Source organism: Clostridium kluyveri DSM 555, from assembly GCF_000016505.1.
Taxonomy (GTDB): Bacteria; Bacillota; Clostridia; order Clostridiales; family Clostridiaceae; genus Clostridium_B; species Clostridium_B kluyveri.
Map to the genome: position 1 here is coordinate 1,268,579 of NC_009706.1, position 57,671 is coordinate 1,326,249.

At 31.5% G+C, this 57,671-nt stretch carries 58 protein-coding genes, 1 pseudogene and 1 other annotated feature (2 of these 60 running past the window's edge); of the genes and pseudogenes, 48 read left to right on the forward strand and 11 right to left on the reverse strand.

What is annotated here, in order from left to right:
• The 16 genes from CKL_RS06055 to mntA form a co-directional block, all read left to right on the forward strand.
• Positions 1 to 776 carry the 3' portion of a polyprenyl synthetase family protein gene (locus CKL_RS06055; RefSeq protein WP_012101614.1) on the forward strand. It extends 106 nt beyond the left edge of the window, so the window shows 776 of its 882 coding nt (coding positions 107-882); its start codon lies off the left edge, out of view; it ends in the stop codon at positions 774 to 776.
• Between the two features lie 62 nt (positions 777 to 838).
• Positions 839 to 2,713 carry a 1-deoxy-D-xylulose-5-phosphate synthase gene (gene dxs / locus CKL_RS06060; protein ID WP_012101616.1) on the forward strand — a complete coding sequence of 625 codons (1,875 nt, stop codon included), beginning with the start codon at positions 839 to 841 and terminating at the stop codon, positions 2,711 to 2,713.
• Positions 2,714 to 2,733: 20 nt separating this feature from the next.
• Positions 2,734 to 3,558 (forward strand): TlyA family RNA methyltransferase, encoded by an 825-nt coding sequence (locus CKL_RS06065; RefSeq protein ID WP_012101618.1) that lies wholly within the window; start codon positions 2,734 to 2,736, stop codon positions 3,556 to 3,558.
• A complete protein-coding gene (locus CKL_RS06070) occupies positions 3,555 to 4,406 on the forward strand; it encodes an NAD(+)/NADH kinase (protein ID WP_012101619.1) in 852 nt (283 codons plus the stop codon). Before CKL_RS06065 ends, CKL_RS06070 begins: the two co-directional genes overlap by 4 nt.
• Positions 4,403 to 4,855 (forward strand): arginine repressor, encoded by a 453-nt coding sequence (locus tag CKL_RS06075; RefSeq protein ID WP_012101620.1) that lies wholly within the window; start codon positions 4,403 to 4,405, stop codon positions 4,853 to 4,855. Before CKL_RS06070 ends, CKL_RS06075 begins: the two co-directional genes overlap by 4 nt.
• A gap of 11 nt (positions 4,856 to 4,866) precedes the next feature.
• On the forward strand, positions 4,867 to 6,564 hold the full coding sequence (recN, locus tag CKL_RS06080) for a DNA repair protein RecN (RefSeq protein WP_012101621.1): 1,698 nt from the start codon (positions 4,867 to 4,869) through the stop codon (positions 6,562 to 6,564).
• A 205-nt stretch (positions 6,565 to 6,769) separates the two neighbouring features.
• A complete protein-coding gene (gene spoIVB, locus CKL_RS06085; RefSeq protein ID WP_012101622.1) occupies positions 6,770 to 7,870 on the forward strand; it encodes a SpoIVB peptidase in 1,101 nt (366 codons plus the stop codon).
• Between the two features lie 220 nt (positions 7,871 to 8,090).
• The gene (gene spo0A, locus CKL_RS06090) at positions 8,091 to 8,906 is read left to right on the forward strand and encodes a sporulation transcription factor Spo0A (RefSeq protein ID WP_012101623.1); all 816 of its coding nucleotides are present in this window, start codon (positions 8,091 to 8,093) and stop codon (positions 8,904 to 8,906) included.
• A 209-nt stretch (positions 8,907 to 9,115) separates the two neighbouring features.
• A complete protein-coding gene (locus CKL_RS06095) occupies positions 9,116 to 9,637 on the forward strand; it encodes an NUDIX hydrolase (RefSeq protein ID WP_012101624.1) in 522 nt (173 codons plus the stop codon).
• A gap of 120 nt (positions 9,638 to 9,757) precedes the next feature.
• Positions 9,758 to 10,408 (forward strand): stage II sporulation protein M, encoded by a 651-nt coding sequence (gene spoIIM / locus CKL_RS06100; protein ID WP_012101625.1) that lies wholly within the window; start codon positions 9,758 to 9,760, stop codon positions 10,406 to 10,408.
• Positions 10,405 to 10,635: a hypothetical protein gene (locus CKL_RS06105; RefSeq protein ID WP_012101626.1), complete on the forward strand. Its 231-nt coding sequence runs from the start codon at positions 10,405 to 10,407 to the stop codon at positions 10,633 to 10,635. The genes spoIIM and CKL_RS06105 overlap by 4 nt, the downstream gene beginning before the upstream one ends.
• Positions 10,636 to 10,658: 23 nt before the next feature.
• A complete protein-coding gene (gene xerD / locus CKL_RS06110; protein ID WP_012101627.1) occupies positions 10,659 to 11,537 on the forward strand; it encodes a site-specific tyrosine recombinase XerD in 879 nt (292 codons plus the stop codon).
• 50 nt (positions 11,538 to 11,587) lie between these two features.
• Positions 11,588 to 12,757, forward strand: a complete 1,170-nt coding sequence (locus CKL_RS06115) for a phosphopentomutase (protein ID WP_012101628.1) — start codon at positions 11,588 to 11,590, stop codon at positions 12,755 to 12,757.
• Positions 12,758 to 12,889: 132 nt separating this feature from the next.
• Positions 12,890 to 14,191: a pyrimidine-nucleoside phosphorylase gene (locus tag CKL_RS06120; RefSeq protein WP_012101629.1), complete on the forward strand. Its 1,302-nt coding sequence runs from the start codon at positions 12,890 to 12,892 to the stop codon at positions 14,189 to 14,191.
• A 154-nt stretch (positions 14,192 to 14,345) separates the two neighbouring features.
• A complete protein-coding gene (gene hepT, locus CKL_RS06125) occupies positions 14,346 to 14,774 on the forward strand; it encodes a type VII toxin-antitoxin system HepT family RNase toxin (protein WP_012101630.1) in 429 nt (142 codons plus the stop codon).
• Positions 14,775 to 14,835: 61 nt separating this feature from the next.
• A complete protein-coding gene (gene mntA / locus CKL_RS06130; protein WP_012101631.1) occupies positions 14,836 to 15,234 on the forward strand; it encodes a type VII toxin-antitoxin system MntA family adenylyltransferase antitoxin in 399 nt (132 codons plus the stop codon).
• Positions 15,235 to 15,494: 260 nt separating this feature from the next.
• Here the strand turns inward: mntA and CKL_RS06135 are convergent, their stop codons facing one another.
• Positions 15,495 to 16,646, reverse strand: a complete 1,152-nt coding sequence (locus tag CKL_RS06135; protein WP_012101632.1) for a methyl-accepting chemotaxis protein — start codon at positions 16,644 to 16,646, stop codon at positions 15,495 to 15,497.
• 522 nt (positions 16,647 to 17,168) lie between these two features.
• On the opposite strand from CKL_RS06135, the gene CKL_RS06140 reads away from it, so the two are divergent.
• Together CKL_RS06140 and CKL_RS06145 are read left to right on the forward strand one after the other, a co-directional pair.
• Positions 17,169 to 19,448: a PAS domain S-box protein gene (locus tag CKL_RS06140; RefSeq protein WP_012101633.1), complete on the forward strand. Its 2,280-nt coding sequence runs from the start codon at positions 17,169 to 17,171 to the stop codon at positions 19,446 to 19,448.
• Positions 19,449 to 19,516: 68 nt separating this feature from the next.
• Positions 19,517 to 20,122 (forward strand): nitroreductase family protein, encoded by a 606-nt coding sequence (locus CKL_RS06145; protein WP_012101634.1) that lies wholly within the window; start codon positions 19,517 to 19,519, stop codon positions 20,120 to 20,122.
• A gap of 286 nt (positions 20,123 to 20,408) precedes the next feature.
• Here the strand turns inward: CKL_RS06145 and CKL_RS06150 are convergent, their stop codons facing one another.
• Positions 20,409 to 20,768 carry a DUF4153 domain-containing protein gene (locus CKL_RS06150; RefSeq protein WP_012101635.1) on the reverse strand — a complete coding sequence of 120 codons (360 nt, stop codon included), beginning with the start codon at positions 20,766 to 20,768 and terminating at the stop codon, positions 20,409 to 20,411.
• Between the two features lie 318 nt (positions 20,769 to 21,086).
• Between CKL_RS06150 and CKL_RS06155 the strand changes: the two genes are divergently transcribed.
• The 7 genes from CKL_RS06155 (at position 21,087) to scpB (ending at position 27,824) form a co-directional block, all read left to right on the forward strand.
• Entirely contained in the window at positions 21,087 to 22,364 is a 1,278-nt protein-coding gene (locus CKL_RS06155) for an HD-GYP domain-containing protein (protein ID WP_012101636.1), read from the forward strand.
• A 17-nt stretch (positions 22,365 to 22,381) separates the two neighbouring features.
• Positions 22,382 to 23,203 (forward strand): EFR1 family ferrodoxin, encoded by an 822-nt coding sequence (locus CKL_RS06160; RefSeq protein WP_012101637.1) that lies wholly within the window; start codon positions 22,382 to 22,384, stop codon positions 23,201 to 23,203.
• Positions 23,204 to 23,241: 38 nt separating this feature from the next.
• Positions 23,242 to 23,790: a pyruvate kinase alpha/beta domain-containing protein gene (locus CKL_RS06165; RefSeq protein WP_012101638.1), complete on the forward strand. Its 549-nt coding sequence runs from the start codon at positions 23,242 to 23,244 to the stop codon at positions 23,788 to 23,790.
• Positions 23,791 to 23,909: 119 nt separating this feature from the next.
• Positions 23,910 to 25,121 (forward strand): D-alanyl-D-alanine carboxypeptidase family protein, encoded by a 1,212-nt coding sequence (locus CKL_RS06170; protein ID WP_012101639.1) that lies wholly within the window; start codon positions 23,910 to 23,912, stop codon positions 25,119 to 25,121.
• A gap of 165 nt (positions 25,122 to 25,286) precedes the next feature.
• A complete protein-coding gene (locus CKL_RS06175; RefSeq protein WP_012101640.1) occupies positions 25,287 to 26,486 on the forward strand; it encodes a tRNA nucleotidyltransferase/poly(A) polymerase family protein in 1,200 nt (399 codons plus the stop codon).
• Entirely contained in the window at positions 26,477 to 27,241 is a 765-nt protein-coding gene (locus CKL_RS06180; protein WP_012101641.1) for a segregation/condensation protein A, read from the forward strand. Before CKL_RS06175 ends, CKL_RS06180 begins: the two co-directional genes overlap by 10 nt.
• Before the next feature lie 4 nt (positions 27,242 to 27,245).
• Positions 27,246 to 27,824, forward strand: a complete 579-nt coding sequence (gene scpB / locus CKL_RS06185) for an SMC-Scp complex subunit ScpB (protein WP_012101642.1) — start codon at positions 27,246 to 27,248, stop codon at positions 27,822 to 27,824.
• A 98-nt stretch (positions 27,825 to 27,922) separates the two neighbouring features.
• Here the strand turns inward: scpB and ytfJ are convergent, their stop codons facing one another.
• Together ytfJ and CKL_RS06195 are read right to left on the reverse strand one after the other, a co-directional pair.
• A complete protein-coding gene (gene ytfJ / locus CKL_RS06190) occupies positions 27,923 to 28,387 on the reverse strand; it encodes a GerW family sporulation protein (RefSeq protein ID WP_012101643.1) in 465 nt (154 codons plus the stop codon).
• A 241-nt stretch (positions 28,388 to 28,628) separates the two neighbouring features.
• Positions 28,629 to 29,009 carry a DUF2953 domain-containing protein gene (locus tag CKL_RS06195; RefSeq protein WP_172634751.1) on the reverse strand — a complete coding sequence of 127 codons (381 nt, stop codon included), beginning with the start codon at positions 29,007 to 29,009 and terminating at the stop codon, positions 28,629 to 28,631.
• Positions 29,010 to 29,317: 308 nt separating this feature from the next.
• Here CKL_RS06195 and CKL_RS06200 point away from each other — a divergent pair, with 308 nt between their 5' ends.
• On the forward strand, positions 29,318 to 30,514 hold the full coding sequence (locus tag CKL_RS06200; RefSeq protein WP_012101645.1) for a D-alanyl-D-alanine carboxypeptidase family protein: 1,197 nt from the start codon (positions 29,318 to 29,320) through the stop codon (positions 30,512 to 30,514).
• A 12-nt stretch (positions 30,515 to 30,526) separates the two neighbouring features.
• Here CKL_RS06200 and CKL_RS06205 read toward each other — a convergent pair whose 3' ends face one another.
• Together CKL_RS06205 and CKL_RS06210 are read right to left on the reverse strand one after the other, a co-directional pair.
• Positions 30,527 to 31,003: a hypothetical protein gene (locus tag CKL_RS06205; protein WP_012101646.1), complete on the reverse strand. Its 477-nt coding sequence runs from the start codon at positions 31,001 to 31,003 to the stop codon at positions 30,527 to 30,529.
• 107 nt (positions 31,004 to 31,110) lie between these two features.
• Positions 31,111 to 32,210: pseudogene (locus CKL_RS06210) on the reverse strand (PocR ligand-binding domain-containing protein).
• A gap of 504 nt (positions 32,211 to 32,714) precedes the next feature.
• Between CKL_RS06210 and CKL_RS06215 the strand changes: the two are divergent.
• The 7 genes from CKL_RS06215 (at position 32,715) to rnfB (ending at position 38,469) form a co-directional block, all read left to right on the forward strand.
• On the forward strand, positions 32,715 to 33,128 hold the full coding sequence (locus CKL_RS06215) for a SoxR reducing system RseC family protein (protein ID WP_012101649.1): 414 nt from the start codon (positions 32,715 to 32,717) through the stop codon (positions 33,126 to 33,128).
• 235 nt (positions 33,129 to 33,363) lie between these two features.
• Positions 33,364 to 34,722, forward strand: coding sequence for an electron transport complex subunit RsxC (rsxC, locus tag CKL_RS06220; protein WP_012101650.1), 1,359 nt, complete (start codon positions 33,364 to 33,366; stop codon positions 34,720 to 34,722).
• Positions 34,723 to 34,741: 19 nt separating this feature from the next.
• Entirely contained in the window at positions 34,742 to 35,734 is a 993-nt protein-coding gene (locus CKL_RS06225; RefSeq protein WP_012101651.1) for an RnfABCDGE type electron transport complex subunit D, read from the forward strand.
• 88 nt (positions 35,735 to 35,822) lie between these two features.
• Entirely contained in the window at positions 35,823 to 36,371 is a 549-nt protein-coding gene (locus tag CKL_RS06230) for an RnfABCDGE type electron transport complex subunit G (RefSeq protein ID WP_012101652.1), read from the forward strand.
• Positions 36,372 to 36,373: 2 nt separating this feature from the next.
• Positions 36,374 to 37,015, forward strand: coding sequence for an electron transport complex subunit RsxE (rsxE, locus tag CKL_RS06235; RefSeq protein WP_012101653.1), 642 nt, complete (start codon positions 36,374 to 36,376; stop codon positions 37,013 to 37,015).
• A complete protein-coding gene (locus CKL_RS06240; RefSeq protein ID WP_012101654.1) occupies positions 37,015 to 37,596 on the forward strand; it encodes an electron transport complex protein RnfA in 582 nt (193 codons plus the stop codon). The genes rsxE and CKL_RS06240 overlap by 1 nt, the downstream gene beginning before the upstream one ends.
• Positions 37,597 to 37,611: 15 nt before the next feature.
• Positions 37,612 to 38,469: an RnfABCDGE type electron transport complex subunit B gene (gene rnfB / locus CKL_RS06245; RefSeq protein WP_012101655.1), complete on the forward strand. Its 858-nt coding sequence runs from the start codon at positions 37,612 to 37,614 to the stop codon at positions 38,467 to 38,469.
• Positions 38,470 to 38,544: 75 nt separating this feature from the next.
• Here rnfB and CKL_RS06250 read toward each other — a convergent pair whose 3' ends face one another.
• The 3 genes from CKL_RS06250 to CKL_RS06260 form a co-directional block, all read right to left on the reverse strand.
• A complete protein-coding gene (locus tag CKL_RS06250) occupies positions 38,545 to 39,063 on the reverse strand; it encodes a Gx transporter family protein (RefSeq protein WP_012101656.1) in 519 nt (172 codons plus the stop codon).
• A gap of 124 nt (positions 39,064 to 39,187) precedes the next feature.
• A complete protein-coding gene (locus CKL_RS06255) occupies positions 39,188 to 39,862 on the reverse strand; it encodes a DUF4397 domain-containing protein (RefSeq protein ID WP_242652539.1) in 675 nt (224 codons plus the stop codon).
• Positions 39,863 to 39,939: 77 nt separating this feature from the next.
• Complete coding sequence (locus CKL_RS06260; protein ID WP_012101658.1) at positions 39,940 to 40,407, reverse strand: DUF4883 family protein; 468 nt, start codon at positions 40,405 to 40,407, stop codon at positions 39,940 to 39,942.
• 110 nt (positions 40,408 to 40,517) lie between these two features.
• On the opposite strand from CKL_RS06260, the gene CKL_RS06265 reads away from it, so the two are divergent.
• The 9 genes from CKL_RS06265 to CKL_RS06305 all read left to right on the forward strand — a co-directional run bounded on the left by CKL_RS06265 (position 40,518) and on the right by CKL_RS06305 (position 48,567).
• Complete coding sequence (locus CKL_RS06265; protein WP_012101659.1) at positions 40,518 to 41,342, forward strand: Cof-type HAD-IIB family hydrolase; 825 nt, start codon at positions 40,518 to 40,520, stop codon at positions 41,340 to 41,342.
• Positions 41,343 to 41,398: 56 nt separating this feature from the next.
• Positions 41,399 to 41,719 (forward strand) — a binding site (T-box leader).
• 46 nt (positions 41,720 to 41,765) lie between these two features.
• A complete protein-coding gene (gene trpE / locus CKL_RS06270; protein WP_012101661.1) occupies positions 41,766 to 43,196 on the forward strand; it encodes an anthranilate synthase component I in 1,431 nt (476 codons plus the stop codon).
• Positions 43,197 to 43,781, forward strand: a complete 585-nt coding sequence (locus tag CKL_RS06275) for an anthranilate synthase component II (RefSeq protein WP_012101662.1) — start codon at positions 43,197 to 43,199, stop codon at positions 43,779 to 43,781.
• Positions 43,771 to 44,778, forward strand: coding sequence for an anthranilate phosphoribosyltransferase (trpD, locus tag CKL_RS06280; RefSeq protein ID WP_012101663.1), 1,008 nt, complete (start codon positions 43,771 to 43,773; stop codon positions 44,776 to 44,778). The genes CKL_RS06275 and trpD overlap by 11 nt, the downstream gene beginning before the upstream one ends.
• Before the next feature lie 15 nt (positions 44,779 to 44,793).
• Positions 44,794 to 45,582, forward strand: a complete 789-nt coding sequence (gene trpC / locus CKL_RS06285) for an indole-3-glycerol phosphate synthase TrpC (RefSeq protein ID WP_012101664.1) — start codon at positions 44,794 to 44,796, stop codon at positions 45,580 to 45,582.
• Positions 45,583 to 45,613: 31 nt separating this feature from the next.
• Positions 45,614 to 46,213 (forward strand): phosphoribosylanthranilate isomerase, encoded by a 600-nt coding sequence (locus CKL_RS06290; protein ID WP_012101665.1) that lies wholly within the window; start codon positions 45,614 to 45,616, stop codon positions 46,211 to 46,213.
• Positions 46,210 to 47,400: a tryptophan synthase subunit beta gene (gene trpB, locus CKL_RS06295; protein WP_012101666.1), complete on the forward strand. Its 1,191-nt coding sequence runs from the start codon at positions 46,210 to 46,212 to the stop codon at positions 47,398 to 47,400. The genes CKL_RS06290 and trpB overlap by 4 nt, the downstream gene beginning before the upstream one ends.
• A gap of 18 nt (positions 47,401 to 47,418) precedes the next feature.
• Positions 47,419 to 48,210, forward strand: coding sequence for a tryptophan synthase subunit alpha (gene trpA / locus CKL_RS06300; RefSeq protein WP_012101667.1), 792 nt, complete (start codon positions 47,419 to 47,421; stop codon positions 48,208 to 48,210).
• A gap of 96 nt (positions 48,211 to 48,306) precedes the next feature.
• Positions 48,307 to 48,567, forward strand: a complete 261-nt coding sequence (locus tag CKL_RS06305) for a metal-sensitive transcriptional regulator (protein WP_041700782.1) — start codon at positions 48,307 to 48,309, stop codon at positions 48,565 to 48,567.
• 20 nt (positions 48,568 to 48,587) lie between these two features.
• Here the strand turns inward: CKL_RS06305 and CKL_RS06310 are convergent, their stop codons facing one another.
• On the reverse strand, positions 48,588 to 49,040 hold the full coding sequence (locus CKL_RS06310) for a threonine/serine exporter family protein (protein ID WP_012101669.1): 453 nt from the start codon (positions 49,038 to 49,040) through the stop codon (positions 48,588 to 48,590).
• Positions 49,037 to 49,807 carry a threonine/serine exporter family protein gene (locus CKL_RS06315; RefSeq protein ID WP_012101670.1) on the reverse strand — a complete coding sequence of 257 codons (771 nt, stop codon included), beginning with the start codon at positions 49,805 to 49,807 and terminating at the stop codon, positions 49,037 to 49,039. Before CKL_RS06315 ends, CKL_RS06310 begins: the two co-directional genes overlap by 4 nt.
• A gap of 162 nt (positions 49,808 to 49,969) precedes the next feature.
• Here CKL_RS06315 and glyA point away from each other — a divergent pair, with 162 nt between their 5' ends.
• The 6 genes from glyA to CKL_RS06345 all read left to right on the forward strand — a co-directional run.
• Positions 49,970 to 51,205 carry a serine hydroxymethyltransferase gene (gene glyA / locus CKL_RS06320; RefSeq protein WP_012101671.1) on the forward strand — a complete coding sequence of 412 codons (1,236 nt, stop codon included), beginning with the start codon at positions 49,970 to 49,972 and terminating at the stop codon, positions 51,203 to 51,205.
• A gap of 155 nt (positions 51,206 to 51,360) precedes the next feature.
• The gene (locus tag CKL_RS06325) at positions 51,361 to 51,606 is read left to right on the forward strand and encodes a hypothetical protein (protein WP_012101672.1); all 246 of its coding nucleotides are present in this window, start codon (positions 51,361 to 51,363) and stop codon (positions 51,604 to 51,606) included.
• A 114-nt stretch (positions 51,607 to 51,720) separates the two neighbouring features.
• Positions 51,721 to 55,494 (forward strand): phosphoribosylformylglycinamidine synthase, encoded by a 3,774-nt coding sequence (locus tag CKL_RS06330; RefSeq protein ID WP_012101673.1) that lies wholly within the window; start codon positions 51,721 to 51,723, stop codon positions 55,492 to 55,494.
• A 128-nt stretch (positions 55,495 to 55,622) separates the two neighbouring features.
• Positions 55,623 to 56,330: a lantibiotic protection ABC transporter ATP-binding protein gene (locus CKL_RS06335; protein ID WP_012101674.1), complete on the forward strand. Its 708-nt coding sequence runs from the start codon at positions 55,623 to 55,625 to the stop codon at positions 56,328 to 56,330.
• Between the two features lie 78 nt (positions 56,331 to 56,408).
• A complete protein-coding gene (locus CKL_RS06340; RefSeq protein WP_012101675.1) occupies positions 56,409 to 57,080 on the forward strand; it encodes a lantibiotic immunity ABC transporter MutE/EpiE family permease subunit in 672 nt (223 codons plus the stop codon).
• A gap of 1 nt (position 57,081) precedes the next feature.
• Positions 57,082 to 57,671: the 5' portion of a lantibiotic immunity ABC transporter MutG family permease subunit gene (locus CKL_RS06345; RefSeq protein WP_012101676.1), read on the forward strand. The gene runs 151 nt beyond the window's last position; the window shows 590 of its 741 coding nt (coding positions 1-590); it begins with the start codon at positions 57,082 to 57,084; its stop codon lies beyond the right edge, outside the window.

A 57,671-nucleotide genomic window follows, 5' to 3' on the forward strand; every position in this document is an offset into this window, starting at 1 on the left:
TGGAGTATAGTTTAAATGCGGGAGGCAAGAGAATAAGACCTATGTTGTTTCTTCTAACTTATAGAATGTATAATAAAGATTATAGTAAAGTTATGGATATTGCAGCGGCTATAGAAATGATACATACTTATTCTTTGATTCACGATGACCTGCCTGCTATGGATAATGATGATTTAAGAAGGGGAAAACCTACAAATCACAAAATATTTGGAGAAGCTATTGCAATACTTGGGGGAGATGCTCTCTTAAATGAAGCCATGAGCATTATGTTTAGGCACTGCATAGGGAAAGGGGAAAATGCCATAAGGGCGTGTAGCATTATTTCTGAAAGTGCAGGGGCAGAAGGAATGATAGGAGGGCAGACAGTAGATATTTTAAGCGAAAATGTAAAAATATCTGTAGATAAGCTTTATTATATGCATAGTAGAAAAACAGGAGCAATAATAAAAGCTTCAATAGTTTCTGCTGCAGTATATGCATCCACTGGAGAGGAAGAAATAGACAAATTAAAATGTTATGGTGAAAAGTTAGGATTGGCATTTCAAATAAAGGATGATATATTGGACGTATTAGGTGATGATGCTGTTTTGGGAAAAAAGACAAAAAGCGACTTGAATAATGATAAGACTACCTTTGTAACTGTTTATGGATTGGATAGATGTGACAGAATGTGCAGCGAAATTACGAAAGAGTGTATGGAGATTTTAAATGAAATAGAAGGAGATACCTCTTATTTAAAAGAGTTAACCCTGCTTTTATTAAACAGAAAAAAATAAAGTATTATGACACAGTAGAGTATTCAATTTCTATTATTATTGTGTAAAAGAGGATAGGTAAAATGTTTAATTTATTAGATAATTATAAAGATGTAAATGACATAAAAAAGATGTCTTTAGACGAGAAAAAACAGCTGGCTTTAGAAATTAGAGAATTTTTAATTGAAAATGTGTCTAAAACGGGAGGACATTTAGCCTCCAATTTGGGAGTTGTAGAACTTACATTAAGTTTATTTAGTATTTTCGATTTAAATCATGATAAACTTATATGGGATGTAGGACATCAAGCTTATGTGCATAAGCTTCTTACAGGCAGAAAAGATAAATTTCATACCTTAAGACAATTTGGAGGGATAAGCGGTTTCCCTAAAAAATGTGAAAGTGTGTATGATTTCTTTGAAACCGGACACAGCAGTACTTCCATATCTGCAGCACTGGGTATGGCCAGAGCTAGAGATTTAAAGGGAGAAAAACATAATGTGGTGGCAGTTATAGGAGATGGAGCATTAACAGGAGGAATGGCACTGGAGGCATTAAATGACGTAGGCTACAGAAAGACAAAACTTATAATAATACTAAATGACAATCAAATGTCCATAGGGAAAAATGTAGGAGGAGTATCCAGATATTTAAATAAATTAAGAGTAGATCCTAAGTATAATAAATTTAAAGAAGAAGTGGAAAGTACATTAAAAAAAATACCTAATATAGGGAAAGGTATGGCTAAATATCTCGAAAGATTAAAAAATGGAATAAAAAAAATGGTAGTATCGGGAATGTTCTTTGAGGATATAGGAATAAAGTATTTAGGTCCCATAGATGGACATAATATAAAGGACCTTACGGAAGTTATGACTGCTGCAAAAAAAGTAAATAATCCAGTTATTATCCATGTAATAACTAAAAAGGGTAAGGGTTATGAATTCGCAGAGAAAAATCCAGGCAAATTTCATGGAATAGGGCCTTTCAATTGTAATAATGGAGAGATAGCAGCTACCTCCACCAATACATATTCCAAGGTCTTTGGAGATGAAATGGTAAACTTAGCAAGAGAAGATAAAAAAATAGTAGTTATAACTGCTGCCATGAGGGATGGCACTGGACTTCAAAATTTTGCAAAAGAATTTCCAGAAAGATTTTTTGATGTGGGAATTGCAGAACAACATGCTGTGACTTTAGCAGGAGGAATGGCAGTGGAAGGATTAAAACCTGTATTTGCAGTTTATTCTACTTTTCTTCAGAGAAGTTATGATCAGCTTCTTCATGATATATGTATTCAAAAGCTGCCGGTGGTTTTTGCTGTAGACAGGGCAGGAATTGTGGGAGATGATGGAGAAACTCATCAGGGTATATTTGATTTGTCCTATTTAACTGAAATGCCTAATATGACTGTTATGTCACCTAAATGTATGGCTGAACTCACGCATATGCTAAAGTGGGCATTAAATCAAAATTGCCCTATAGCTATAAGGTATCCTCGGGGAGGGGATAATGTATACCTTACGCCTTTAGAAGATTTTGAATTTGGCAGATGGGAATATATTTTAAATAAAGGGAAAATAGCATTAGTAGCCCAGGGAAGAATGGTGGAACATGCAGTTTTGGCAGCAGAAAAACTTGAGCAAATGGGAATTTTAGTAAGAGTTATAAGTGCCTGTTTTATTAAGCCTTTAGATAAGGTAATGCTTAAGAAACTAATAGAAGAAGATGTGACTATTATAACTATTGAAGATAATATAATAAGAGGTGGTCTTGGATCCTATATATTGGAATATGTAAATACATTACATAGAAAAGTAGATGTAATAAATCTAGGATTTAAAGATGAGTTTGTAAGGCATGGGAAACCAAGTATTCTGTACAAATTATATGGACTTGATACAGGAAGTATTGTAGATAAAGTACTCAAAGTAGTGAAATTAAGTGGTATATTTTAGAAGTGACAAAGGAGTTTGTTATGTCAGAGCCAAAGGAAAGAATAGATGTACTTTTAGTAGATAAAGGTATTTTTTCCTCACGAGAGAGGGCAAGAGCCAGTATTATGGCAGGAGAAATATTTGTAGATGGACGGAGAGTAGATAAGTGTGGACAAAATATAAAAAGGAGTTCTAATATAGAATTCAGAGGAGAAAAGCTTCCTTTTGTGAGCCGAGGAGGGTTAAAATTACAAAAGGCCTTAAAAAAATTCAATATAATTTTAAAAAACAAGGTGTGTCTGGATATAGGAGCATCTACTGGAGGATTTACGGACTGCATGCTCCAGAAGGGAGCTAAAAAAGTATTTTCCATAGATGTAGGATATGGTCAGTTTGCGTGGAAGCTTAGAACAGATGAGAGAGTAGTATGTATGGAAAGGACGAATATAAGGTATGTTACTTTTAAAGATATAGGGGAATATTGTGATTTTGCAAGTATAGATGTTTCCTTTATATCGCTTAAAAAAGTTTTACCTGCAGTTATAAACTTATTAAAGGAAAATGGAAGTATAGTAGCTCTTATAAAACCCCAGTTTGAAGCAGGAAGGGAAAAAGTGGGGAAGAAAGGAGTAGTTAGAGAACAATCTACCCATATAGAAGTTATTAAAGCAATTGTAACTTTTTTAAAAGAAAATAATTTAAAAATAATTTCTCTTGATTATTCACCTATAAAGGGACCCGAAGGAAATATAGAATATTTAATATATTTTACCAAGGAAAAAAAAATAAATGAATCGTTTGAAGAAGAGGATATAAATACTATAGTAAGAACATCACATGGGGAACTGAATGGAGAGGAACTATGAAGAATATAGGAATTAACGTTAATACAACAAAAGATCCAAATAAAGAAATGCTCAATTTTATAATAGAAAGTATAAAAAATATAGATAAAAGTGTAAATATAAAGACATATGAAAATTGTATGGGGCTTGATGAAAATGAAAGCAGCAGTCTGGATGTAATTATAGTACTTGGAGGAGATGGAACTATATTAAACACTTCTAGAAATGTACTTAGATCAAAGACTCCTATACTTGGAATTAATATAGGTCACTTAGGTTTTTTGGCACAGGTGGAAATAAACAGTGTGGAAGCTGCATTAGAGAAACTTTTTAGAGGGGAATATACAATTGAAAAGAGGGATATGATTCAGTGCACCTACAATGAAGGTAATAAAATAAAAAGGTACGATGGATTAAATGATGTGGTATTATATAGGGGAATTAAGTCAAGAATACAAAGATATGATGTGTATATAAATGATGCTTTTTATAATAGTTTTAGTGGAGATGGTATTATTATCTGTACTTCTACAGGGTCTACAGCATATAATTTATCGGCAGGGGGTCCTATAATACACCCACTCTTAGATGTATTATGCTTAACACCTATGTATTCCCAATTTTTTGCATCTAGAAGTATCGTATTAGACAGTAGATCTCTTATAAGTATATCGATAGAAAAGAATTATGAAGATTCATTTTTATCTATTGATGGCCAAAAATGGGTAGCGGTGAATGGCTCTCAAACCATAAAAATAAATAAATCCAAAAACAAGAGAAGACTCATCAAGTTTGATGATGCCTATTTTAATACACTTAGAGAAAAAATTATTTTTAATGCAAAAGGATGTGAAGGTGGAATATTATGAAGGTAACTAGACACGCTAAAATACTGGAGATTATTAATTCAAATAATATTGAAACTCAGGAGGAATTAGCAGAAAAACTTAAAAATAGCGGCATGAATGTAACTCAAGCTACTGTTTCTAGAGACATAAAAGAGTTGAAACTTATAAAGGTATTATCAGATAATGGGAGATATAAGTATGCAACTATATCTCGCACGGAAAGTTTTTTATCTAATAAGCTTGTAAATATATTTTCTCAAACTGTAGTAAGCGTTGAAAATATAGATAATTTTGTGGTTATAAAGACTATTTCAGGCTCTGCCTCTGCAGCAGCGGAAGCTATAGATTCTCTAGGTTTTATAGGTATAGCAGGAACTATAGCTGGAGATAATACTATATTTGTAATGGCTAGGGACAGAGAGAAAGCTCACGGTATAACTCAAAAGATGAAAAAAATGATTTCACAATAGGAGGATATACTATGCTGCTTCAATTAAATATAAACAATTTTGCCCTTATAGAAAAATTAATTATATCTTTTGAATCAGGCTTTAATATACTTTCTGGAGAAACTGGAGCAGGCAAATCAATACTTATCGATGCCATAAATTATGTCATGGGGAGTAAATTTAACAAAGATTTAATAAGAACAGGCAAAAATAAAACTTTTGTGGAAGCTGTTTTCACTATAGAAAATCCTAAAACTTTTGAAATATTGAATGAAGAAGATATTTCTGGAGAAGAGAACATGGTTATAATCAGCAGGGAATCATTTCAATCTGGAAGAACTATTGCAAAGGTAAATGGAAAGTCTGTTTTAATATCTAATTTAAGAAAAATAAGCAGTACATTACTGGATATACATGGACAACATGATAGCCAGAATTTGTTGGCAGAAGAAAATCACATAAATTATTTGGACTATTATGGAGAAAGTGTTCTTCATAGCCCATTAAAGGATTATAGAGAAAAATATGAAAGTTTAAATGATGTTAAAAGAAAAATATATGAAATATCGGGAAAAGAGGGGGATAGAGAAAAAATCATAGACTTTCTAAAATATCAGATAGATGAAATAGATTCTGCAAATTTAGTAGAAGGAGAAGAAGAAAAATTAAATGAAAAATTCAAAATTTTCTCAAATCGGGAAAAAATAAATTCTGTTATCAATGACTGTTATATAAAATTATACAGTGGAAAAGAGGGACAAATTTCCGTATATGATAGTTTAGGAGTAATTATAAAACAATTGAATTCCATAAAAAATATTATGCCTGAAATTGACAATATACATAATTCCTTTGAAAGTATATATTATGATGTAGAGGGAAATATAGAGGATTTAAGGAGTATTAAAGATAATTTTCACTATGATGTAAATGAACTGGAGTACATAAATAACAGAATAAATGATATTAATAATTTAAAAAATAAATATGGGAGTAATATAGAGAATATACTACATTACAGAGATAAAATAAAAGTTGAATATGAAGAAATGAAAAATATGTCTCAGGTTATAGAAAAATTAAATTTGGAAAAAATAAAATTAGAAGAGTTACTTAAATTAAAAGCTAAAGAAATCCATGAAATAAGAAGTAAATTAGCAGAGAATTTAGAAAAAAATATTAAAAATGAATTGGATTTTGTAGGACTTGAGAAAAGTAAATTTAAAATACAAGTTAAATTGGAAAATAAATTTACTTCAAAAGGCATGGATGATGTAAAATTTTATATAGCTACAAATCCTGGAGAACCATTAAAGCCCCTGGAAAAAATTGTATCGGGAGGAGAACTCTCTAGAATAATGCTGGCATTAAAAACAGTGTTTATAGATAAGGATTTTATTCCCTCCGTTATATTTGACGAAATAGATACGGGCATAAGTGGGAGAATAGCACAGTGTGTAGCAGAAAAAATGTATGCAATATCTAAAAAGCATCAGGTATTTTGTGTTACTCATCTTCCCCAAATTGCATGTATGTCAGATATTCACTATTGGGTTTCAAAACAGGTAATTGATAATATGACCTACACTAAAGTTAAAAAAATGGATAAAAGGGAAAAGGAATGTGAAATAGCCAGAATGATAGGAGGCAGTGAAGTTACAAAAATTACTTTAGAACATGCAAGAGAACTTATTAATATGGCGGATTTGAAAAAGGATAAAATTAAATAGTATTAATTTTATAAGTTATCTCTAAAGTATATAAAATGATAAATTATTTTTATGAGTACTTCAAGAGGTGACTTTTAACTTTTTGTATAAAATTTATATTCTAAAACAATACATTAACTCTAAATGAAACTATATGATAGCATAATAACATATTTAAAAGGGCAACTTAAAGCTAAAGAAGCAGTATAAGACAGGAGGCAAAACCATGGCAAAAAAATTTAGAAATATTCTGTATTGGATGTTAATTCCTATCCTGTTTGTAATATCAGTTGCCTATTATAAAGAAAATATATATAAAAATATTCATTGGTTTCAAAATAATAAAATGAAATCTACATTTAATACAGTGGCAGCTAGTGATGTTACTGTATATTTAGGTGGTCAGCCTATCGGGGTAAAGTTAAATACTAAAGGAGTCCTGGTAGTGGCTTTTTGTGATGTAGAGACTTCAAAAGGTAAGGTTTCAAGTCCAGCTGCATCAGCTGGAATACAAATAGGAGATAATATAATTAAAATAAATGATACTGTGGTAAAAAATTCTGAACAGACTCAAGCTGAAATAAATAAGACAAAAGGTAAAGATATTAAAATAGTAATAGAAAGAGATGGAAATAATATAGAAAAGGTAGTAAAAGCTGTTAGTGGTATAGATGATAATAATTATAAAATAGGGTTGTGGATAAGAGATTCTACTGCTGGAATAGGAACTCTAACCTTTTATGATGAAAAGAGCGGTATGTTTGCTGCATTAGGCCATCCCATAATAGATATAGATACAGGCACAAGATTGAATATAAATTCAGGAGAAATAGTAGAATCTTCTATTGTATCGGTTAAAAAGGGTGCCAAGGGAAATCCCGGGGAGTTAAAAGGTATATTTGTCAATGAAGAAGCTAAGCTTGGAAATATAGAGAAAAATACGGAATGCGGGGTATTTGGCAGGGGAAACAATAAGCTTAAAAGAGGAACTAATTGTATTAAAATCGGTCTTAGAAATGAAATTAAAGAAGGTCCCGCCAAAATCTTAACTACCGTAGATGGGGATAATCCTGAGTTTTACAATATAGAGATAGAAAAATTGCTGTCACAGGACTTACCAGGACCTAAAAGTATGGTTATAAAAGTCACAGATAATAGATTATTAAATAAAACAGGAGGAATAGTTCAAGGTATGAGTGGAAGTCCCATAATTCAAAATGATAAGTTAGTGGGGGCAGTAACCCATGTGCTTATAAATAAACCTGATGTAGGGTATGGAATTTATATAGACTGGATGCTAAAAGATACAAATATATTGTCAAAATAAAAAAAGTAGATAAAAATTATAAAGGATTTGAGTAAATATAGAAAATATGGTAAAATAATATTGTAAAAGATAGCATTTTAAATGCTATCTTTTACATTTATATCATTAAGATAAATATATAAAAAATTTTTTTATATAAAAAAGAAGGAAATAAAATTCCTGTGTCGAATTTATTAATTTGTTAACATATGGGAATTTATTAAAAAGGGGAGTGGTAAATATGGAAGAATCAAAAATAAGTGTAGTTATTGCAGATGATAACAAAGAATTTTGTAATATTTTAAATGATTATCTTTTAAATCAAAGAGATATAATGGTTACAGGTATTGCAAAAGATGGGGTAGAAGCCCTTAAGCTAATTGAAGAAAAAAGACCGGATTTAGTAGTATTAGATATAATAATGCCTCATCTTGACGGACTTGGAGTATTAGAAGAATTAAATAACATGAATATGGAGCCAATGCCTCGGATAATAGTTCTATCTGCAGTGGGACAGGACAAGATAACCCAAAGGGCTATAACACTCGGTGCAGACTATTATGTAGTAAAGCCTTTTGATATGGATGTATTTACTCAGAGAATTAGACAGATGTTTAATAGCGTTATAAGCAGCGGAGAAGATATAAAGAAAACTGTATCTTTTATAGATGCAGGAGAAGTAAGGTTCCAAAGAGATAATCCTACTGATTTGGAACAGGAAATAACAAATATAATACATGAGATAGGTGTACCTGCACATATAAAAGGATATATGTATTTAAGAGAAGCAATAACCATGGTAGTAAATAATATGGAATTATTATCTGCAGTTACAAAAGAACTATATCCATCCATAGCAAAAAAATATAATACTACTGCCAGCAGAGTTGAAAGGGCAATAAGACATGCAATTGAAGTAGCTTGGTCAAGGGGACAGGTAGAAACTATAAATAAAATATTTGGATATACAATACATAATGATAAAGGCAAGCCAACAAATAGTGAGTTTATAGCTATGGTTGCTGATAAACTAAGATTAAAAAATAGAGTCAGTTAAATCATTTAGGATCTTCCGTTTATTTGCTGGATATGAATGGAAGATTTTTTGAGATATAAAAGTCTAATAAGTATAATAAGCATTTAATTGACAAGAATAATGTTGAAGTATAAAATTGATTACAATGAATAGGTTTAAATAGATAATTTGAGATATAGGTTCTAAAAGAGACTGATTTAACAATCTAATAAAGGTAGAGGTGTTTAACTATGAGTTTTTTTGAGAAGACCATAAGTAAAGAAACAATATTTAATGGAAAGATCATTGATTTAAATGTTCATACAGTTGAATTACCAAACGGAAAAACAAGTAAAAGGGAAATAATAAATCATGCAGGTGGAGTTGCAATAATTGCTTATAAAGACAGTGAAACTTTATTTATGGTGGAACAATTCAGAAAACCTATAGAAGGGGTCTTACTTGAAATACCTGCAGGCAAGATTGAAAAAAATGAAGATGTGCTTGAATGTGCTAAAAGAGAATTGGAAGAGGAGATAGGTTATAGGGCCAAAGAACTTAAATATTTAGGAAGAATAGTTACAAGTCCTGGATTTTGCGATGAATATATATTTATTTATAAGGCAGAAGAATTGTATAAGGGAAGAGACGACTTAGGAGACGAAGATGAATTTATAAATGTTAAAGAGATTAAAATAGATAGAGTCAAGGAAATGATAAAAGAAGGAAAAATAATAGATGCAAAAACTATTTGTGCTCTTATGATGATATAATGTATTTTTAACGGATAATAAGTGTTGTTTATTTTTGTGCAACTAATATAAAGTCATATAACTCTTTTGTAAATCATAAATTAATTAAAAGAAGATGATTAACAAAAGGGGGATGAGATTATGTTAGAAAATAAAGCACTAAATTTAATAAATAGACATATTAAAAATAACTTTTGGCTGTATATTATAAGTTTAGTATGCTTTTTCACCGGAATAGTTATTGGAATATATAGTGTTAGATATATGGGCGGATTTGAAAAAAGTGATCTTTTAAGCTATCTCAAGAATTTCACTAAAGTAGTAGATTCAGGAAGTGTAAATTATAAATCTATATTTTTAGAAACTTTAAAAAATAATATTCCCATAATTTTAATGGTATGGTTTTTGGGACTTACAATGATAGGAATACCTGTAATACTTATAATAGATATAATTAAAGGATTTACCATAGGATTTACTATGAGTTTTGTAATAAGCAGTATGGGGATTAAAGGAATGTGGTTTTCATTTCTTGGAGTGTTACCACAAAATATAATATACATACCATGTATAATATTTTCTTCTGTGCTTGCTATGGAATTTTCACTTATGCTTTTTAAAGATAGAGCAAGAGTTCCATGGAAATCCCACATCCTGGTGAGATTTACATCTTATTCTATGTCTTTTCTGCTTGTGTGTATTATAATGTTTATAGGTTTTTTTATGGAATCTTATCTGACTCCTAATATGATTAAATTTATTGTAGCAAGTTATATGAGGATATTATTATGATTTTAGATGAACAAAAATCAAATTTTATTATAGAAGTATTGAAGTGCTTTTTCATATTAGTATTTTTTGGAATGTTTTTACCTAAATTTATAGACTTAGTAATATATAACCTCGTAGTTAAGTCTCATTCCTATGATAATAGTATATTTGTGTACAATATATTTAGCAAAAATATAGATATAATATACAATTATATTACTGTTTTTAATGAATTTATAAAATTTTAACTCCCGAAGAGTAGGTGATAATTTTGGAAAGCTTTTTACTGGGCTATGCAGAACAACTGGAAAAAAAACACATGAGTAAAAATACATTAGATGCATATATTAGGGATATAAATAGATTCTATAATTTTATAAAGAAGAGAGAAGGAAACTTAAAAGAAGTGGAAGTAGTGTCTATAATGGCATATGTACAGTATCTTCAAAAAGAAGGCAAGGCAATTTCATCCATAGTTAGAAATATAGTTTCTCTTAGAAATTTCTATAAATATCTAATGGTTAAGGGAGTAATAAACGAAAATCCTCTTTTGTACTATGAAATCCCTAAAGTAAAGCATAATATACCCAAAGTTCTAACTGTAGATGAGGTAGACAAGCTTCTTGATTCTCCAGATTCTACTACTTATAAAGGAATAAGGGATAAAGCTATGCTTGAAATAATGTACGCTGCAGGAATGAAAGTGATGGAACTTTTAACTTTAACCATATATGATATAGATTTAAAATTTTCATATATACGGTGTAAAAGTCTTAAGAACAAGGAAAGACTGGTACCTATAGGTTCTGTGGCAGTACAATATTTAAAAAATTATTTAGATATAAGACCTCAATTGAATATATACAATTTGGATACTTTGTTTTTGAATTTAAGAGGTGCAGCCATGAGTCGCCAGGGATTTTGGAAAATTGTAAAATACTATGCAAAGGAATCTAAAATAGACAAGGATATAAATGCCTTTACTTTAAGACATTCTTTTGCAGTACATTTGCTTCAAAATGGTGCAGATATTAAATCTGTACAGGAACTTTTGGGACATAAAGATTTATCCGCTACCCAGATATATTCTGCAGTACTAAAGAAGAATAAAATTGCAGAAGTATATAAAAAATCTCATCCACGGGCATAATTAACATATGTTTTAAATAGTTTTGTATAGTGAAGAGAGGATGAGTTTATATGGAGAGAGTAATTTTAATAGTATTTGACAGTGTAGGTATAGGAGAATTACCAGATGCAAAAGAATATGGAGATGTAGGAAGCAATACTTTGGGAAATATATCAAAAGCTGCAGGAGGACTTGAAATTCCAACTTTATACAAACTAGGGATTGGAAATATACAGGGAGTTGAAAATTTAAGAAGATGTGAAAAACCTATAGGAAGTTTTGGAAAGTGTGCTGAATTATCCAAGGGAAAAGATACTGTAACGGGACACTGGGAAATGGCAGGGATTGTTTTAAAAACTCCTTTAAATACTTATCCCCAGGGATTTCCTGAAGATATAATAGAAGAATTTCAAGTTAAAATCGGTAGAAAAGTCCTTGGGAATAAAGTGGCATCGGGTACGGAAATAATAAATGAGTTGGGAAAAGAACATGTAGATACAGGATACCCTATAGTATATACTTCTGCAGATAGTGTATTTCAAGTGGCTGCCCATGAAAAAATAATTCCAGTGGAGGAATTATATAAAATGTGCAAGATAGCCAGAGAAATGCTTCTAGGAGATAGAACCGTAGGAAGGGTAATTGCAAGACCTTTTATTTATGACAAGGGAAAGTATGTAAGAACCTCAAATAGAAAAGATTTTGCACTTGATCCTCCGGGAAAAACCATGCTGGACTATATAAAAGAAGTTGGATTAGATGTAATGGCAGTAGGCAAAATAGAGGATATATACAATAAAAGAGGAATAACAGAGGCAGTTCATATAAAAAATAATATGGATGGTATAGACAAAACCTTGGGTTATATGAAAAAAAATAAATCGGGACTTATATTTGCAAATTTAGTTGATTTTGATATGCTGTATGGACATAGAAATGATACAGAAGGATATGCTAAAGCTCTTGTAGAGGCAGATAAGAGGATTCCTGAAATAATTTCTAATATGAATGAAGAGGATGTGCTTATAATAACTGCAGATCACGGGTGTGATCCAACTACAAAAAGTACAGACCACTCCAGAGAATATATACCTGTTTTAGTGTACGGAAAAAATTTAAAGGCGGGTGTAGACATAGGTATAAGGAAAAGTTATTCTGATATAGGCAAAACTATATTGGAACTTTTAGATATAAAAAATAATCTTCAGGGAATTGGTTTTAAAGATTTAATAAACAAATAACTAAAAGGACATAAAAATCTTTCAAGTATTTGTTTATTCCAATGTGGTAAGTAGCTAATATTCCTATATTCTTCAAAGAGGGAGATAAACACTTCTATGCGCCTGGATAATATCTTAAGGGAGAAATTTAGTATGGATATGAAATATATAATTCAGAAGAAAAAATCTGGCAGAAGTTTAACGTCAGAAGAAATAGATGAAATGGTGCAGGAATATGTAAAAGGACAAATACCTGATTATCAGATGGCAGCTTTTCTTATGGCAGTTTGTTTTAAGGGAATGACTGAAGAGGAGACTGCAAATTTAACCTTATCTTTTGTTAATTCTGGAGATAAATTAGATTTATCAGATATTAAAGGTATAAAAGTGGATAAACATTCATCCGGAGGTGTAGGGGACAAAATTAGTTTAATTGTTGTGCCTTTAGTAGCTGCATTAGGTGTACCTGTGGCTAAAATGAGTGGCAGAGGATTAGGCCATACAGGGGGCACCATAGATAAGTTGGAAGCCATAGAGGGTTTTAACACCCGGTTGAGTAAAAAAGATTTTATAAGCAATGTAAATACATATAAAATGGCTATTGCAGGTCAGTCGTCAAATTTAACTCCTGCAGATAAGAAGATTTATGCATTAAGAGATGTTACTTCTACAGTGGAAAGCATTCCTTTAATTGCAAGCTCAATTATGAGTAAAAAAATAGCTTTAGGGGCAGATGCAATAGTTTTAGATGTAAAGGTAGGCTCTGGTGCATTTATGAAGTCTTTGGGTGAAGCCAAAGATTTGGCGAGAACTATGGTTTCAATAGGTAAATCTCTCAATAAAAAAACTATAGCATTGGTTACGGATATGAATCAGCCTTTAGGACATGAAGTGGGAAATGCAAATGAGGTTAAAGAAGCAATAGAAGTATTAAAAGGTAAGGGGGCAGAAGACGAAACTTTAGTGGCACTTACTATAGCTTCTTACATGGCTGTATTAGGCGGGGTATTTCAAGATGTAAATACCGCATATAAGGCTTTAGAGGAATTGATCAAATCAGGCAGGGCAATAGAAAAATTCAGGGAATTGGTAAAGATACAAAGAGGAAACCCCCAGGTAATTGATAATCCCAAGTTGTTTCCACAGGCACAAAATCATATAGATATAAAAGCTCATAAAAATGGCTATGTATACAAAATTCAGGCTGAATCCATAGGACGATCTGCAATGTTGCTTGGTGCTGGAAGAAAGACAAAAGAGGATATAATTGATTTATCTGCCGGAATTACAATGGTTAAGAAAGTAGGAGATAAGGTTTCCATAGGGGATACGCTCTGTATTTTACACAGCAATATGGATAATTGTATGGAAGCGGAAGAAATAGCTTTAAATGCTTTTTCTATAGGGACTACAAAACCTCCTGAAATTCAGTATATTTACGATGTTATAGAGTAAGGAATCTTCAAATTGTTATATGAGCGCTATCATTACAAGTGTGATGTTAGTGCTTTATTTTTGATAAAAAGGTAAAAATAAGTTATAATATATAAAATAACGAAAAGGATTGATATAATAAGATATAAGGTTAGTATAGAAAAGTGGTGAATTTATGGTTAATAATATTGATTTACCTAAGATAAAGCAAAAAATAATATTTATGCAAAGTAACCTGAATAAATTAAAGAAATTGCAAAAGATTTCTAAAGATATATTTATAGAAGATTTTAGAAATGTGGACAGTGCTAAGTATTTATTACAGGTGACAATTGAAGCTATGCTAGATATAAGTAATCATATAATAGCTAGAAACCGAATGGGAAAACCGAAGACTAATAAGGAAAGTTTTGAAATACTTGCAAAAGAAAGCATTATAGATAGAAAGTATGTGAATATTTATTTTGCTATGGCCAAATTTAGAAATAGAATTGTTCATATGTATTCTGATGTTAATGATGAAATGATTTATGAAATAACTCAAAATAATTTAGAAGATTTCGAAGCTTTTATTCAAACTATAATTAAAAATATTAATCTATAAGTAAATTATTAATTTTATTATAGAAAATTTCAGATGTAAGTATGGAATTGGAGGTGATACTGTGCTGAACATAGAAAATGAAATAGAAAGTTTAAAAAAATATTTTAGTAGACAGCCTGATATCCTAGGAGTATGGATAGTAGGGTCTTATGGAACTGAATATCAAAGAGAAGAAAGTGATATTGATTTTGCAATACTTTATAATAAAGACATAAATGATTTAGAAGAAATTAAATATGCTTGCGATATTACAGAAATACTTAAAATAGATAACATTGACACTATAAACTTAAGAAAAGCACCTATCACTCTTCAATTTAAAACCATAAATGAAGGTAGAACTTTATATGAAGCAGATTATATTAGGGTATGTGACTATATAGAATACGTAATAAATAGTTACCAGCATAACAAGTATTATTTAGATCAGTTTGATAAAGATTACTTTGGTAGTTTTTGATTTATAAAAGGGTAAGTTATATATTGAACATAAAATTGCATATGAAGGAATTGGTATATTGAGTAAGGCAGCACACTTTTAGGATTAGTATGTAAGGTGTGCTGTTTTTTTCTGCTAGAATCATAGTATTATGAGGTATTGTGTTGCAGAAAGTATGGGATTAAGAGTTTTATTGGTAATAATTTATTTTTTCTGTAGAGATAAAGTTGACCTTTGAGAATTTGAGTATTAAGGATTCTCACAAGGCCACCATTGTATATTTATAAAGTATGTGCAATTTTGTTTAACTCTTCAGACATAGAAGATATTTCTTCTATGCTGGCTGTAATCTCTTCTGAAGCAGCAGCTTGTTCCTGAATTGAAACTAGTGAATTTTGGCTTTTTTCACAGGTCTTATTTACTTTTTCCTTGATAGAGTCAGTTAATTCTTTAATTTTTGGAACTGTGCCCCTGGATTGTTCAGACAGCTTTCTAATTTCCTGTGCAACAACACCAAATCCTTTTCCTAACTCTCCGGCCCGGGCTGCTTCAATGGAAGCGTTTAATCCAAGCATGTTGGTTTGATTGCCAATCTTACTAATAAAAGATGACACTTCATTGATTTCTTCTGATAGTTTTATTATCTCATTAATATCTTCATTGAGCTCTTTTTCATTTGTATGTATGGCGGATGCAGATGCTGCCAATTGTGAAATTACGGAAGCTATTCCCGCAAGATTGTGTTCGAGGCCTGATGACATATTCCGGAGATTACTAGCAGTTACCTTAGGTATTATTATACCCAAAGTAGCTACGACTTCCTGTGAATTATCTTCATCGAATAATGGATAACATGTTGTAAGGGTGGGTACTCCATGTGCTGTGCTGTCCCGCTCCAGTGAAATTTGTTTTTTCGTTTTTATAGCTTTGGCGGCAGTATTATCTTCATTTAAATCATATCCTATTTGGAGATGAGGTATATCAAATTTTTTTGAAGACTGTCTATAAGCAATCTTCTCTAAATCTGTCATATAAATAAAAGCACCCTCTGGATACATTTCAGCTAAGATTGGTGCAAAATCAGTAAATGATTTTGCTACAGGATGTAATCTTGGAAATACAATGGAGAATGCTCCTATAGGTTGATTTTTTTCATTAACTAAAGGTTGAGCCAGTGTTGTTAACCTCATTCCGTAAAGAGAGCGGGGAACATTTTGTATTATTGTCCTATTTTCTTTTATTGCCCTGCCTGCTATACTGTTAGAATTCAATTTTTCTCCAACATGAAATATATTTAAATCAAAATCTTTTGATGCCTTTCTCCAGATGAATGTATCCCCTTCTATAATTAAATATAAAACTCCTCCTGATATTATATCAACATGCAATTCTGCTATGGTTTTCAAACAATCTATTTTATTTATAGAAATCATTATAATAACTCCTTTCTTAAAATCAATATAAGTTAAATATAGGGGTTAATGATTAATTTCATAATTTCATAAATATTTGAAAAGTTCATAATAGTATTTATATTTTACCATTTTAATTTTTATATTTCAATCCTGTTTTATAATTAGTCCTGTCTAAATATTGTATTATTACTAAAAATATATAGAATAATTAGTTATTTTAATATATAATTAATAATGTAATATAGAACTATAGTATAATGCGGTATGGTACAAATTAGAATAAATTAATATATTTTTTATAGAAAATTTTAAATAGTAAATATTTTTAATGATATTTTAATATTGAACTTGTGGTTGAAAGTTAAAAAATAACTGTAAAAGGAGGAGACTAATTGTTGCGGAATATATATTAGAATCTATAAAGAACTTATATGGACTTCAATATTGTTAATTGCAATTGATCTATATTGTTAACTTAATTGATTATAAATTAATTAAGTTTTATAGAATTCTGTAAATTTTGGCAACGGTGCTGCAATAATGTATGTTGTGTTATTTATAGCCATAATATCAATATTTTTTATATTTAATTACATTAATATAAAAAAGGATAGAGAGTTAGTTGAAATTAACAAGAAATTTAAATTACAAACAATGTATTTTGAAGAATTATTTAGGAATTCTCAAGATGGGATTATTATACTTGATAATGAAGATAGAATTGTAAACGTTAATGAATCTTTTGAAAGAATTTTTCAATATAAATTGGAGGAAATAAAAGGTTTATTTGCAAATGATGTTATTGCAAACTTTAATATAGAAGATGCTTTTCAGTTTTCCAACATAATCATGCATGGCGGTACTGTTAATGCAGAAGCTAAACGAAAAAGAAAGGATGGCTCCTTAGTAGATGTAAATGTAATTGCTTTTCCTTTTATATTTGGTACAAATCAAGTTGGATTATGTGCCATGTATAAGGATATTGCCTATAAAAAAAAGTCAGAACAGGAATTGCAGCTGCAGAGACTTTATTTTAGCCAACTTTTAGAAAACTCTCCTGAGGCCATATGTATGCTTGATAATGAAGATAGAATTATTGATGTGAATCCTGCATTTGAAAAACTCTTTGGATATACCAAAGAAGAGCTTAAAAATTATTATATAAATGATAGGATTGTTCAAAAAGAGGCAATTGAAGAGGCAACTGCTATTTCTAAAAGTATTATGAGCGGAAATATTGTAGAATACGAAACCTTTAGGATGAGAAAAGATAAAAGTTTAATTAATGTGCATATACTGGCCCATCCTATATTATTTGAACACAAGCAAATAGGTGTATTTGGAATATATAAGGATATAACTGAACAAAAATGCTCGGAGGGGGCATTAAAGGCAAGTGAGTATACTTTTCGCACACTCTTTGAAAGTTCATCGGATCCGGTTATTATTGTGGAAAATAGTAAAATAATCGATTGTAATACAGCGGCCGTAGAAGCATTGGGTTATGCCTCTAAGATGGGAATAATCGGAAAAAGTCCATATGAGATTTCACCAGAAAAACAACCTGACGGAAGTATATCTAAAAAGAAACAAGATGATATGTTAAAAAAAGCTGTTGAAAAGGGAAAAATTAAATTTGAATGGTGGAATAAAAAAATTGATGGTACTCTATTACCTGTGGAAGTTATGATAACCGCTATTTTACTTAATGGAAAAAAAGTTTTTCATTGTCTGTGTAGAGATATCACTGAGAGAAAAAAAATGGAACAGAGGCTGAAGTACTTAAGTTATAGAGATCAATTGACATCTTTATATAATAGAAGGTTTTTTGAAGAAGAGTTAAAACGTATGGATGTAAAGTATAATTTTCCTTTGACTGTTGTTATGGCTGATGTAAATGGCCTAAAACTTATTAATGATTCTTTTGGACATACTGTGGGGGATGAACTTCTTAAAAAAGTATCGGAAGCTATGGAGAAAGGATGTCCACAGGGAGGTGTTGTTGCTAGATTAGGTGGAGATGAGTTTGTGATTTTGATGCCTAAAACAGATTTGCATAAAGCCAGACAAATTATAAATGATATTAAAGGCATGTTGTTAAAAGAAAAGGTAAATTCTGCTTATGTAGATGTATCTTTTGGATATGAATGTAAAATAAGTAATGAACAAAAAATTGAAGAAGTCTTAAAAAAATCAGAAGATAATATGTATAAGAAAAAGCTTTTTGAAAGTCCTATTATGAGGAAAAAAACTCTAGCTTCCATTATCAAAGCTCTTTATGAGAGAAATGAAAGGGAAGAGCAGCATGCTCAGAAAGTTTCTGAATTATGTGAAAATATGGGTAAAGCTTTGGGATTACCAGAAAGTGAAATTGAAGAACTTAAAACTTTAGGATTATTTCATGATATAGGAAAAATAGCTGTGGATGAAAGTATACTTAATAAATTAGAGGGGTTTGCCTCACATGAATTAGAACAATTGAAACGTCATTCGGAAGTAGGGTATAGAATACTAAATACAGTAAGTGATATGACACAAATAGCCAGATATACACTAGCACATCATGAAAAGTGGGATGGAAGCGGATATCCAAAATGTCTTAAAGGAGAAGAAATACCCCTTCAGTCAAGGATTATAGCTATAGCAGATGCCTATGATATTATGACTAATGAAAAAAGAAATGGAAAAACTTTAACAGAAAATATGGCGGTAAAAGAATTGAAAAAAAATTCGGGAACTTATTTTGAACCAAGATTGGTGAGGATATTTATAGAAAAGGTATTAAATAGACCTTTGGTTGAAGAAGATACTGGTAGTTAAGCATATAATTTAAGTGTATATCTTATAATAACATATAAGAGATATTTTTAATTTATGAGGTGGTTGTTATGGATTTTAATGATGTAATAAAACTAAGAAGAAGTATAAGAAAATTTAAACCTGATGCTGTAGAGGACTCTTATATAAAAGAAATATTAGAAGCTGGCAGAATGGCGCCATCTGCATCAAATCTCCAATCTACACGATATGTGGTGATAAAAAGTGAAGAAGTAAGGAAGGAGATGGAGCAGTGTACTTTACCTTTTGTTACTAAAGCTCCAGTTATAATAGTATGCTGTATAGATACAGAAGTGTTTTTGACTGCGGCCAAGAGATCCCGGGAATTAATAAATTCGGGAGCCTTTGAAGATAATGGCGAGGATAGAGAAAAAATCAACAAATATAAGGAAACCACTACATTGAATAAAGAAACTGCCAAAGCTCACTTATGGCAAAATGCAGGTATTGCTGTTGAACATATGGTATTAAAAGCAGTTGATTTAGGACTTGGAAGTTGCTGGGTGGGTATTGTAGATCGTGAAAAAGCTAAAAAAATATTGAAACTTGAAGATAGATATGATATAGTGGCACTTCTCCCAATTGGGTATCCAGATCAAGATCCATCTCCAAGGCCAAGGCTGCCTATGGACGAAATACTTTTAAAGGAGATGTAGAATAATATATTTTTAAATTTCATTAGTTACAGGGCTCTTAAACTATCCCTAAATTATAATTAATGCTCCCTCTGATTTTCAAATATACAGAGGGAGGGTTTTTATAAGCTATTTGATTTTAACAAGTACGTAAAAATCAATTCCTGTAATATTAAAAATTTATTTTGCCAGAGGTTTTCCTCTTTAATTGGAGTGATAAAAAATAATACTATAGTAACAATAATTGAGTACCATATAACTAAATGTGAAACCATACCTATAGACCATTTGCTTGTTACTATTATTTTCAAAAATATATATAAAGTATTGTTGTATATGCCGTCAAAAGAGGCATTATAATATACAATAGTAATATCTTTAATGGTTTAGGATAAGATTTTATGGATAATTCCTTATGTTTAGGAGATATTCCGGAAAGAAAATAAGACATTGAAAATAAAAATACTACAAGTAACCATGTGTAATAGTAAATCTTAGTTAAAACTTTTATTTCAAGCAATTTGTCTATGGTAAATAAAATAGCTGAAAGCCCCAAATATAATATAATGGAATAAATCACTGTTACAAAAAATGATGTGAAAACAGTTATGACATACATTTCAAAATTTTCTTTTTTTATAAAATAAGGGATAAAAAGAAATGCCATGTATAGTGAAAGACTAACGGCGGAGTATCTGGTGATGGAATATAGTAAGTGGAAATCTCTTGAAGCTGGAATATAAACCTATTAAAAGTTTTTTAGTATAATGTATAAGTTTCATAGTGACCTACCTGTGATTATAGTATATTATATTTAATATATATTATCATAAATCATTTGTAAAATGGTTGAAATAGTATACATTATACTGGTGTTAATAAAAATATATAGAATATTCAGTGATTTTAGTATATAATTTATAATATAGCTTGTTAAAATACAATATTTGCATGTTTCAATTAACCTATTAACGAGGTGATGAGTATGTATATTATTTTACTTATAATAATGTTGTTTATATTTAATAATATGACTCAGATAAGAAACAGAAAATTGTTAAGATTAAGCTGTGGAGATGTGTGTGTGAAGGGATCATTTAAGGAGCTGATGGAAAATATTTTTGTAAACGTTAACAAAAATCCTTTGGAAAATTTTACATGTAAAGAGGAAAATAAAGATTTAACTTTAGATAGGGATGATAATATTTCTAGAATTGGAAGATGTGATTACAATTATTTAGTTTTTCATGATCAACTGACGGGCTTATATAATAGAAAATTTTTTAGACAGAAACTGGTGAGGTTAGATATTCAAGGACAATTTCCTCTGGCTGTTATTGTAGGCGATATAAATGGATTAAAATTTGTTAATGACTCTCTTGGTTATTTAGAAGGGGATAAGCTCCTTAAGAGAACAGCTGAAATAATAAAAAAAGGTTGTGGAAAAGAACATATAATAGCTAGAATAGGAGGAGATGAATTTGTAATCTTATTACCTAACACAAATGAGAATGGAGTAAAGGAGATTATTAAAAATATTAAATGTATGGCATTAAGAGAAAAAACAGATTTTGTTAATATGGATATTACATTTGGATATGCGATTAAAAATCATAAAAGGGAAGAAATTCAAGGAATTTTAAAAAAAGCTGAAGATAATATGTATAAAAATAAGGTGTATGAAAATCTTAGTGTAAGATCAAATGCTGTGAATATTATTGTCAATGCACTCTATGAAAAAAATAAAAGAGAAGAGATGCATTCAAGACGGGTTTCTCAATTATGTATGGGTATGGGCAAGGCTCTAGGTTTATCAGAAGATGAGATTAAAGAACTTAAATCAGCGGGTCTACTGCATGATATAGGTAAAATAGCTATAGATGAAAGTATACTTAATAAAAAAGAAAAACTTACAGAGAGTGAATGGAACAAAATGAAAGAGCATCCGGAAATAGGATTTAGAGTATTGAGTTCTGTAAATGATATGTCAGAGATATCTGAATATGTACTGTCACATCACGAAAGATGGGATGGAAGCGGATATCCTAAATCTTTAAAACAGAAGGAAATACCTTTTCAATCTAGAATAATAACTATAGCAGATGCCTACGATGCCATGATAAGTAGAAGAAGTTATGGAAGTGTTCTATCAGAACAACAGGCCATGAGAGAATTACAAAAAAATGCTTATATACAGTTTGACCCAGAACTTATAGAAGTGTTTATTGAAAAAGTATTAAATAGGTGTTTTTTATTTAAATAAAAGGGGATGATATTTCTATGGATAAAAAAATTAATACACTGTATTTTAGTGCTACAGGCACTACTGAAAAAATAGTATGTGAAATAGCAAGAGAAATTTCGAAAGATATTGATGGCAAAATAATGAATATAAATAATATTGATTTTACATTGCCAAAAGTTAGAGAAGAATCTGTTTCTTTTTCAGAACAGGATATTGTTATTGTGGGGGTTCCTGTCTATGCAGGGAGAGTTCCAAATGTATTATTAAAATATTTGAGTTCTATTAAAGGAAATGGGGCATTGGCTGTTTCGGTGGCGGTTTATGGTAATCGAAATTATGATGATGCTTTAATAGAATTGAAAGACATACTTGAATTGAATGGTTTTAAGGTTATTGGGGCAGGTGCCTTTATAGGAGAACATTCATTTTCTAAAATTCTTGCAAAAGGCAGGCCAGATGAAAAAGATATGACTATAGCAAGAAATTTTGCTCACAGTATGTATGGTAAATTTGTAACTGGGCATGAAATAAAAAATTTAACTGTAAAAGGAAATAAACCTTATAGGAAGTATTATAAACCTAGAAATAAAGAAGGAGTTCCCGTAGATATTAGAAAGGTTACTCCAAAGACCAATGATAATTGCACTGATTGCAAAATTTGTGTAAATGTCTGTCCTATGGGATCTATTGATTTTAAGGATGTATCTAAATTAAATGGCATTTGTATTAAATGTGGTGCCTGTATCAAGAAATGCCCTCATGGTGCAAAATATTATGATGACGAAGATTACTTGAGACATAAATATGAATTGGAAATTGAGTTTGCCTCTAGAAAAGAACCGGAATTATTTATATAATGTTTTTATAACTTAAATGAAGAAAAGAGGTATGAATTGTGTATTTTAGTAAAAAAGGTAAAGAAAACACTAAAGATACTGTAGAATTGGCATTAAAAACTGCCAGAGAAAAAAATATAAAGTATATTGTGGTAGCTTCTTCTAAGGGAGATACTGCCAGATTGATGAAGGGAATCAAAGATTTACAGGTAGTGGTTGTAACACATGCAAATGGCTATCCTGAAGAGGGAAAAATGGAATTTCCAGCAGATATTCGAAGTTATCTGGAGAATAACGGAATAAAAGTATTGACTACTACCCATGTGCTAAGTGGGGCAGAGAGAGGAATCAGCAAGGTCTTTGGTGGAGTTAACGCTGTTGAAATAATTGCCCAGACCTTGAGAACCTTTGGTCAGGGGACTAAGGTTTGTGTAGAAATTGCAATAATGGCCTTGGATGCAGGATTTATACCTTATGGGGAGCCAGTTATTTCTATAGGAGGTTCTGCTCGTGGAGCTGATACAGCATTGATACTTACACCTTCCCATGCCAGCAGTGTATTCAGCACCAGAATCCATGAAATTATCTGTAAACCTTCGTATTATTAATATTAAAAATTTTTAATACAACAGTATCATTTAGGTATTGTTGTATTTTTTTTATATGCTTATGTGATAATATTATTAATTTCGGGAAAAAATACATTTGAAGGGAGGAGAAAAATAAAATGAAAAAAAGACAGATTAGTTCTATATTACTTAGTATGCTTTTAATAATGTTTTTAATAATAGGACTTGGAAGTACAGTAGTTAAAGCGAAAGCTTTAACTGAGGAGGATAAGCAAGAAATTAAATCTATAAAGGCGGATTTGAGTATAAATGCAAAATCTGCATTACTTATGGAACCAACGAGTGGTAAAATTATATTTGAAAAAAATGCTAATGAAAAATTAGAACCTGCCTCTGTTACCAAGATAATGGATATGCTTTTAACTATGGAAGCTTTGGATTCAGGAAAGATATCCCTGTCAGACAAAGTTACCGTCAGCGAGAATGCAAAGAAGATGGGTGGAAGTTCTATGCTGCTGGATACAGGAGAAGTTAGAAGTGTAGAGGATTTGATAAAAGGTATAGGAATAGCTTCTGGAAATGATGCTGCGGTTGCTATGGCAGAATACTTAGGAGGTACGGAAGAAGCTTTTGTGCAGCTTATGAACAAAAGAGCAAAAGAGCTTGGGATGAATAACACACAATTTAAAAACTGTACGGGGCTAAGTCAGGAAGGCCATTATACTACAGCCTATGACATAGCACTAATGTCTAGTGAATTGTTGAAACATCCCAATATATTAAAATACACAGGAACTTATATGGAGACTATATCAGAAGGGAGAAAAAGTCCTATAGAACTAGTAAATCATAATAAGCTGGTCAGATTTTTTAAAGGGTGTGACGGGTTAAAAACAGGGTTTACAGATTCTGCTAAATACTGTATATCTGCTACTTCAGTAAGAGATGGTGCTAGAATGTTAGCTGTGGTCATGGGCTCTCCTACTTATAAAGAAAGAAATAAAGAAGCAAGCATGCTTATGAATTATGGATTTTCGAAATATACTTCCATTAATGTTTTAAAGAAAGGAGATGACATAGAAAAAGTTAATTTAAATAAAGGGGGAGACAAATTTTTTATGGCAAAGTCATCTTCGGATTTAAAGGTGACAGTTGAAAAAGGAAAGGAAAATAAAATTACCTGCAGGTGTGTTATAAATAAAAATAAAAGACAGTATAAAAAAGGTGAAAAGGTTGGATATTGTGATGTATATATAGATGGAGAGTTAAAAGGCAAGGTGGATTTACATAGTGATAGAGATGTAAAAAAACCGGGTATATTAGGAAATTTTAAAGATAATCTTAAAAATATCGTAAATGGGGGAGTATAATATACATATATTTATTATATAGTATAATAATACAAGTAGGAAATTCAAATTTAGTTGTATTTTAAAATATTTTAAGTAAATTGCAAGTTTAAAACAGTAATATACTTAAAAGGCTAATTGAATTTCCGCCCAATTATCTGGTTATATTTTTAGGGAGGAGCCGTTATGAATATCTTAAAATCTTTTACTAAAGGTGAAATAGCGATTATAGAGGCAATAAGAGATTTATGTATAAAAAAAGGCGTAAAAGCCTATATAGTAGGTGGAGCTGTCAGGGATGCAATACTTAAAAATAAAATAAAAGATATTGATATATGTGTAAATTATAATCCAAATAGCATTGTAACACAATTGAAAGGGATAAAATACTATAAGTATTATAAAAATTTTCAAACTGCTGCTGTAACTTTTCAAAATGGGGTTTGTATAGATTTAATAAGATGTAGAAAGGAATATTATAAAAGACATGGAGATCTCCCCAAAGTGGAACCTTCAGATATATATGATGATCTGTATAGGAGAGATTTCACCATAAATTCACTGGCATATGATATAGTAGGAAATAGTATATTAGATATTTATGGCGGCATAGGTGATATAAAAAATAAGGTTCTTAAAAAAATACATTTTAACAGTTATAGAGAAGATCCTACCAGGATATTTAGAGCTGTAAAATATTGTGTAAGGTATGGATTTTATTTAGAAGATAAATGGGAAATAGAAAAGTGTATTAAGGAGGGCATATTTAATACAATAAGTAATGATAGAATAATGAAAGAAATATATTCTCTATGCTCTGAAATAAATTGGATAGAAAATATTCGTTTGTGTAATGATTTAAAAATATTTAACATTGATGGACAAGCATTGGAGGTTGAATATTCTAATTGTGAGAAAGATTTGATTTTCGTCTATAAAAATATAGATATGAGAATTTTGAGGTTATTTTATTCCCTAAGGGATAAAGTCTATGTTAACATATTAATAGAAAACTCAATTTTAAATAGAAAATTGAAGAATACAATAAAATATTTTTCAGAAGAACTGCATATGGTGATTAATTCTATAAAAAATACCTTAGATAACTATAAATTATATCAGTTGTTAAGAAGTATGAATGATTATAAATTGATATTTTTGAGTTGGCATTATGAGCTAAATTATAAAATTTATAATTATATAAATAACATGAGTACTTATAAACTGAGTTTAAATGGCAATGATATAATTGATCTTGGTATAAAAGAAGGTAAATCTATAAAAAAAATTTTGAATGGTGTAATGAAAATTGAATTAAATACAGCATTAAAATGGGAAAAAGAATATCTATTAAAAAACATAGGAGAAATGTATAAATGCCTTTAAATATAAAAATAGAAAATTTTCAAGGACCTTTCGATTTGCTACTTCATCTTATAAAAAAAAATAAAATGAATATATATGATATAAAAATTCATGATATTACAGAACAGTATATTCAATACATAAACAATATGAAGGATATGGATCTTGAGGTAACCTCGGAGTTTATAGTTATAGCAGCATCACTTATAGAAATAAAGTCTAAGGTGCTCTTGCCTAAGCCTAAATTGGATGAATCTGCTGCAGATGATGAAAAAGATCCAAGAAAACAACTGGTGGATAAGTTACTTCAGTATAAAAGATTTAAAGCAGCAGCGGAATTTTTTAAGGAAAGAGCGTTAAATATAGGTAAGATGTATGGGAAAATGCCAGAGATAATTGAAGTAAAGAATAAACCTGAAAATGTGGAAGAAATCTTAAGAGATACAGATATGGAAAAATTACATGAAATATATAAGAAACTTATTGATTTATATACAAACAAATTAAATAAAGAGAATACAGTTAATAAAAATATAACTGTAGATAAATTTAAACTGGAAGATAAGATGCAATATATAGTGGAAATTTTAGAAGGTAAAAAAAAGATTAGATTTTCAACTGTTGTAGAAAGCTGTTCTTTTAAAATAGAGACCATTATAACTTTTGTTGCACTTTTGGAATTGGTGAAGCTTAGAACTATATCTATAATGCAATATAAAAATTTTAGTGAAATTTATATAGAAAGGGTAATTGAATATGGAGGAGAATCTCAATGAAATTATGTATAAAATCGGTGAAAGCAATAGTATATCCAAGGATAACTATTTTTCTATAATAGAATCTCTGTTATTTGTATCTGGAGAACCACTGACGTTAAAACAAATTGCAGCCATAATAGGATGCAATTTAGAATATACCAGAGACTTGATAAATGAGATGGCTTTTGAATATGAAAACTGTTCTAGAGGCATAAAAATATTAAATAGTAATGATAAATACAGCCTGGTTACCAAATCTGAAAACAGCGGTTATGTAGAAAAATTGCTGAAAAATAATTTAAGACAATCTCTCTCTAGAGCAGCTCTTGAAACTCTAGCTATTATTGCTTATATGCAGCCTGTAACAAGGATAGACATAGATGAAATAAGAGGGGTAAAAAGTGATAGAGCATTAATGACTTTAATGGAAAAAAAGCTTATAGAGGAAAATGGGAGGTTAAGTGTTCCAGGAAGACCCATACTTTATGTTACAACGGAAGAGTTTTTAAAATATTTTGGATTAGATAGTATAAAAGAAATTCCAGGAATAGATGATTTAATTGACAATTATGAGTCAGTTTATAAATCAAATGAATCTTAGAGGAATTAGCTAATACCCCCATCTTCTTAAAAATGGGGGATGAGCATTATCGCCTGTCTGAGAAAGATATGAAAATTTACCTGTAACAAACTTTAAATTTAAGAGGAGGTTTTTTCTTTACCGGTGTCTTCTTCTTTTTTATTATCTTTTCCGTCTTCTTTTCTATGTGTGTTTTCTGGGTTTTTACATTTTGAACTTCCCATTCCTTTAATTAAATCCATTATCTGAGGAATGGAATCTACTATTTTATCATAGGTATTATTTTGATTTAAGGATAAAAGTCTTATGGAGTCACCTTTGGTAACTAAAAAAGCCACAGGCTTTACTGTAACCCCGGCTCCAGAGCCTCCTCCAAAAGGATATTCCAAATTAGATGTATCTTGATTATTAGAATTGAACTCACTTCCTCCAGATATAAAACCTAAAGATACTTTTGAAATAGGTATTATAAAAGAACCGTCTTTTGATTCTACCGCATCTCCTACTATAGTATTTACATCTATCATATCCTTCAAATTTTCCATGGTGCTTTTTAATAAGTTTTCTATAGGATGATTATCCATTGAAACTCCTCCTTTGAACTTTTAATAATAAATTATAACTTACTCCTTTATCAAGTGATTATTGGGTTCAGGTGGAGTTTGCTATAGAGAAATGCTTTTTCTCCATCTGAACCTTATTAACAGTATTCTTAGTGTCTTACGTTATCCTTTAGGGGAAGAACTTATCCAGGTGCGTAGACCTGCTTATCTCCCTTTTAAAAAGATGGGAGTATTAGTTAACTGCTGTGTTTGGATAAATATTTTATGTATGAAGAGGATTTAATTTTTTAAGCTTTTTTCTATATTTAGCTAAAAGTATACCTGTATATATAATTTTAGCTAAACTTATGTAAATTATACTATTTATCTGTATTTTTAAATGTAAATTGTTAAAGTTGGGGGTTACGTAAATTTGATTTTGTTTTATGATGAATATTTTGGATAAAATGTTTAAAGTTAATATATTTATTAAAGATATAAAGCCATAAACTAAAGCTGTGTGAGCTGCATCTTCAAGGCCATAGGCAATTTTTATATCTATTTTAAGAGTAGATTTAAATTTTATTTCATTAACAAAATTTAAACTGTTTTTTATAATTTTTATAAAAAAGGGTAATCTATTTTTTACTTCAGGATAATTCAAAGAGTATTTATCCTTAATTGATTTAATTTTATTTGAAATATTTAAATTATAAACTTTAAAGATAAAATTTTTTTTAGAATATTTTATTTTTATTTTTACGGGAAAGGGAATAAATAAAAGAATAATAAATAATGTAATAAATAAAAAAAAGAATAAGCCCATAATTTCCTCCATTTAATAGTATTTGTCTTTACTAATTTTTAACTATATAAAGAATTATATACTTATTTAGTAATAATTTTAATAGTAATATATTTATTTAAGGTAAAAATAATTAGTACTAATAATAATAAAGGGAGAAGTAATTTATGAAAAGTATGGGATTAAAAAAAGTAAGTATAATAATATTTTTTATTATACTTAATAATATATGTTGTTATAATGTATTTGCAGAAGGAGAACAGGGAGCTGTTAAAGAACCTAATGTAAATGCTAGATGTGCCGTAGCTTTGGATAGTAATTCTAAAGTAGTAGTATATGAAAAAAATGCTTATGAATTGGTTCCAATGGCAAGTACAACTAAGATAATGACAGCCCTTGTAGCTATGAAGTATGGAGATTTAAATAAAAAAATAGATATATCCCCTAAAGCTGCTTCTGTAAGAGGTTCTACAGTAGGTTATAAAAAGGGTGAGAGTATATTATTGAAGGAACTTTTATTTGGACTTATGTTGAGATCGGGAAATGATGCTGCTATAGCCATTGCAGAAGGCATTAGCGGAAGTGTAGAAGAGTTCGCAAAGCTTATGAATGAATATGCAGGTGAATTAGGTGTAATAAATACTCAATTTCAAACTCCTCATGGACTGGATAGTGAAGGTCACTATTCTACGGCTTATGATCTTGCTCTGGTTACTTCGGCAGCTAAAAAAGAACCTTTATTTAATGAAATTGTAAGTTCTAAAGATGTGGATGGAGAAAAAAATAAATTTAGCAGAAGCTATCACAATATAAACAAAATACTGTGGCAGATTCCAGAAGCAAATGGAGTCAAAACAGGATATACTGGAAAGGCAGGAAAGTGTTTAGTTACTTCTGTAGCTATTGAGAAAAATGATATCATAATAGTGGTTTTAAATTCCCCTGGAAGATGGGAGGAAACAGATAAAATATATGAGTATGTAAATAAAAATTATAAGTTTGTAAAATTATTTTCCAAAGGGGATATTGCAGCAGAATTGAAGATCAATAGAAATAATCTAAAATTAGAATGCGAAGATGATATTGTGTTACCTATAAAAAATGGATTTAAGTATACCACAAAAATTATAAAGCCTCAGAAAATAGCATATAACGTAAAAAAAGGTGATAAAATAGGAATGCTTTGTGTATATGAAAATGATAAAAAAATATACAGTGCTGCCTTAATAGCTTCCAGGGATGTAAAAATAAGAGGATTTATGCATAGAATTTTTGGCTTCAGGGGTAATGTAAATTCCCCTGAAGTTTCAATTGATTTTCAATTACCTAAATATAAAAATTCCAATATATTAAGTGATTTTTAGATAAAGCTTAAATTAAAGATAAAATAAATTTTCTTTTTTTGAATCTTCATTTAAGTTAAATCTTTTTATCTCAGGTAAGTCTTTGTCTTCTATATTCTTGAGTATATTTTCTAGTAATTCTTTATTAAACTTAACCTTATGCTTTATACTCATTTTATTATCAATCCTATAGTCTATATAATCTGGAGTATTTTGTACCACATAGGTAGGGAAAAGGTTTTCTATAGATCTATATATAAGTGCGTATTGATATATTGAAGCATCTATAATATTTCCATTATATACATTGAAACAATGGGCAAAACTTCTGCTGTAATTGTCATTTATGCGGAGACGTACTATACCCTGAACTGCAGGTACATCCATATCTATACGATTACATAATTGATTTATAAGTGAAGCCATTAAAGGTCCGTTATTTGAAATAGTATATTTGTCTATGCAGTATTTACAGACATTTTTAAAAAATGTTTTTTCGGAAATTTTCATGCCTACTCACCTCCTGTTGAAATCATATTTTTAATAATATAATCTATTATTTTACATTGAAACGATTGATATTTAGGAAGCTATTTGTGCTATAGCGTAATTCTCCACTACCTTTTAAATCTATCCATATTGGAGGTTGCTAAATTATTTAATTTATCTGAAATTGATATAACCTCCTGCAAATTTGCATTGGTCTCTTCAATGGCAGATGTCTGCTGTTCTGTGGTTTCTAGAGTAGAATTTGATGTTTCTACAGTTTTATCTACAGATTCTTCAATCTTCTTAGTAAGATCGGATATTTTCATGGCGGTGTTTTTGGAATTTTCAGATAATTTTCTTATCTCTGTAGCAACTACTCCGAAACCTCTACCCATATCTCCTGCCCTAGCTGCTTCTATAGCAGCATTTAATCCAAGCATTTTGGTTTCATCAGCTATACTTTTTATGGAATCTAATATGGAATTAATTTCTGTAGATATATTTTTTATATTAATAATTTCTTTGTTTAAAGAATGTTGATTATTTGAAACATTAACTGAGGATGCTGACAACTCTTCCATTATAGCAGAAATTTGATTTAAATTATCTGAAAGAACCTGAGAGGTTTTTTTCAACTGAAGTTCTTCGTATCCTATTTTTGAAAGTGCATTTATAATAATATACAGTACTTCTGCTGCTGCTGTTATATTTTTTTAGTGGTAATTTTTACCCTGCCTACAGCTTCTAAATATTTATTTTCATCAATGCCTATTTCTTTTGCATTCTTTTTGTATATTGATTCTTCTGGAGCAGAAGTTAAAATCTGACCACCTAAAATTGTTCCAATCTGCTGACCTGCAACTAGTATAGGTGCCGCAAAATCTATCAATCCAGCATGGCAGGTGTAAACGTAAGGTTTTCCCGTTCTTGTTGCCTCCAGTCCTCCTCTTTTATGGGATTCAGCACAGCGTCTGGTACCAATATCCGTAGATTGGGTGAGTCTTAAACAAAAATCAGTATAAGAGCTTGGCTTAGTTACAGGATTTCCATCCATATCTACAGTTACACTGGCAATATCCATACTTTCAGCAAAATTATCCTGAAACTTTTGGAGTAGATCAATATCGATAATATCCTTTATCTTAAGTGAACTTATATCAGATTTAAGTGAATTTGCATCGGATCTAAATGAACTTATATTAGAGTCTGTTGCCTTTTTAGTGAGCATTTTTAACATAATTTTAACCTCCCCATAGAAATAATAAATTTGAATTATGAAAAACTATTATGTGTAATATTTTACCATATAATGCTGTAGTATTTCCCAATAATATAATAACATATACTATTATATTATATTAGTATATACTATTATAATAATATATTTATATTATTCAAGTAAAGACTAATTTAAACTGTTATTGAAAAATATTGAGGAATTAGTAAATCAACTATAATTTTAAATACATATTAAAAACCATTCAAAAAAACGCTAAAAAATTAAAAAATTAAAAAATGAAATCCCTCATATTTCTATATGAAATTTTAAAAAATGATGTATAATATATAGTGAAAAGTTTAGAATGTTTTAAAATACCAACAGTCGAAACTAATTAGTACAGTTATAAAAAAATTATGATACAGTATGAAAATTTATGGTATAATTATAGAAATAAAGGAGCAATGTCATATATTTAGAAAAGGTGAACAAATAGACAAGGAGATGTAATCAATGAAAAAGGAATCAGAAGGCATCGTAATTGAAACAACAGAAGGCTTTGCTAGGGTTAAGGCAAGCAGACATGGAGATTGCAAGAATTGCGGTGCTTGTCCAGGTGATAATGCCACGGTGTTAGATGCTAAAAATCCTATTGGAGCAAAAGCTGGGGAACATGTCATTCTTGAAATGAGGGAACAAAATATGATAAGAGCAGCCTTTGTAGTGTATATAATGCCTATTATATCAATTTTTTTAGGGGTTTTGGTTGGAACATGGATATTTAATGCTGTGGGGTATTATGAAATGGCATTTAAGGTAGTAGGTGGAATAGTGTTTTTTGTTATATCACTTGTGTATATAAAAGTATTTGACAAGGCAACAGCTAAAAATGATGCTTCTAAACCTGTGATTAAAAAGGTATTATAATTGAAATCAATTTTATGGCTCCTTTTAAATTAAATATGGTTTTTATTAAATTAGAGGAATGTTTATTCTAATTTAACTTGTTATGTTGAATTTTATTTAAGGATTATAATTTTATATTAGAGTATAGATAGTATTTACCTATACTCTAATATGGAAATTATTTTATATGTTAGTTTATAAAAACTAATATTTTCATAATTAAATTTAAAAATTATTATTGAAAGAGGTGTTAAAAGTGTTAAAAAGTTTTCTGGGCGGAATACATCCTAATGATAACAAGAAGTATACTGCCAATAAGCCTATAGAAGCAGCACCTATACCTGATAAGGTATTCATTCCCGTTAGACAGCATATAGGTGCTCCTACATCTCCTATAGTGAAAAAAGGTGATGAGGTTAAGAAGGGACAGCTTATTGCTAAAAGTGATGCTTTTGTATCAGCTAATGTACATTCTTCTATTTCTGGAAAAGTTGTAGATGTGGCTGAATATCCACACCCTGGGTTTGGAAAATGCCTCACTATAGTCATTGAAAATGATGGAAAGGATGAATGGATAGAGGGAATACCAATTTCTAGGAATTGGCAAGATTTAAGCGATAAGGATATAATGAGCATAATAAGAGAAGCTGGTATTGTAGGAATGGGAGGCGCTACATTCCCATCACATGTGAAGCTTTCACCGCCAGCAGATAAAAAAGTGGAATTTTTTATCTTAAATGGAGCTGAATGCGAGCCTTATTTAACATCTGATTACAGATCTATGCTGGAATATACAGATAGGATAGTATCAGGTGTTAAAATTATTATGAAAATCTTAAAAGCAGAACAGGGATTTGTAGGTATTGAAGATAATAAAAAAGATGCTATTGAAGTTATGGAGAAAGCTTTTGAAGGAACAGGTGTACAAGTTGTTGCACTTCCTACTAAATATCCTCAAGGAGCTGAAAAGATGCTTATAAAGGTGTTAACAGGAAGAGAAGTTCCATCAGGAAGACTTCCTATGGATGTAGGTGCAGTTGTTCAAAATGTAGGTACATGTATTGCAGTCAGTGATGCGGTGGAAAAAGGTATTCCACTTATACAAAGGGTTACAACTTTAAGTGGAGGAGCTTTAAAAGAACCTAAAAATTTACTGCTTAGGATAGGAACCACTTTTAAGTATGCTGTTGATCTTTGTGGCGGATTTAAAGAAACCCCAGTTAAGGTTGTTATGGGTGGACCTATGATGGGATTTGCACAATCTAATTTAGAAGTACCTATACTAAAGGGTGTATCTGGTATACTTTCATTGTCTGAAAGTGATGCAAACACAGGAACAGAAACTGCATGTATTAGATGCGGCAGATGTTTCAATGCCTGTCCTATGAGCTTGAATCCAAGTATGTTGAGTATTCTTGGCCAAAACAATTTATATAGAGAAGCTAAAGAAGATTATAACCTCTTAGATTGTGTGGAATGTGGCAGTTGTGTATATGTGTGTCCTGCTAAGAGAAATATTGTACAATATGTTAAATATTTAAAAGCTGAAAATGCAGCTCAGGCAGCCAGAGATAAAGCTGAAGCAGAAAAAAATAAAGAGAAAGTTGCAAAATAATGTAAGGGGTGATTGTAAAATGGCAGAAGCACAAACAAAAAAAGATATTTTTACGGTTTCAACATCACCACATATTCGTTGTGATGAATCTATTTCTAAAATAATGTGGAATGTTAATTTAGCATTGGCTCCAGCAGCAATTTTTGCTATATATAACTTTGGCATTCCAGCACTAAAAACTATGGTAGTAGGTATTCTAGCTGCTGTGATTACAGAATATGCAGTTCAAAAAATAAGAAAGAAACCTGTAACTATTAAGGACGGAAGTGCTTTTTTAACAGGACTTTTACTTGCTATGTGTCTTCCACCTGGAATTCCTGCTTATATGGTTGCTATAGGAGCATTTATAGCTATAGCAATAGCTAAACATTCCATGGGGGGACTTGGATATAACATATTTAATCCGGCTCATATAGGAAGGGCAGCTTTAATGCTTTCATGGCCTGTAGCCATGACTACATGGACAAAGCTTACCACCAGCGTGGATACTGTAACCAGTGCTACTCCTCTTGGAATTTTAAAACTTGATGGGTATTCAAAGTTAGTTGATACATTTGGAGGAACAGGAGCACTTTATAAGGCATTATTTATAGGTACTCGTAATGGCAGTATAGGAGAAACCTCTACAATATTGCTTGTTTTAGGCGGACTTTATCTTATATATAAACGTTATATCAATTGGCAGGTTCCTGTAGTAATGATTGCAACTGTAGGCATACTTACCTGGGCTTTTGGCGGAACTTCAGGATTTTTCACAGGAGATCCTATTTTCCATATGATGGCAGGTGGATTGGTTTTTGGCGCTTTCTTTATGGCTACGGATATGGTTACTATACCTATGACAGTTAAAGGACAGATTATTTTTGCTATAGGTGCAGGAGCTCTTACCTCTCTAATCAGATTAAAAGGTGGATATCCTGAAGGCGTATGTTATTCAATATTACTAATGAATGCAGTTACTCCTTTAATAGATCGTTTTATACAGCCAGTTAAATTTGGTGCTAGGAAATAACTTCTTATGGATAATTATAAAAAGAACACGTTTAAGATTACTAAAAATTTAACAATCCCAGTTAAATTTGGGACAAGGAGGTAGGCTCATGGAGAATAATAACAGTGTATTTAAGATTACTAAAAATTTAACGATTACATGCTTTATAGCTGGAGTTATAATTGCTTTAGTTTATTATATAACTGCTCCGGTAGCAGCACAAAAACAAATTGAATTGAAGAATAAAACTATGCAAAGCTTAGTTAAAAATGCAGATGATTTTAAATCTGTAAGTGGCAAGACAGATTGGTATGAAGCAAAGCAGGGAAGCAGTACAGTTGCTTATGTATTACCTGCGGAAAGCAAAGGATATGGTGGGGCTATAACTATGTTGGTAGCCGTTACTCCAGATGGAAAAGTAATAGGTTTTAGTATATTGTCTCATAATGAAACACCGGGACTTGGAGCTAATGCATCAAAAGATTCTTTTACATCACAATTTAAGGGTAAAACAGCTGAGGATCTTTTAGTTGTAAAAGATAAGTCAAATCATAAAAATATTCAAGCTATGACAGGTGCTACAATTACTTCAAGAGCTGTAACTAAGGGAGTGAAAGAGGCAGTTGAAAAGGTTACTACGTTTACGGGGGGTAAATAATTATGAAAGGATTATGGAATATATTTAAAAAAGGATTAGTTTCAGAAAATCCTATACTTGTTCTTGCACTTAGTTTATGTCCGGCACTGGCAACAACTAGTTCTGCTGTAAATGGTTTGACTATGGGACTTTGCGTATTGTTTGTTATAACTTGTAACAATACAGTAGTTTCCATAATTAAAAAATTTGTAAATCCTAAGGTTCGTGTACCAGTATATATAACTTGTATAGCAACCATAGTTACTGTGGTGGAACTTGTATTAGAAGCCTATGCCCCTGAATTATACAGTCAATTAGGAATATATTTGGCACTTGTAGTTGTATTTGCTATAATACTTGCACGTGCAGAGACATTTGCTTCAAAGAATCCTGTAATACCATCCTTCTTTGATGGATTGGGAATGGGTTGCGGATTTACTTTAGCATTGGTTTTAATAAGTATAATACGTGAATTATTTGGTGCGGGAACTGTATTTGGAATACATGTAATGTGGGCTTCTTATAATCCAGCATTGATTATGATACTTCCACCAGGAGCTTTTATATTGATTGGATATTTAGTTTCCTTGGTAAAAGTTTATAATCAGCATGTGGAGAAAGTCAAAATGAAAAAGTTAGAACAATTAAGTGGAGGTGAAGCATAATGTCTGCCTATTTAACTTTGTTTATAAGTGCAGTAATTGTAAATAACTTTGTTTTAACAAGGTTTTTGGGACTTTGTATATTCTTTGGAGTTTCTAAAAATTTAGATGCCTCATTAGGTATGGGTATGGCTGTTACTTCAGTTATTACTTTGAGTTCTATGCTTGCTTGGGTAGTTTATAATTTTGTATTGGTACCTTTTAATCTAGTATTTCTAAAAACTGTAGTTTTTGTACTTTTAATTGCAAGCTTTGTACAGCTTTTAGAAATTATTATAAAGAAACAGGCACCTGCACTTTATAATATGTGGGGAATATACCTTCTTTTAATAGCTACAAACTGTGTTGTACTTGGTGTACCACTTATAAATGCTGAATCTAATTATGGATTTGTAGAAAGTGTAGTTAACAGTATAGGTTCTGGTCTTGGGTTTGCCCTGGCTATAGTTTTAATGGCAAGTCTTAGAGAAAAATTAAGATTAGCGGATGTACCTAAACCCCTAGAAGGTCTTGGAGTAGCTTTTATTCTGGCAGGAATGCTGGCTTTGTCCTTCATGGGTTTTTCAGGCATGATTTCGCTGTAGAAAGGGGCTGGTGAAATGCAGACAGCAATTATGGTTTTAATAGTAATGACCATTATAGGACTTTTGTTTGGACTTATTTTGGCCTATGTAGATAAAAAATTTGCAGTAGAGGTAAATCCACTTATAGAATTGGTAGAAGATGTGCTCCCAAAGGGACAATGTGGAGGATGCGGGTATGCAGGATGTAAGGCATATGCAGAAGCAGTTGTGCTGGACGAAAGTGTTTCTCCTAATCTTTGTGTACCTGGGAAAGAAGAAGTTGCAAAGGCAGTGGCAGAACTTACCGGTAAATCTGCTGGAGATGTTGAAGCAAAAGTTGCTCATGTAAGGTGTTTGGGAGATTTATCAAATACAGTAAAAAAATATGACTACAAGGGAATAAAGGATTGTACTGCGGCAAATTTACTTCAGGGAGGACCTAAAGCCTGTGAGTATGGATGTTTAGGTTTTGGAACCTGTGTAAAACATTGTCCTTTTGATGCATTAACTATGGGGTCTAAAGGGTTACCAATAGTTGATACATTTAAATGTACAGGCTGTGGTTCTTGTACAATTGTTTGTCCAAAGAGTGTAATTCAACTGAGACCTTTAGGTTCAAAAGTTCAAGTTAATTGTAATTCTAAAGATAAGGGTGCACAGGTACGTAAATCCTGTAAGGTAGGATGTATTGGGTGTGGACTATGCATGAAAAATTGCTCCTATGGTGCTATTAAGCTGGAGAATAATTTAGCAGTAGTGGATCACCATATCTGTATTGAAAAATGCAGTGAAGCTACTTGTCTTGCTAAATGTCCTACAGGAGCCATTAAAAAAATTACAAGTGCTATGGATTTGCAAGAGCAAAGTAAAGAAGAAGCTGCAGCAAATTCATAATTAGATGATAAAACATGCTGCAGAAAAAACTGCGGCATGTTTAATTCCAACTGAACCTCTGAATTACTTGATTGATCAGGAATCCAGGAAACTTTTAAATATGGGAATTTTACTTAAATTGTCCATTAGGAATTTTGTACACCAACCTATAAAATATCCTGTTATTATGGCAGATATTAAAAGCACAGGCAGGTATATATATATTTTGAAGTCCTGAATTATAATAGATGCTATTAATAACTGACCTATATTATGAAATATGGCGCCGCATATGCTTATAGTCCAAAGACTCATGGAATTTTTAAGATATTTATATAATATAATCATAACTAAATTGCTTAAAATTCCACCAGCTATGCTGAACATAAATGCGGTCATTGTACCGTTAAACATTGAACCTAAAAGAGTTCTTAAAAGCATTACCAGTAATGCTTCCCTCCAGCCTAAAAGTATTAAGGTGGCCAGCGATACTGTATTAGACAATCCTAGTTTGATTCCAGGAAATAAAACTGGAATCTGTGCTTCTATTATATATATGACTAGAGCCATGCCTACTAGAAAGCTTAAGAAAACTAATTTTTTTGTTTTATTCATTTTTACACCCTAAGTATTTTTATTATAGAAAATTGTCACAAATGATCTAGTTATGATTTTACTATAATAGAAATCTATTTACAATGTTTATTGTAAAATTCACCCTTGTAAAAATGTAAATCAACTAAGAACCGATATAACTGTTGCCGTCCAGAGGAATTAATACTTGAAGTTCAGGTGGTTTAGATAAGTTTCCTACAGCATATATGGTATAAAATCTATCTCCACGTAATCTTATATTAGGTACATATAGAATTCTTTCATCGGAACTAGAAGACCTAGCTTCTATGGTATAGGTTCCAGGATCTACAGGTATATATGGAGTTATCTGTTTGTAAGATACATTTGAAAAAAGTGTATTCCCATTAGGAAGAACCACATTTAGGGTAGGTGCTTCAGGGGAAAGATGACCAAATCTTATAAATGCTTTATCTGGAATTTTAGGATGGCGGACATCTTCTATAGATAAAAGGTCCATATTTGGATACTCATTTATGGCAGCCAGAGTAAATATTTTTTCTGGAGGTATGAATAGACTCTTATCTATAAGTGGATTTACAGTATTTCCAGAAGGAAATACTTTTATATGATATGTTCCAGAAGGTATAGTTACATAATCTGAAAAGTATTTATACAGTAAATTTCTAAACATAAGTCTATCGTTTAAATATACATCTATTGCAGGAGAATTTGGACTGGCATTTAAAAATCTTATGTGGGATACAGCTCTAAATTTAGGAGCTCTGTAAAAATTCCGAGCACAATAAGGACAAATGAACATTAGTAATTCACCTTTCATAAATTTATACAATAATAATATATGTAGATAATTATATCTGTGATACAATTATATGAGATTTACAAAAGAGAATTATATTAATACTGTTTAAAAAGATATTTACCTAAATAATACAAATTTAAAGAGACCGGAATGTCACTTATATCTATGTAGTCCATAGAATATTTTCCGTCCCAGGGATAGATACACACATACTTTTCATTATATATGTCTATTAATAATTTTTCTTTATCAAAGGTGAATGTAATCCTATAGGCAGATTTTTCTGGAAGATTTTTAGGCTTGCTAATAAAATTCTTTTTTTTAAGGGAAGACAGCATATTTTTTATATCTACAATATTATCTTTATCTAAATTTATTTCATCGTGAAAATTATTTTCTTCCATGGTACATTTTAATGGAGAGGATAAAGTTAAATTTTTAGCAAGCAAGTTTGTGTAATAAAAATTGTTTGGTTTTTGGGGATTAAATACCTCATTGTTTAATTTATAACTAAGTCCTGCAAGAAATATAACCGGTATTAAAATTAATAAAAATTTTTTCAATTTATATCACACCTGACATAGAGTATTATAGTAAAATCTATGTTTTTATTTTAAAGGTTATACCTTAAATTTAATAATATATTAGTAATAAAAGTAGGAGGTTTTACATAATGAATTATAAAATTATTGCAGTAGATATGGATGGAACCCTTCTGGACGATGAGAGACTGATACCAGAGTATAATAAAGATATGATATATAAAGCTGTAAAGTTAGGAGTAAAATTTGTCATTTGTTCGGGAAGACCTCCTATGGCATTAAAGTTTTATTCTGAAATAATATTTCCAGATGAACCTGTAATATGCTGTAATGGAGGAGTAATAATAGGAGAAAATAAAAATGTTATTAAATCAGTTCCCTTGAATAAATACAGCTTACTAAAAGTTATAGATATATTAAGAGAGGAGAAAGATACCTATTATCATTTTTATGACGATTTTGGACTTTATAGCGAGCAATTTAGGTATACCACTAAAAAATTTTATGATATTAATAATAGTCTCAGTGAAAAATTCAAGATGAAAATTACAATTGTAAAGAATTCAAAAACATTCATAAAACACTGCAGATGTAATATAACTAAAATAGTAGTTATAGACGAGGATGTAGAATATCTGGAGAGATTGAGAAATAAAATAGCTAAGGTTCCGGGTATAACAACTACAAAGTCAGATTTGTATAATATTGAAATAGTTAGCAGAGGTGTTTCAAAAGGCAGTGCTCTGGAATTTTTGGCACATTATTATGATATACCTATGGAGCAGTGCATAGCTGTGGGGAATGATGAGAATGATAAGAGTATGATTAAAACTGCCGGTCTTGGGGTAGCTGTATTTAATTCACGGGAAATTTTAAAAAAATCTGCAGATTATATTACAGAAACAGATAATAACAGTGGTGCTGTAGGAGAAGTTATTAAAAAATTTATATTGTAAAATATATTGACAACTATAAAATTTAGTTTTATAATGTTAAATAACAATTTTAAAAGTTAAATCCTATGAGCAGGAGTAGTAAGTATTATAATTTAGGCTAAGAGAGTCTGAGATGGTGGGATTCAGATGCTAATGTTAATGCCGAATGGATCTGTAAGGTGTGATGTGAATTAATAGTAGCAGTATCCGGTAGTCTACCGTTAAAAAGACAGGGTATCGAGAATATTTCTCCGTACCTGAAAGAGAGAGTTTTATTTGGGTGGCTAAGAAATTGGGCATTTCTTCCTAAAAGGGAGAAATGCTTTTTATTTTTGACTGTACCATCTAATATAAGATTAATATGGGTGGTACCGCGGAAAATACACTTCGTCCCTTTTAAGGGATTGAAGTGTATTTTTTTATTAACTTTGGAGGTGAAAAAGTATGTTAAATTTAAATGAAAGTGAATTTAATCTATTAAAAAATAATAAAGATGCATTTCCTGTAATATGTAAATTAAATGGAGATGAAATAACACCTATAAATATATTTTATAATCTAAAAGGTGAAAATAAAATAATAATGGAAAGTGTAGAATTCAATGAACAAAAGGGAAGATATTCTTTTATAACATGTAATCCCTATATGGAAATAAAAAGCTTTAAAAATGATATATTTGTAGAGTATAAAAATTCTAAATTTAAATTTCATGGTAAAATAATGGACTTTATACAGAAGTATATGGATATAAATTACAACACAAATTCAGTGGATATACCTTTTATTGGAGGGGCTATTGGATATGCGGGATATGACGTAATAAAACAGTATGAAAATATAAAAGATGATAATGAAGATGACTTAAATATTCCCGAAAGTTACTTTATGTTCTACAAAAATTTAATATGCTACGATCACTTAAAGCATAGACTGATTTTAATATACAATGTGTTTCCAGAAGATGATATAAGTTATGGAGAAATCAATAGTTATTTTGAAAGATTATACGGGCAGATTACTGAAAAAATAAAGGTTCATAATATTTCTAATAGTTCAAAAAAAGCAGAAATTACTTCTAATTATACTAAAGATGAATTTTGTAGAAATGTAGAAAAGGCCAAAGAATATATAAAAAGCGGAGATATATTTCAGGTGGTTATTTCTCAAAGGTTAAAATGCAGCACTGAGATTAAGGCCTTTGATATTTATAGAAAGCTGAGATATGAAAATCCATCCTCCTATCTTTTTTACATGGATTTTAAGGATTTTCAGATAGTAGGCTCATCTCCAGAAAGGCTTGTGAGTGTGTATGGAGACAGGGTCAGCACTAACCCCATTGCAGGCACAAGAAAAAGAGGAACAAGCAGAGAAGAAGATGAAAAATTAAAGAATGAACTTATAAATGATGAAAAAGAAAGGGCAGAGCATGTTATGCTGGTGGACCTTGGAAGAAATGACATAGGAAAAGTAAGTGAATTTGGAACTGTTGAAGTCACAAAATTTATGGAAGTACAGAAGTATTCCCATATTATGCATTTGGTATCTGAGGTTTCAGGAAAGTTAAAAAGTGGAATATCAAGTTTTGATGCTTTTATTTCCTGTCTTCCTGCAGGTACGGTGTCAGGGGCCCCTAAAATAAGGGCCATGGAAATAATAGATGAAATTGAAGATAGAAAAAGACTTCTCTACGCAGGGGCGGTGGGATATTTTTCTTATAACAAAAACATGGATACCTGTATTGCCATAAGGACAGTAGTTATAAAAGAAGGTTATGCATATATGCAGGCTGGCGGAGGCATAGTATATGATTCTGATCCTGAATCAGAGTATGAGGAATCTTTAAATAAGGCAAAGGCATTAATGGAGGTGGTGTAGTTGATATTGATGATAGATAATTATGATTCTTTTACCTATAATCTTTATCAATATATAGGAGAATTGCATGAGGATATAGTAGTAGTTAGAAATGATGAAATTTCGGCAGAGGATATAGAGAAATTTGAAAACCTGCAGGGCATAGTTATATCTCCAGGCCCGGGAGTGCCAGAAGATTCAGGTATATGTATTGAGGTAATAAAAAAGTACGGAAAAGATATACCTATTTTAGGAATATGTCTTGGACATCAAGCCATAGCTGTGGCCTACGGCGGAGATGTAGTCAGGGCAAAAGAAATACGACACGGTAAAACATCTATGGTGGAGCATGTAGAAAATGAATTATTTAAAGGAATTAAAAGTCCTATTAGGGCCATGAGATATCATTCTTTAATAGTAGATGAAGAATCCATAATTCCTACCCATATTTTTAAAATTGCAGAAAGTGATGATGGTGTTTTAATGGGTATAAAGCACAGTGTTTACCCGGTGTATGGACTTCAATTTCATCCTGAATCCATATTGACAGAGTGCGGCCGCGGTATAATAAAAAATTTCCTGCAGGAGGTATGTCATGTTAAATGAAGCTATAAAAGAAGTTTTATCAGGTAAGGATTTATCTGAAAGTCAATCTGAACAAGTTATGGAAAATATAATGAATGGACAGGAGTCTTCTGCCCTGATAGCTGGCTTTTTAATAGCACTAAAAATGAAGGGAGAATCTATCCCAGAGATAACCGGATGTGCAAAGGCTATGAGAAATATGGCAGTGCCTGTAAAATTAAAATCCCAATATGCCATTGATACCTGTGGCACTGGAGGAGATGGGGGAAGGACTTTTAATATATCTACTGCAGCGGCTATTATAGCAGCTTCTGCAGGAGTAAAAGTGGCTAAGCATGGAAATAGAGCAGTTTCTAGTCAAAGTGGAAGTGCAGATGTGTTAAAGGAGCTTGGAATTAATATAAATTTAGAAAAATCCAAAGTTGAACACTGTATTGATAATGTGGGAATGGGGTTTTTATTTGCACCAAGCTATCACAGTGCTATGAAAAATGTGGCAGGTATTAGAAGAGACTTAGGAGTTAGAACTATATTTAATATATTAGGACCTCTTACCAATCCTGCGTTTGTGAAAGGACAGGTTATGGGAGTATATGACAGAAAACTTTTAGAACCAGCAGCTAAAACACTTTTAAATTTAGGATGTGAAAGGGCTATGGTAGTTCATGGCGGAGATGGATTAGATGAAATTACAACTACTACGGTAACTTATGTATGTGAAGTAAAAGATGGAGAAATAAGAAAATACACTTTGTCTCCTGGAGATTTTGGTATAAAAACTACTTTTTATAAAAATATTGCAGGGGGTACTGCCAGGGAAAATGCGGCTATAATAATGGATATATTAAAGGGCAAAACCGGCCCTGAAAGGGATATAGTGGTGTTAAATAGTGCAGCTGCAATTTATATAGGAAAAAAGGCGGAGGATTTAAAAGAAGGGATTCTAAGAGCCAATGAACTTATAGACTCTGGAAAGGCTTATGCCAAGTATGAGGAAATTTTAAATTACAACAATTGAGGCAGGTGTTGTGGGATGATATTAGATGATATAGTAGGTGTAAAGAAGAAGGAACTGGAGATTAGAAAGGAAAGTAAACCTCTAAAAGATATTGTAGATGAACTTAGCAGAATAGATGAATTTAAAATTAGAAATTTCAAAGGTGCCCTGATAAATGATGATATATCTATTATAGGGGAGATAAAAAGGGCATCTCCCTCTAAAGGTATAATAGACCGTAAATTTGAATTTGAAGATATATGCAGCACATATGAAACGCTGGATATAGATGCTGTATCTGTGCTTACTGAGCAGCATTATTTCAAGGGAAAAGATGAATATTTAAAGAAGGCTAAAGAGTTTATTTCAAAACCTGTGCTGAGAAAAGATTTTATTGTAGATGAATATCAAGTTTATGAATCAAAGCTTTTAGGGGCAGATGCTGTACTTCTAATAGTAAGAATTTTAAAAGAAAACTTAGACAAGTTTTATAAGATAGCTTCTTCCATAGGACTTCAATGTATTGTAGAGGTCCATAATAAAAGTGAACTAGATATTGCCCTTAAAATAGAACCGGAGATAATTGGAATAAACAATAGGAATCTTGAAAATTTTACTGTGGATTTAAAAAATACAGAAAATTTAATTAATTATATGCCAGAGAATACTGCTGTAATTTCAGAAAGCGGGATAAAAACAAGTATGGATTTTAAATATATAAAAAGTCTTCCTATAAATGGAGTATTAATTGGAGAAGGACTTATGAAAAAAATTTATGATATAGAGAGTATCAAAAAATTCATAGATAGTGTAAAAAGTGGATAACTTTGAATAGATAATTGGAGATGAGTGCACATTGATTAAAGTGAAAATATGCGGCCTTAAAAGAGACGAGGATATTAAATGTGTGAATAGATATAAGCCGGATTATGTAGGATTTGTATTTTCAAAGAGTAAGAGACAGGTAAATTTGGAGCAGGCTAAAATGCTTATAGCAAATTTAGATAGTAGTATTAAAAGTGTGGGAGTTTTTGTAGATGAAGCTTTAGAATATGTATACAACACATCAAAAATTTTAGCACTGGATGTAATTCAATTTCATGGCTTAGAAGATGAAGAATATATGAGGCATTTTAATGAATTTACTATTTGGAAAGCTTTAAAAGTGAGATGTAGGGAAGATATTTTGAATTTAAACTATAAATATGCAGATGGAATAGTTTTAGATAACAAGACAGCTGGAAGCGGGAAATGTTTTGACTGGGATATTGCAAGACATATTAAAATTAAGAAGGACCTGATACTGGCAGGAGGCATCAATGAAGAAAATGTTGAAACTGCAGCTTATATAGTTAATCCAGATATAGTGGATGTGTCCAGCGGCGTGGAAAGCCAGGGATATAAGGATTCCAGTAAAATAAAAATGTTTATTGAGAAAGTGAGGAATATTAAGTGAATAAATCATATGAAAATTCAGGAAGATTTGGAAGGTTTGGAGGACAATATGTACCGGAAACAGTTATGACTGCACTTATGGAACTTGAAGAAAGTTTTAACAAAGCAAAAGAGGATAGTAAATTTATTGATGAATACATGTACTATTTACAAGAGTATTCAGGAAGACCTACACCACTTTATTATGCGGAAAACCTTACTAAAAATTTAGGTGGTGCAAAGATATATTTAAAAAGGGAAGATTTAAATCATACCGGTGCACATAAGATAAATAACGTATTGGGACAGATACTTCTTGCAAAGAGAATGGGAAAGAAAAAGGTAATAGCGGAAACCGGTGCAGGACAGCATGGAGTGGCAGTGGCTACAGGGGCTGCTATGTTTCAAATGGAATGTGTCATATATATGGGAGAAGAGGACTGCAGGCGGCAATCTTTAAATGTGCTTAGAATGAAGATATTAGGGGCAAAAGTGGTTTCTGTAGAGTCAGGCACTAAAACTTTAAAAGATGCGGTAAATGAAGCTCTTAGAAAATGGGTAGAAAATATTGAAGATACCTTTTATGTAATGGGTTCTGTAGTGGGGCCTCATCCTTATCCAACTATGGTAAGGGATTTTCAAAGAATAATAGGAGATGAAACAAAAGAGCAGATTTTAAAAAAAGAAGGAAAACTTCCCAATTATATAATAGCATGTGTGGGAGGGGGAAGTAACTCCATGGGCATTTTTTACCCCTTTGTAGAAGATAAGAGTGTAAAACTTATAGGAGTTGAAGCAGCAGGACTTGGGGTAGACACAGATAAACATGCAGCTTCTATGGCTAAAGGCTCTGTTGGAGTACTCCATGGCATGATGACTTATCTCATTCAAGATGATGAAGGACAGATACTTCCTGTTTATTCTGTATCTGCAGGACTTGATTATCCCGGAGTAGGACCTGAACATGCCTATTTAAAAGATACAAAAAGGGCGGAGTACACTTATGTTACAGACCAGGAAGCACTGGATGCCTTTGGATATTTAAGCAGGTGTGAAGGTATAATACCAGCTCTTGAAAGTTCTCATGCACTGGCTTATACCATGAAATTGGCACCTGAACTTTCAAAAGAAGAAATAGTTGTAGTAAATATCTCAGGACGGGGAGACAAGGACGTAGATACTATTTCAGAACTTAATATATTTGGATAATATGGGGAGGATATATACATGAACAGAATTGATTTTAAATTTAAAGAGTTAAAAGATCAAGGTAAAAAAGCACTTATACCTTTTATAACAGCAGGAGATCCTAGTCTGGATACTACAGTTAATATTGTGCTTGAAATGGATAAAAAAGGAGCGGATATAGTGGAAATTGGAATACCCTACTCCGATCCACTGGCAGATGGGCCTATTATACAGGGTTCTTCTCAAAGAGCAATAAAGGGGGGAGCCAAAATTAGAAACATTATGGAAACTGTAAGAAAGATAAGGGGAAAAAGTGAAATTCCTCTTGTATATATGGTATACTACAGTTCTATATTTAAATATGGTTTGGAAAGATTTATAGCGGAAGCTTCTGCTGTAGGAATAAATGGAATTATAATCCCAGATCTTCCCATAGAAGAAAGGGGAGACATAATGGACATAACTGTAAAATATGAAGTTCACTTAATACCTCTTGTGGCACCTACCTCAAAAAGAAGAATTCAGGAAATAGCGGCTGGGGGATCCGGCTTTGTATATTGCGTATCTAAAAATGGGGTAACTGGAGTGGGAGAGAAAATCAAAACTGATATTAAAGAATATATGGAACTTGTAGGGAGCTATACGGAACTTCCTAAAGCTTTGGGCTTTGGAATTTCAGGATCCAGTATGGCAAGAGAATTTAAACCTTATTGCGATGGAATAATAATAGGGAGTGCCATAATTGACATCATATATAAATGTAAAGGGGAAAAAGAAATATTAGATAAAGTAGGGAATTTTATTTCAGAGGTGAAAAAGAGCTTGGAGTAGAAGATTTTTTTTATATCACTTATAGGTTATAATATATACTAACTCTAAAGTTTTGAATTAGGGTCATTGTATGTATTAGATTTGGGAGTGATATTTTTGGAAGAAAGAAAACAGATTCAGACTAGGTTAAGAAGAATAGAAGGACAGATAAAAGGCATTGAGAAGATGATTGAAAGTGATATATGCTGCAGGGATATTTTAATACAAATTGCAGCGGTGAGAGCAGCAGTAAACAAGGTAGGAGGTCTGGTACTTAAAAATTATGCCAGAACCTGCCTGGTGGAAGATGAAAATAATAGAGCTAAAAATGATAATATAGAGGCCTTTTTAGAAACTTTTACTATGTTCCTAAAGTAAACAATATAAAAGCAGAGTGATTAAAGTTGATCGATTTTAAAAAGTTTTTTTCTAAAAAGTGCAGCGGCCTTGAATATGGAGGATACTAAAAATATACCTACAGCTATAGTTCCGGCAATCTCCAGTGTGTTAAGGCCTGTAGACAATGATTCATTTATATGACCCTGTATAGAATAGAGCATGGTATTATACATTCCCCATCCTGGCACTAGTGGAATAATTGAATATATTATAAAAGTTGTGGCAGGAGTTTTTATCACTCTTGCCATTATTTCTGAATAGGTGGAGGCAAATACTGAAGCTGTAAAAAAACACAGCAGGCTGGAAGAATTCACATAGTGTGAAGAAAGAAGATAAAAAAACCAGGTAAATCCTCCACCTAAGGATGAGAATATTAAATTTTTACCCCTTACATTTCCAAGTATACTGAAAGACAAGGTAGCAATGAAGATATATATAGAATTTATTATCATAAAGCTGTTCCTCCTATAATAAGCCATAATTTTAATACGACTCCTGTGCCTATGGCAATAGCTACAGCTACCAGAAAGGCCTCTATTCCCCTGGAAATGCCAGAGATCAAATCCCCTGCAATGGTATCTCTTATGGCGTTTGTTATGGAAAGCCCTGGTACCAGAAGCATAATGGAACTTATTATTATGGTATCTCTATTAGAACCTATGTTGTATTTAATGCTTATAAGTGCTATTAAAGCAGCTATAGAGCCGCATAATGTGTTTATGAAAAACTCATTTGCCCTAAGAAAATTAAGACTTCTAGAAGTTAAATTTATTAAAAGTCCTATAAAAAATGCTACTATAGAGTCTTTTATGTTCCCTCCAAAAGCAAAACAAAAAAACGTTGTGGCTAAGCCTGAAAATACTAGGGTCATTTTAAGATTATAGGGACTAGAGGATTCAATTTTATTTAGCTTGATCTCTACTCTATATAGAGAATAATTATTTTTTTTTATATTTCTTGACAGGTTATTTACCCCGGATATTTTTTCTAAGTCCAATGTTCTATGGCGTACTCTTTTTATTACTGATATGGTTTGGCCGCATTCATCAGAGGCGGATACTATAATTACATTTAAGGTTACAAAAGCATCTATGCTGAATATACTATAATTGTTTCCTATTCTGGTTATGGTTTCTTCAACCCTGTATATTTCAGCTCCGCTTTCCAGCATTATTTTTCCGGCATGGGCTGCCACATGTACTATTTTATCAACGTTCATAGATGATATTCTCCTTGCATGGAATAAATGATGAGATTATTATATCATAAAATTTGTGTTTATTATTCACAAAGTATACTTGTGTAAATTGAAGTTATAAAGTAATATGGTAATGAAACTGAAGGATTACAAAACTTATATTTTCAAAGGAGTGAATAGCACATGGATTTTAATGAGTTAAAAAATACTGATAAAGATATCTATGGAATAATTGAGGAAGAATGGGAAAGACAAAAAAATGGTATAGAACTCATTGCTTCTGAAAATTTTACAAGTAAAAGTGTGATGGAAGCCATGGGGTCCTTTTTAACCAATAAATATGCAGAAGGGTATCCAGGCAAAAGATATTATGGAGGATGTTACATAGTAGATAAGGCAGAAGATTTGGCAAGAGACAGGATGAAAAAACTTTTTAATGCAGAGCATGTAAATGTACAGCCTCATTCAGGTTCCCAGGCAAACATGGCTGTTTATATGTCTGTTCTAAAACCGGGAGATACGGTTCTTGGAATGAGTTTAAATCATGGAGGTCATCTAACTCATGGAAGCAAGGTAAGTTTTTCAGGTAAATTATATAATTTTGTTTCCTATGGATTAAATAGTGATACGGAGATAATTGATTATGATGAAATGAGAGAATTGGCACTTAAGCACAAGCCTAAGATGATAGTTTCTGGTGCCAGTGCCTATCCGAGAAAAATAGATTTTAAAAAGATAAGGGAAATATGTGATGAAGTGGGAGCCTACATGATGGTAGATATGGCCCATATTGCAGGAATTATTGCTGCAGGAAGACACGAATCTCCAGTACCTTATGCAGACTTTGTTACAACTACTACCCATAAAACATTGAGGGGACCTAGAGGAGGGGCAATAATATGCAAGGAAAAATATGGGGCTGCCCTTGACAAGACCATATTTCCAGGAATACAAGGAGGACCTTTAATGCATATTATAGCTGCCAAGGCAGTTTGTTTTGGAGAAGCATTAAAGGATGAATATAAGGAGTATATAGATCAGATAATAAAAAATGCCAAAGTTTTTGGAGAAGAGTTGGTTAAGTACGGATTCAGACTTGTAAGCGGAGGCACTGATAACCACCTTTTATTAGTAGATCTTACTAATAAAAATATTACGGGAAAGGATTTGGAAGAACTTTTAGATAAGGTAAACATAACTGTAAATAAAAATGCCATTCCTTTTGACAAGTTAAAACCAAATGTTACAAGTGGAATTAGAGTGGGAACTCCAGCTGTGACTACCAGAGGATTTAAAGAAGAGGAAATGAAAAAAGTAGCTTATTTTATCAATAAAGCAGTGGAAAATAGAGAAGGGGACCTGTCAGCTATTAAAAGGGAAGTAATAGAATTATGTGAGGCTTTTCCTCTTTATGAATAAGTTATTTTTAAATTGCAACTGTCTGTTTTAGTGCAGGCAGTACTTTTTTGAAATTAAATTAAAGTTTAAGGTGTATTTATTTTTACAAAGCTAATAATATTCTAGAATATTTATGAATACAATTTATTAAAATAAATATAATGGGGTTGAGCTGTATGATAAAAAAAGGAACTTTTATTGAAGTAAAAATAGTACACCATAACGAAAATAAAAACACGGTTAATGTATTTTTAAGAGGAAATTGCTTAAGGAGCTGTAAGGTAGGAGAATATACAGAAATACTCACTACCACAGGACACATAGCTGGAGGCATAGTTTCTGAAAATAACTTTTTTTATGCTTCTTTAGCCGCAAATAGTAAAAATATACAAGGAATACTTTTTATTAGAGAAAAAAGATAAGACCGTACTGTATATTGTTCACAAAAAAATATATATATGATATAATATATGCGAATAATTTTGATAAAAGTATAATAAACGTTCGAAAAAATAATAAAACAAGGAGAAAGTACAATGAGTGTTAAAAGACTGTTCGTAGAGAAGAAAAAAGGATTTGACATAGAAGCTCAGGGACTTCTCAAAGATATTAGAGAAAGTCTTGGTATTTATCATTTAGAAAATGTAAAAGTAGTAAATCGTTATGATATAGAAAATATAGATGATAGGGAATATGAAAAATCCAAATATATAATATTTTCGGAAAAAACTGTAGATAACATATATGAAGAAGAAATAGACATGGAAGAAAATACGAAGGTTTTTGCTGTAGAGTATCTTCCTGGTCAGTATGATCAGAGAGCGGATTCTGCATCTCAATGTATTCGAATATTAACTCAAAGTGAAAAGACACAGATTGCATCTTCAAAGGTATATATTCTTTATGGGGATATATCAGAGGAGGAATTTGTAAAGATAAAAAATTATTGTATAAATCCTGTGGATTCCAGGGAAGCTTCTTTGGAAAAATTAGATAGCTTGAAAAGCGAATTAGTTATACCAGAGTCTGTGGAAATATTAGATGGATTTATAGAAAAAGATAAAGAAGAACTTGAGGAATTTATAGAGGCTAAAGGTCTTGCTATGAGTATAGAAGATTTAATCTTCTGCCAGAGGTATTTTAAAGAAAAAGAGAGGAGAGATCCTACTATAACGGAAATAAAAGTAATAGATACATATTGGTCCGATCACTGCAGACATACTACTTTTATGACTGAATTAACTGATGTATCCATTGAAGATGGAAAATTCTCAACTCCTATAAAAAACGCTTATGAAGACTATTTAGAATTGAGAAATAGAATATATACTGAAAATAAAAAACCTGAATGTCTTATGGACATAGGTACCATTGCTGTAAAGAAATTGAGAAAAGATGGAAAACTAAAAGATTTAGATGAATCAGATGAGATAAATGCATGCAGTATAGTTGTGGATGCAGATATAAATGGGAAAAATGAAAAATGGCTTGTAATGTTTAAAAATGAAACCCATAATCACCCAACGGAGATTGAGCCTTTTGGAGGAGCTGCAACCTGTCTTGGAGGGGCAATACGTGATCCACTCTCTGGGAGATCCTATGTATATCAGGCTATGAGAGTTACAGGAAGTGGAGATCCAAGAACCAAGGTGGAGAATACATTGAAAGGAAAACTCCCACAGAAAAAAATAACCCTAGGGGCAGCGGAAGGGTATAGTTCTTATGGAAATCAGATAGGTCTTGCAACAGGTATGGTTTCTGAAATATATGATGAAGGATATGTGGCAAAGAGAATGGAGATAGGTGCAGTTATAGCTGCAGCTCCTTTTGAAAATGTAAAGAGAGAGAAACCTGTAATTTCTGATGTAGTAATACTTTTAGGAGGAAGAACAGGAAGAGATGGCTGTGGTGGAGCTACAGGTTCTTCTAAAAAACACACGGAATCCTCCATACTTACATCTGGAGCGGAAGTGCAAAAGGGTAATCCAGTTACTGAAAGAAAAATTCAAAGGTTATTTAGAAAGCCAGAGGTAAGCAAACTTATTAAAAGGTGTAATGATTTTGGTGCAGGAGGAGTATCTGTAGCTATAGGAGAACTTACAGAAGGACTTGAAATAAATTTGGATTTGGTACCTAAAAAATATGAAGGTTTAGACGGAACTGAACTTGCTATTTCAGAATCTCAAGAACGTATGGCAGTGGTTGTATCAAGAGAAAATCAGGATAGATTTATAGAATATGCAAGGCAGGAGAATTTAGAGGCAACTAAAGTAGCTGATGTTACAGGGGATAACAGGCTTAAGATGTTCTGGAGAGGGGATGCCATTGTAGATTTAAGCAGAGAATTTTTAGATACCAATGGAGTAAGGGCATCAGTGGATGTTAGAGTAAAGTCTCCTGAGGATAAAAGCTATTTTGAGAGAAGTATTTCAGATAAAAAGTATGAAAATAATAGCATAAAAGAACTGTGGATTGAAACTTTAAAAGATTTAAATATGTGTAGTCAAAAAGGACTGGTGGAGAGATTTGACAGCAGCATAGGTGCTTCTACTGTACTTATGCCTTTTGGAGGAAAATATCAGGATACCCCTACAGAAGCTATGGCAGCAAAATTACCTGTATTAAATGGAGATACCAATACTGCCACAATAATGAGTTGTGGATACAATCCAGATATTGCCAAGTGGAGCCCTTTTCATGGAGCAGTTTATGCAGTGGTGGAATCAGCAGCTAAAATTGCAGCTTCAGGAGGAGATGTAAATAATATAAAACTTACTTTTCAGGAGTATTTTGAGAAACTCGGCAAAGAGCCAGAAAGGTGGGGTAAGCCTTTTTCTGCCTTGCTTGGAGCCCTTTATGCCCAAGAGCAATTTGGCATAGCAGCTATAGGTGGAAAAGACAGTATGTCAGGAAGTTTTAAGGACATGGATGTTCCACCTACTTTGGTTTCCTTTGCAGTTAGTACAGCAAGAGCTGACGATATTATATCACCTGAGTTTAAAGACTATGAAAATTATGTAGTGGTTATACCTGCATTAAGGGATGAATTTTCTCTTCCAGATATTAAAAAACTTAAAAAAAATTATGGCATCATAAATAATATGATTAAAGAAGGTCAAGTGTTGTCCGCCCACACTGTTAAAAGAGGAGGAATATGTGAAGCCGTAAGCAAAATGAGTTTTGGAAATAGGATTGGAATGAAGTTTAAAGATGATATAAGTGCCAAAGAATTATTTTCTCCAGATTATGGCTCTATCATACTAGAAATAGATTCAAAAATAGATATCGATGAAAGGCTTAAAAACACAGGATTTAAACTCATTGGATTTACCCAAAAAGAGCAATCTATAGAAATAAATAAAGAAAAGATATCTATTTTGGATATGGTAAGTTCTTGGGAAGAAAGTCTTGAAAATGTTTTTCCTACTTACGTTTCAGGAGAAAATAAGAAAATAGAAGTAGAGTATTTTGAAAGAAATAATAAAATTTCTCCGGCAATAAAGGCGGCAGTTCCAAAGGTAATTATACCTGTATTTCCTGGAACTAATTGTGAATATGATACGGAAAAAGCTTTTAAAAAAGCAGGGGCTCAAGTAGAAACTGTTATAATTAAAAATTTGACAGGCACGCAGATAGAGGAATCTGTAGATGCAGTTGTAAGAGGAATAAATTCTTCCCAGATTATTATGCTTCCAGGAGGATTTAGCGCGGGAGATGAACCGGAGGGTTCAGGTAAATTTATTGCTACCTTCTTTAGAAATTCTAAGATAAAAGAAGCCGTAATGGAGTTTTTAAATAAGAGAGATGGACTTATGCTTGGAATATGCAATGGCTTTCAAGCCCTTATAAAATTAGGACTTGTACCTTTTGGGGAAATAAGAGATATAGATGAGTCTTGTCCTACCCTTACCTATAATAAAATAGGAAGACACGTGTCTACCATAGTAAACACAAAAGTTATTTCCAATTTATCTCCATGGTTTAACAATGCAAAGGCAGGAGATATTCATTCCATAGCAGTTTCCCATGGAGAGGGAAGATTTGTGGCGGCAGATGATGTTATTGACAAGCTCAAAATTAAAGGTCAGATAGCAACACAATATGTGGATCTAAATGGTAATGCCAGCTGTGATGTTAAATTTAATCCAAATGGTTCCTACTTTGCAATAGAGGGTATAACAAGTCCAGATGGGAGAATACTTGGTAAAATGGGACATTCAGAAAGAATAGGAGAAAATGTATTTAAAAATATTCCAGGGGAAAAGGATCAGAAATTATTTGAAGCAGGAGTAAACTATTTTAAAATTTAAATTATTCCTTATGTTAAGTGTAGGTTATATAGAGATGAAGTGTAAAAAGCTTCATCTTTTTTATTATTCCTTATAGAATCCTTATAATTATAGATTATTATTTAATCGAACAGGAGGATGGATTAATAATGAATGATTTAATTTTAGAGACTAAAGAGCTTTGTAAAAATTTTAAAGGACAAATGGCGGTAAATAATGTATCGCTCAAAGTCAGGCGCAATTCTATTTATGGATTGCTTGGACCAAATGGAGCGGGAAAGTCCACAACATTAAAGATGATAACTGGAATGCTGAGAGCAAGTAGTGGAAAAATTCTGTTTGAAGGTCATAAATGGAGTAGAAATGATTTAAAAAATATGGGAGCTTTAATTGAAGGAGCATCACTTTATGGAAATCTTACTGCAAGGGAAAATTTAAAGGTGCGTACAATAGTTTTAGGATTACCTGATAAAAGAATTGATGAAGTGCTTGAAATAGTGGATTTAAAGAATACAGGCAATAAAAGAGCGCATCAATTTTCTATGGGAATGAAGCAAAGGCTTGGAATTGCAATTGCACTTTTAAATAATCCAAAGCTTTTGATTTTAGATGAGCCCACTAATGGACTGGATCCTTTTGGTATACAAGAACTTCGTGAATTAATTCGATCTTTTCCAAAGGAGGGTATTTCCGTAATACTATCAAGTCATATATTGAGTGAAGTTGAACAGGTAGCTTGCCAAATTGGGATTATCTCAGGTGGAATTTTAGGGTATCAGGGGGATATGAAAAAGGGAGAAGATCTTGAAAAGTTGTTTATAGAGGTTGCAGGAAAATACAGAAGGGAGGGGGAATAGCATGGGAGCTTATTTTAAATCAGAGTATTTGAAAATAAAACACACCTTTATAGGAAAACTTATCTTTATTACCCCTTTTTGGCAATAGCACTTTCCTTTATTTTAACCACAAGATATTTTGAAATTGACAGTTACAATTGGTGGTATGTAATGCTTTTTCCAGGAATGATATCTTTATTATGTACATTAGTTGTTGTTAAAGATAAAAAAATGAAAAATATGGCGGTGCTTTCCTTACCTGTAGATTTAAAAAAGATTTGGATGGCAAAAGTACTTGTATGTGTATGCATGATTGTAATTGCATCTATGATTCATTTATTTGGCTCTGTATTTATAGGAAATATTTTAGAAATAGGGAAACTAGGAAGAATCCCAATGATAAATGCAGTATTTGCAAGTATAGTCTTGATAATAACACTTCTATGGCAGATACCTTTATGTATGTTTTTAGGAAGTAAAATAGGAATGTTTGCCACAGTATTAATCAACATTGTTTGCTGTATATTAGGAGTACTGCTTGCTGTTTACGATACGCTGTGGATGATACCCTATGCAGTTCCTTCAAGACTTATGATTCCAATTATAAAAGTTCTGCCAAATGGGTTACCAGCTATTCAGGGTAATCAGGCTTTTACACCGGAATTATTATGGGACAGCGTTATATTACCAGGCATTATAATTATAGTTAGCTTATTTGTCATACTTGCATTTTTTACTGCAAAATGGTACGAAAATCAGGAGGCAAGGTAATATGTTCATGCTCATTAGATTAATAGGATCTGATTTTTATAAAGTACGTCACACTGCAATATTTTGGATGCACATTATTGTTCCAATATTGATTTCATTATTATTTGTTGCATATTATGGAACTTCAACTGCAGCAGTAGATAATGTTTCTAAGATGGGGCTGTATACACAAGTTTTATCCATGGGATTTCCATTGATAATTGGTATAGTATGTGCTATGGCTGTGGAACAAGAATATGATGCGGGAAATTTTCGGGGGCTCTTGATGTCAGAACACAAGCTTTTAAGTTTTTCAAGTAAAATATGTGCGCTGCTTTTTATGGCATTTTTTTCTCTTATTATTGCTATTGGCATTTTTGCATTAGAATTGGAATTTTTAGTTCATGAGGATGTATTTAATTTTTATATTTATGGAAATATAATTTTAATTTTATTATTTAGTCAAATATTTTTGTATATACTACACTTATTATTAAGTTTTCGTTTTGGAACAGGGGCCTCCATAGGACTTGGAATAACAGAAAGTCTGATTTCAGCTCTTATGCTTACAGGACTTGGGGATGTAATAGGCAAATGGCTGCCCTGCAGCTG

Coding starts and splice junctions, on each gene's coding strand:
- dxs (WP_012101616.1), top strand. CDS start 839: ATGTTTAATTTATTAGATAATTATAAAGATGTAAATGACATAAAAAAG.
- CKL_RS06065 (WP_012101618.1), top strand. CDS start 2,734: ATGTCAGAGCCAAAGGAAAGAATAGATGTACTTTTAGTAGATAAAGGT.
- CKL_RS06070 (WP_012101619.1), top strand. CDS start 3,555: ATGAAGAATATAGGAATTAACGTTAATACAACAAAAGATCCAAATAAA.
- CKL_RS06075 (WP_012101620.1), top strand. CDS start 4,403: ATGAAGGTAACTAGACACGCTAAAATACTGGAGATTATTAATTCAAAT.
- recN (WP_012101621.1), top strand. CDS start 4,867: ATGCTGCTTCAATTAAATATAAACAATTTTGCCCTTATAGAAAAATTA.
- spoIVB (WP_012101622.1), top strand. CDS start 6,770: ATGGCAAAAAAATTTAGAAATATTCTGTATTGGATGTTAATTCCTATC.
- spo0A (WP_012101623.1), top strand. CDS start 8,091: ATGGAAGAATCAAAAATAAGTGTAGTTATTGCAGATGATAACAAAGAA.
- CKL_RS06095 (WP_012101624.1), top strand. CDS start 9,116: ATGAGTTTTTTTGAGAAGACCATAAGTAAAGAAACAATATTTAATGGA.
- spoIIM (WP_012101625.1), top strand. CDS start 9,758: ATGTTAGAAAATAAAGCACTAAATTTAATAAATAGACATATTAAAAAT.
- CKL_RS06105 (WP_012101626.1), top strand. CDS start 10,405: ATGATTTTAGATGAACAAAAATCAAATTTTATTATAGAAGTATTGAAG.
- CKL_RS06115 (WP_012101628.1), top strand. CDS start 11,588: ATGGAGAGAGTAATTTTAATAGTATTTGACAGTGTAGGTATAGGAGAA.
- CKL_RS06120 (WP_012101629.1), top strand. CDS start 12,890: ATGGATATGAAATATATAATTCAGAAGAAAAAATCTGGCAGAAGTTTA.
- hepT (WP_012101630.1), top strand. CDS start 14,346: ATGGTTAATAATATTGATTTACCTAAGATAAAGCAAAAAATAATATTT.
- CKL_RS06135 (WP_012101632.1), bottom strand. CDS start 16,646: ATGATTTCTATAAATAAAATAGATTGTTTGAAAACCATAGCAGAATTG.
- CKL_RS06140 (WP_012101633.1), top strand. CDS start 17,169: ATGTATGTTGTGTTATTTATAGCCATAATATCAATATTTTTTATATTT.
- CKL_RS06145 (WP_012101634.1), top strand. CDS start 19,517: ATGGATTTTAATGATGTAATAAAACTAAGAAGAAGTATAAGAAAATTT.
- CKL_RS06150 (WP_012101635.1), bottom strand. CDS start 20,768: ATGGCATTTCTTTTTATCCCTTATTTTATAAAAAAAGAAAATTTTGAA.
- CKL_RS06155 (WP_012101636.1), top strand. CDS start 21,087: ATGTATATTATTTTACTTATAATAATGTTGTTTATATTTAATAATATG.
- CKL_RS06160 (WP_012101637.1), top strand. CDS start 22,382: ATGGATAAAAAAATTAATACACTGTATTTTAGTGCTACAGGCACTACT.
- CKL_RS06170 (WP_012101639.1), top strand. CDS start 23,910: ATGAAAAAAAGACAGATTAGTTCTATATTACTTAGTATGCTTTTAATA.
- CKL_RS06175 (WP_012101640.1), top strand. CDS start 25,287: ATGAATATCTTAAAATCTTTTACTAAAGGTGAAATAGCGATTATAGAG.
- CKL_RS06180 (WP_012101641.1), top strand. CDS start 26,477: ATGCCTTTAAATATAAAAATAGAAAATTTTCAAGGACCTTTCGATTTG.
- scpB (WP_012101642.1), top strand. CDS start 27,246: ATGTATAAAATCGGTGAAAGCAATAGTATATCCAAGGATAACTATTTT.
- ytfJ (WP_012101643.1), bottom strand. CDS start 28,387: ATGGATAATCATCCTATAGAAAACTTATTAAAAAGCACCATGGAAAAT.
- CKL_RS06200 (WP_012101645.1), top strand. CDS start 29,318: ATGAAAAGTATGGGATTAAAAAAAGTAAGTATAATAATATTTTTTATT.
- CKL_RS06205 (WP_012101646.1), bottom strand. CDS start 31,003: ATGAAAATTTCCGAAAAAACATTTTTTAAAAATGTCTGTAAATACTGC.
- CKL_RS06215 (WP_012101649.1), top strand. CDS start 32,715: ATGAAAAAGGAATCAGAAGGCATCGTAATTGAAACAACAGAAGGCTTT.
- CKL_RS06225 (WP_012101651.1), top strand. CDS start 34,742: ATGGCAGAAGCACAAACAAAAAAAGATATTTTTACGGTTTCAACATCA.
- CKL_RS06230 (WP_012101652.1), top strand. CDS start 35,823: ATGGAGAATAATAACAGTGTATTTAAGATTACTAAAAATTTAACGATT.
- rsxE (WP_012101653.1), top strand. CDS start 36,374: ATGAAAGGATTATGGAATATATTTAAAAAAGGATTAGTTTCAGAAAAT.
- CKL_RS06240 (WP_012101654.1), top strand. CDS start 37,015: ATGTCTGCCTATTTAACTTTGTTTATAAGTGCAGTAATTGTAAATAAC.
- rnfB (WP_012101655.1), top strand. CDS start 37,612: ATGCAGACAGCAATTATGGTTTTAATAGTAATGACCATTATAGGACTT.
- CKL_RS06250 (WP_012101656.1), bottom strand. CDS start 39,063: ATGAATAAAACAAAAAAATTAGTTTTCTTAAGCTTTCTAGTAGGCATG.
- CKL_RS06255 (WP_242652539.1), bottom strand. CDS start 39,862: ATGAAAGGTGAATTACTAATGTTCATTTGTCCTTATTGTGCTCGGAAT.
- CKL_RS06265 (WP_012101659.1), top strand. CDS start 40,518: ATGAATTATAAAATTATTGCAGTAGATATGGATGGAACCCTTCTGGAC.
- trpE (WP_012101661.1), top strand. CDS start 41,766: ATGTTAAATTTAAATGAAAGTGAATTTAATCTATTAAAAAATAATAAA.
- trpD (WP_012101663.1), top strand. CDS start 43,771: ATGTTAAATGAAGCTATAAAAGAAGTTTTATCAGGTAAGGATTTATCT.
- trpC (WP_012101664.1), top strand. CDS start 44,794: ATGATATTAGATGATATAGTAGGTGTAAAGAAGAAGGAACTGGAGATT.
- trpA (WP_012101667.1), top strand. CDS start 47,419: ATGAACAGAATTGATTTTAAATTTAAAGAGTTAAAAGATCAAGGTAAA.
- CKL_RS06310 (WP_012101669.1), bottom strand. CDS start 49,040: ATGATAATAAATTCTATATATATCTTCATTGCTACCTTGTCTTTCAGT.
- CKL_RS06315 (WP_012101670.1), bottom strand. CDS start 49,807: ATGAACGTTGATAAAATAGTACATGTGGCAGCCCATGCCGGAAAAATA.
- glyA (WP_012101671.1), top strand. CDS start 49,970: ATGGATTTTAATGAGTTAAAAAATACTGATAAAGATATCTATGGAATA.
- CKL_RS06325 (WP_012101672.1), top strand. CDS start 51,361: ATGATAAAAAAAGGAACTTTTATTGAAGTAAAAATAGTACACCATAAC.
- CKL_RS06330 (WP_012101673.1), top strand. CDS start 51,721: ATGAGTGTTAAAAGACTGTTCGTAGAGAAGAAAAAAGGATTTGACATA.
- CKL_RS06335 (WP_012101674.1), top strand. CDS start 55,623: ATGAATGATTTAATTTTAGAGACTAAAGAGCTTTGTAAAAATTTTAAA.